This is a genomic window from Pseudomonas sp. UV AK001 (assembly GCF_046097675.1).
GTDB lineage: Bacteria > Pseudomonadota > Gammaproteobacteria > Pseudomonadales > Pseudomonadaceae > Aquipseudomonas > Aquipseudomonas kribbensis.
In genome coordinates this window covers 285666-342724 of record NZ_JBJUVZ010000008.1, presented here as the reverse complement: position 1 = coordinate 342724, position 57059 = coordinate 285666, and the positions used below count along the sequence as shown (strand labels likewise).

53 protein-coding genes and 1 pseudogene (2 of these 54 cut by a window edge) are annotated in these 57059 nt (G+C 62.8%); 23 read left to right on the top strand and 31 right to left on the bottom strand.

Annotated elements, in window-relative coordinates:
* The 15 genes from ACKLNA_RS22190 to ACKLNA_RS22120 all read left to right on the top strand — a co-directional run.
* Nucleotides 1-530 carry the 3' portion of a polysaccharide biosynthesis/export family protein gene (locus ACKLNA_RS22190; RefSeq protein ID WP_085733202.1) on the top strand. Its footprint begins 496 nt before the window's first position, so the window shows 530 of its 1026 coding nt (coding positions 497-1026); the start codon falls outside the window, past its left edge; it ends in the stop codon at nt 528-530.
* Nucleotides 531-547: 17 nt separating this feature from the next.
* A complete protein-coding gene (locus ACKLNA_RS22185; protein ID WP_248744502.1) occupies nt 548-2140 on the top strand; it encodes a Wzz/FepE/Etk N-terminal domain-containing protein in 1593 nt (530 codons plus the stop codon).
* A complete protein-coding gene (locus ACKLNA_RS22180) occupies nt 2125-3231 on the top strand; it encodes a glycosyltransferase family 4 protein (protein ID WP_408987123.1) in 1107 nt (368 codons plus the stop codon). The genes ACKLNA_RS22185 and ACKLNA_RS22180 overlap by 16 nt, the downstream gene beginning before the upstream one ends.
* Entirely contained in the window at nt 3228-4598 is a 1371-nt protein-coding gene (locus tag ACKLNA_RS22175; RefSeq protein ID WP_408987109.1) for an O-antigen ligase family protein, read from the top strand. Before ACKLNA_RS22180 ends, ACKLNA_RS22175 begins: the two co-directional genes overlap by 4 nt.
* Nucleotides 4595-5563 carry a glycosyltransferase gene (locus ACKLNA_RS22170; RefSeq protein ID WP_134826211.1) on the top strand — a complete coding sequence of 323 codons (969 nt, stop codon included), beginning with the start codon at nt 4595-4597 and terminating at the stop codon, nt 5561-5563. The genes ACKLNA_RS22175 and ACKLNA_RS22170 overlap by 4 nt, the downstream gene beginning before the upstream one ends.
* The gene (locus tag ACKLNA_RS22165; RefSeq protein ID WP_408987108.1) at nt 5556-6692 is read left to right on the top strand and encodes a glycosyltransferase; all 1137 of its coding nucleotides are present in this window, start codon (nt 5556-5558) and stop codon (nt 6690-6692) included. The genes ACKLNA_RS22170 and ACKLNA_RS22165 overlap by 8 nt, the downstream gene beginning before the upstream one ends.
* A 13-nt stretch (nt 6693-6705) precedes the next feature.
* The gene (locus tag ACKLNA_RS22160) at nt 6706-7707 is read left to right on the top strand and encodes a polysaccharide deacetylase family protein (RefSeq protein ID WP_408987107.1); all 1002 of its coding nucleotides are present in this window, start codon (nt 6706-6708) and stop codon (nt 7705-7707) included.
* Nucleotides 7704-9011 (top strand): lipopolysaccharide biosynthesis protein, encoded by a 1308-nt coding sequence (locus ACKLNA_RS22155; protein ID WP_408987106.1) that lies wholly within the window; start codon nt 7704-7706, stop codon nt 9009-9011. Before ACKLNA_RS22160 ends, ACKLNA_RS22155 begins: the two co-directional genes overlap by 4 nt.
* Entirely contained in the window at nt 9008-10927 is a 1920-nt protein-coding gene (locus ACKLNA_RS22150; RefSeq protein ID WP_408987105.1) for a hypothetical protein, read from the top strand. The genes ACKLNA_RS22155 and ACKLNA_RS22150 overlap by 4 nt, the downstream gene beginning before the upstream one ends.
* Before the next feature lie 71 nt (nt 10928-10998).
* The gene (locus ACKLNA_RS22145; RefSeq protein WP_085712100.1) at nt 10999-11688 is read left to right on the top strand and encodes an N-acetyltransferase; all 690 of its coding nucleotides are present in this window, start codon (nt 10999-11001) and stop codon (nt 11686-11688) included.
* A 4-nt stretch (nt 11689-11692) separates the two neighbouring features.
* On the top strand, nt 11693-12880 hold the full coding sequence (locus tag ACKLNA_RS22140) for a GNAT family N-acetyltransferase (protein ID WP_408987104.1): 1188 nt from the start codon (nt 11693-11695) through the stop codon (nt 12878-12880).
* Nucleotides 12852-13643, top strand: a complete 792-nt coding sequence (locus ACKLNA_RS22135) for a ChbG/HpnK family deacetylase (RefSeq protein ID WP_408987103.1) — start codon at nt 12852-12854, stop codon at nt 13641-13643. Before ACKLNA_RS22140 ends, ACKLNA_RS22135 begins: the two co-directional genes overlap by 29 nt.
* Before the next feature lie 115 nt (nt 13644-13758).
* Nucleotides 13759-14451: a GNAT family N-acetyltransferase gene (locus ACKLNA_RS22130; protein WP_085712097.1), complete on the top strand. Its 693-nt coding sequence runs from the start codon at nt 13759-13761 to the stop codon at nt 14449-14451.
* 150 nt (nt 14452-14601) lie between these two features.
* Nucleotides 14602-14895 (top strand): type II toxin-antitoxin system RelE/ParE family toxin, encoded by a 294-nt coding sequence (locus ACKLNA_RS22125; RefSeq protein ID WP_102622395.1) that lies wholly within the window; start codon nt 14602-14604, stop codon nt 14893-14895.
* A 2-nt stretch (nt 14896-14897) separates the two neighbouring features.
* Nucleotides 14898-15206: an addiction module antidote protein gene (locus ACKLNA_RS22120; RefSeq protein WP_408987102.1), complete on the top strand. Its 309-nt coding sequence runs from the start codon at nt 14898-14900 to the stop codon at nt 15204-15206.
* 8 nt (nt 15207-15214) lie between these two features.
* Here the strand turns inward: ACKLNA_RS22120 and ACKLNA_RS22115 are convergent, their stop codons facing one another.
* Nucleotides 15215-16024 carry a class I SAM-dependent methyltransferase gene (locus tag ACKLNA_RS22115; RefSeq protein WP_408987101.1) on the bottom strand — a complete coding sequence of 270 codons (810 nt, stop codon included), beginning with the start codon at nt 16022-16024 and terminating at the stop codon, nt 15215-15217.
* 137 nt (nt 16025-16161) lie between these two features.
* Here ACKLNA_RS22115 and ACKLNA_RS22110 point away from each other — a divergent pair, with 137 nt between their 5' ends.
* A complete protein-coding gene (locus ACKLNA_RS22110; RefSeq protein WP_408987100.1) occupies nt 16162-16530 on the top strand; it encodes a hypothetical protein in 369 nt (122 codons plus the stop codon).
* Here the strand turns inward: ACKLNA_RS22110 and ACKLNA_RS22105 are convergent.
* The 7 genes from ACKLNA_RS22105 to ACKLNA_RS22075 form a co-directional block, all read right to left on the bottom strand.
* The gene (locus tag ACKLNA_RS22105; protein ID WP_408987099.1) at nt 16521-17951 is read right to left on the bottom strand and encodes a sigma-54-dependent transcriptional regulator; all 1431 of its coding nucleotides are present in this window, start codon (nt 17949-17951) and stop codon (nt 16521-16523) included. The genes ACKLNA_RS22110 and ACKLNA_RS22105 overlap by 10 nt on opposite strands.
* Nucleotides 17920-19413 (bottom strand): sensor histidine kinase, encoded by a 1494-nt coding sequence (locus ACKLNA_RS22100; RefSeq protein WP_408987098.1) that lies wholly within the window; start codon nt 19411-19413, stop codon nt 17920-17922. Before ACKLNA_RS22100 ends, ACKLNA_RS22105 begins: the two co-directional genes overlap by 32 nt.
* Before the next feature lie 104 nt (nt 19414-19517).
* Nucleotides 19518-20588 (bottom strand): SCO family protein, encoded by a 1071-nt coding sequence (locus ACKLNA_RS22095; RefSeq protein WP_408987097.1) that lies wholly within the window; start codon nt 20586-20588, stop codon nt 19518-19520.
* A gap of 17 nt (nt 20589-20605) precedes the next feature.
* Nucleotides 20606-23413 (bottom strand): multicopper oxidase domain-containing protein, encoded by a 2808-nt coding sequence (locus ACKLNA_RS22090; protein WP_305835339.1) that lies wholly within the window; start codon nt 23411-23413, stop codon nt 20606-20608.
* 158 nt (nt 23414-23571) lie between these two features.
* Nucleotides 23572-25020, bottom strand: a complete 1449-nt coding sequence (locus ACKLNA_RS22085) for a sensor histidine kinase (RefSeq protein ID WP_408987096.1) — start codon at nt 25018-25020, stop codon at nt 23572-23574.
* 157 nt (nt 25021-25177) lie between these two features.
* Entirely contained in the window at nt 25178-25453 is a 276-nt protein-coding gene (locus ACKLNA_RS22080) for a type II toxin-antitoxin system RelE/ParE family toxin (protein ID WP_119429842.1), read from the bottom strand.
* Nucleotides 25453-25725 carry a CopG family ribbon-helix-helix protein gene (locus ACKLNA_RS22075; protein WP_408987095.1) on the bottom strand — a complete coding sequence of 91 codons (273 nt, stop codon included), beginning with the start codon at nt 25723-25725 and terminating at the stop codon, nt 25453-25455. Before ACKLNA_RS22075 ends, ACKLNA_RS22080 begins: the two co-directional genes overlap by 1 nt.
* Nucleotides 25726-26125: 400 nt before the next feature.
* Here ACKLNA_RS22075 and ACKLNA_RS22070 point away from each other — a divergent pair, with 400 nt between their 5' ends.
* The 5 genes from ACKLNA_RS22070 to ACKLNA_RS22050 all read left to right on the top strand — a co-directional run bounded on the left by ACKLNA_RS22070 (nt 26126) and on the right by ACKLNA_RS22050 (nt 32185).
* Nucleotides 26126-27472 (top strand): hypothetical protein, encoded by a 1347-nt coding sequence (locus ACKLNA_RS22070; RefSeq protein ID WP_408987094.1) that lies wholly within the window; start codon nt 26126-26128, stop codon nt 27470-27472.
* A 35-nt stretch (nt 27473-27507) separates the two neighbouring features.
* Complete coding sequence (locus tag ACKLNA_RS22065; protein WP_408987093.1) at nt 27508-29742, top strand: Ig-like domain-containing protein; 2235 nt, start codon at nt 27508-27510, stop codon at nt 29740-29742.
* Nucleotides 29743-29812: 70 nt separating this feature from the next.
* Complete coding sequence (locus tag ACKLNA_RS22060; RefSeq protein ID WP_408987092.1) at nt 29813-30277, top strand: curlin; 465 nt, start codon at nt 29813-29815, stop codon at nt 30275-30277.
* A gap of 26 nt (nt 30278-30303) precedes the next feature.
* Complete coding sequence (locus tag ACKLNA_RS22055) at nt 30304-31755, top strand: curlin (RefSeq protein ID WP_408987091.1); 1452 nt, start codon at nt 30304-30306, stop codon at nt 31753-31755.
* Between the two features lie 238 nt (nt 31756-31993).
* Complete coding sequence (locus tag ACKLNA_RS22050; RefSeq protein WP_408987122.1) at nt 31994-32185, top strand: antitoxin; 192 nt, start codon at nt 31994-31996, stop codon at nt 32183-32185.
* Here ACKLNA_RS22050 and ACKLNA_RS22045 read toward each other — a convergent pair.
* From ACKLNA_RS22045 to ACKLNA_RS21935, 23 genes and pseudogenes are all read right to left on the bottom strand, one after another.
* Nucleotides 32184-32396, bottom strand: a pseudogene (locus ACKLNA_RS22045) (hypothetical protein); the annotation flags it as partial. The gene ACKLNA_RS22050 and the pseudogene ACKLNA_RS22045 sit on opposite strands and share 2 nt — an antisense overlap.
* A 94-nt stretch (nt 32397-32490) precedes the next feature.
* A complete protein-coding gene (locus ACKLNA_RS22040) occupies nt 32491-32682 on the bottom strand; it encodes an antitoxin (protein ID WP_408987090.1) in 192 nt (63 codons plus the stop codon).
* Between the two features lie 71 nt (nt 32683-32753).
* The gene (locus tag ACKLNA_RS22035; RefSeq protein WP_408987089.1) at nt 32754-33134 is read right to left on the bottom strand and encodes a DUF6124 family protein; all 381 of its coding nucleotides are present in this window, start codon (nt 33132-33134) and stop codon (nt 32754-32756) included.
* Nucleotides 33135-34096: 962 nt separating this feature from the next.
* Entirely contained in the window at nt 34097-34957 is an 861-nt protein-coding gene (locus ACKLNA_RS22030; RefSeq protein ID WP_408987088.1) for a CsgG/HfaB family protein, read from the bottom strand.
* 29 nt (nt 34958-34986) lie between these two features.
* Nucleotides 34987-35418: a curli assembly protein CsgF gene (locus tag ACKLNA_RS22025; RefSeq protein WP_408987087.1), complete on the bottom strand. Its 432-nt coding sequence runs from the start codon at nt 35416-35418 to the stop codon at nt 34987-34989.
* Nucleotides 35415-35807: a curli production assembly/transport protein CsgE gene (gene csgE, locus ACKLNA_RS22020; RefSeq protein WP_248738845.1), complete on the bottom strand. Its 393-nt coding sequence runs from the start codon at nt 35805-35807 to the stop codon at nt 35415-35417. Before csgE ends, ACKLNA_RS22025 begins: the two co-directional genes overlap by 4 nt.
* Nucleotides 35804-36355 carry a type II secretion system protein gene (locus tag ACKLNA_RS22015; protein ID WP_408987086.1) on the bottom strand — a complete coding sequence of 184 codons (552 nt, stop codon included), beginning with the start codon at nt 36353-36355 and terminating at the stop codon, nt 35804-35806. The genes csgE and ACKLNA_RS22015 overlap by 4 nt, the downstream gene beginning before the upstream one ends.
* On the bottom strand, nt 36330-36704 hold the full coding sequence (locus ACKLNA_RS22010; RefSeq protein ID WP_408987085.1) for a type II secretion system protein: 375 nt from the start codon (nt 36702-36704) through the stop codon (nt 36330-36332). Before ACKLNA_RS22010 ends, ACKLNA_RS22015 begins: the two co-directional genes overlap by 26 nt.
* Nucleotides 36705-36709: 5 nt before the next feature.
* A complete protein-coding gene (locus tag ACKLNA_RS22005) occupies nt 36710-37183 on the bottom strand; it encodes a type II secretion system protein (protein ID WP_085733232.1) in 474 nt (157 codons plus the stop codon).
* Between the two features lie 2 nt (nt 37184-37185).
* Complete coding sequence (locus tag ACKLNA_RS22000) at nt 37186-39033, bottom strand: secretin N-terminal domain-containing protein (RefSeq protein WP_408987084.1); 1848 nt, start codon at nt 39031-39033, stop codon at nt 37186-37188.
* Nucleotides 39030-39548 (bottom strand): hypothetical protein, encoded by a 519-nt coding sequence (locus ACKLNA_RS21995; protein ID WP_408987083.1) that lies wholly within the window; start codon nt 39546-39548, stop codon nt 39030-39032. Before ACKLNA_RS21995 ends, ACKLNA_RS22000 begins: the two co-directional genes overlap by 4 nt.
* Nucleotides 39548-40096: a GspMb/PilO family protein gene (locus ACKLNA_RS21990; protein WP_248738840.1), complete on the bottom strand. Its 549-nt coding sequence runs from the start codon at nt 40094-40096 to the stop codon at nt 39548-39550. Before ACKLNA_RS21990 ends, ACKLNA_RS21995 begins: the two co-directional genes overlap by 1 nt.
* Complete coding sequence (locus ACKLNA_RS21985; protein ID WP_408987082.1) at nt 40083-40628, bottom strand: PilN domain-containing protein; 546 nt, start codon at nt 40626-40628, stop codon at nt 40083-40085. The genes ACKLNA_RS21990 and ACKLNA_RS21985 overlap by 14 nt, the downstream gene beginning before the upstream one ends.
* A gap of 1 nt (nt 40629) precedes the next feature.
* Complete coding sequence (locus ACKLNA_RS21980) at nt 40630-41433, bottom strand: hypothetical protein (RefSeq protein WP_408987081.1); 804 nt, start codon at nt 41431-41433, stop codon at nt 40630-40632.
* Nucleotides 41414-43120, bottom strand: coding sequence for a GspE/PulE family protein (locus tag ACKLNA_RS21975; RefSeq protein ID WP_408987080.1), 1707 nt, complete (start codon nt 43118-43120; stop codon nt 41414-41416). Before ACKLNA_RS21975 ends, ACKLNA_RS21980 begins: the two co-directional genes overlap by 20 nt.
* A gap of 83 nt (nt 43121-43203) precedes the next feature.
* Nucleotides 43204-43737 carry a response regulator gene (locus tag ACKLNA_RS21970; protein ID WP_408987079.1) on the bottom strand — a complete coding sequence of 178 codons (534 nt, stop codon included), beginning with the start codon at nt 43735-43737 and terminating at the stop codon, nt 43204-43206.
* A 235-nt stretch (nt 43738-43972) separates the two neighbouring features.
* The gene (locus tag ACKLNA_RS21965) at nt 43973-44734 is read right to left on the bottom strand and encodes a SurA N-terminal domain-containing protein (protein ID WP_408987078.1); all 762 of its coding nucleotides are present in this window, start codon (nt 44732-44734) and stop codon (nt 43973-43975) included.
* A 15-nt stretch (nt 44735-44749) separates the two neighbouring features.
* Nucleotides 44750-46300 carry an ABC transporter substrate-binding protein gene (locus ACKLNA_RS21960; RefSeq protein ID WP_408987077.1) on the bottom strand — a complete coding sequence of 517 codons (1551 nt, stop codon included), beginning with the start codon at nt 46298-46300 and terminating at the stop codon, nt 44750-44752.
* Between the two features lie 9 nt (nt 46301-46309).
* Complete coding sequence (locus ACKLNA_RS21955; protein ID WP_408987076.1) at nt 46310-46930, bottom strand: SCO family protein; 621 nt, start codon at nt 46928-46930, stop codon at nt 46310-46312.
* Nucleotides 46927-47577 carry an SCO family protein gene (locus ACKLNA_RS21950; protein WP_408987075.1) on the bottom strand — a complete coding sequence of 217 codons (651 nt, stop codon included), beginning with the start codon at nt 47575-47577 and terminating at the stop codon, nt 46927-46929. Before ACKLNA_RS21950 ends, ACKLNA_RS21955 begins: the two co-directional genes overlap by 4 nt.
* 13 nt (nt 47578-47590) lie before the next feature.
* Entirely contained in the window at nt 47591-49498 is a 1908-nt protein-coding gene (locus tag ACKLNA_RS21945; RefSeq protein WP_408987074.1) for a cytochrome D1 domain-containing protein, read from the bottom strand.
* A 33-nt stretch (nt 49499-49531) separates the two neighbouring features.
* On the bottom strand, nt 49532-55351 hold the full coding sequence (gene mnxG, locus ACKLNA_RS21940; RefSeq protein WP_408987073.1) for a manganese-oxidizing multicopper oxidase MnxG: 5820 nt from the start codon (nt 55349-55351) through the stop codon (nt 49532-49534).
* Nucleotides 55352-55553: 202 nt separating this feature from the next.
* A complete protein-coding gene (locus ACKLNA_RS21935) occupies nt 55554-56165 on the bottom strand; it encodes a lytic transglycosylase domain-containing protein (RefSeq protein ID WP_408987072.1) in 612 nt (203 codons plus the stop codon).
* A gap of 201 nt (nt 56166-56366) precedes the next feature.
* Between ACKLNA_RS21935 and gspG the strand changes: the two genes are divergently transcribed.
* Both gspG and ACKLNA_RS21925 read left to right on the top strand, forming a co-directional pair.
* The gene (gene gspG / locus ACKLNA_RS21930; protein WP_085712061.1) at nt 56367-56795 is read left to right on the top strand and encodes a type II secretion system major pseudopilin GspG; all 429 of its coding nucleotides are present in this window, start codon (nt 56367-56369) and stop codon (nt 56793-56795) included.
* 14 nt (nt 56796-56809) lie between these two features.
* Nucleotides 56810-57059 carry the start of a type II secretion system F family protein gene (locus tag ACKLNA_RS21925; protein ID WP_085712060.1) on the top strand. Its footprint extends 938 nt past the window's final position, so the window shows 250 of its 1188 coding nt (coding positions 1-250); the start codon lies at nt 56810-56812; its stop codon lies off the right edge, out of view.

Here is a 57059-nt window from a genome sequence, read left to right as displayed (position 1 = left end):
GCGAGATCACCGTGGGCACTGACGGTTACGCGAGCTTCCCGGAAATCGGTGCCGTGCCGCTGCAAGGCATGACCGTCAATCAACTGGAAACCTTCCTCAACAAACGCTATGCGCAACTGCCGGGAAGGATGACCGTGGACGTGCTGCTCAAGTCCACCGCCGGCAACGAGATCTACGTGCTGGGTGAAGTCGGCCAGCCGGGTTCCTATCCGATCCGCCGCCCGGTTTCTGTGCTCGAAGCACTGACGTTGGCCCGAGGCACCAACGTCAAGGCGCGTCTGGACTCGGTGATGATCATGCGGCGCAACGGCAATCAGGTGCAGGCCGTGCGCTACGACGTCGAGAAAGCGCTGGCCGGCGACGCCTCGCAAATCGCCTACCTGCAACCGGACGACATGCTCTACGTGCCGAAGACCAAACTGGCGAGTGCCGGTGATCTGGCACGGCAACTGGCCGACGTGGTGCTGTTCCAGGGCGTGGGGTTCAGCTTCGGCTACCGCGTCGACAACAAGGGCAGCAACAACAACTGACTCTCGGGTGACCTGACATGAATCCAAAGGAAAACTACCTGCATGAGTTCTTCAGGATCTTCTTCGCCAACAAGCGGCTGGTGAAGCGTGTCTTCCTGATCTTTGCAGTGATCGCGCTGGTGCTGCCGATGGTGCTCAAACAGAGCTTCGATATCACCGCCCAGGTGATCGTGCAGTCGAAAAAACTCTCCCAGGGCGACGCCACCACGTCGCTGACCGTGGACAACGCCACGTTCATCCCGCCGTCACTGGCGGACATGGAAACCGAGAGCAACATCCTGCGTTCGCCGGCGCTGATCCGCCAGACCATCAGCGAACTGCGGGACAAGGGTGAATACACCCCGCCGCCCGGGATGTTCGCAAAACTGATCGGCGATCCATTCCGGCGCTACATCACCTCGCCGCTGCGTCAGTACCTGATCAACCCGCTGCGCAATCTGCTGGGGCTGGAAACCGATCCGGTGCGTGACACCGTGCTCGACGGGTTGACGCAACAGGCCATCGACAGCCTGAAGATCGAGACCCTGCCCGGCTCCAACGTGATCTCGATCGTCTACAGCTTCCCGGATCCGCATCAAGGCACGACCTTCGTCGCCGCCCTGCTGCAGAACTATCTGGTCAGCCGTCAGGCGCTGCAATCGATCGACCTGCCGCAGTCCTTCTACGAGACCAAGAAGCACCTGTATCAAGTGCGCCTCGACGGTCTGGAAGCCAACCGCCAGGCCTTGCTGGAACGTGTCGGCGCGGCGGATCCGAAGGAAGAAATCACCTTCCGCCTGAATGCGATAAACACTGAAGAGCAGGCGCTGAACCTGTATCAGGATCGTCTGCTGCAAAGTCAGCGCTGGCTGGAATACCTGAAAACCAGCCTGGCCGCCGCCAGCAACAACAAGCTCAATGACTACACCTTCCCCTACACCTTCACCACCACCGTCGACAACGTGGCGTTCGAAGACCGGGAGATCAAACAGCTGGGCGAACAACTGACCACCCAGGTCAGCCGTTACATGAACGATCTGGCAGTGTTCCAGCCCGGCAGCGAGCCGATGCTGCTGACCCGCGAACAGATCGCCCGCACCCGCCAGCAGTTCCTCAAAGTGGTGAGCAACCGCATTCAGGAACGCACCAACGATCTGGCGGTGGTGCAACAGGTGATCGATCAGAAGACGGCGCGCATCGCCGAGTTCAAGGCGCGCATCCATGACTTGCAGCAGACCCAAAGCAAACTGCGGCAGATGGACACCGAAATCGACGCCCTGCATGCCGCGTTCTCGACCTACGCCCAACGCTTCGCCGAAAGCAGCACCACCCGCGCGCTGAACGACGACCTGTCGAACGCCCGGGTCCTGAGCCCGCCATTCGAGCCGACCGAAGCGGCGTTCCCCAAACCGCTGCTGATCATTCCGTTCGGTCTGTTCACCGGTCTGCTGCTGGCGATTGCCCTGGTCTACGTGCGTGAGTTCTTCGATCATCGCTTCAAACACCCGGCGCAAATCAGCCACGAGCTGGGCGTACCGGTGCTGCTGGTGATCAACGATCAGAGCACCCAGCCGGGCAATCCGCACAAGAACTGGACCGTGCCAAGCTTCGTGCACTGGGTGCGCAATTGAACACGCCGTCCTCCCCGAATGCCGCGCTGCCGATCATTCATTTGCTCAGCAGCGGTGGCTTCTATGGGGCCGAGCGGATGTTGCTGGATCACTGCCTGGCGACACCGGGGCAGCATCAGGTGCTGTTTCTCGATGCGCCAGCGCAGCTGATCGAGCGCTTTCGCGAGGCGGGTGTGGATGCGCAAGGTTGCGCCGGGCTCGGCGCACTGCTCGGGCATTTGCGTCAGCGCCGGGCGGAGCGTCCGTTGATCAACACCCATAATTTCAAGGGCCTGTTGTTCGGCTGGATGGGTGCTTCGCTGTTGCGTCTGCCGCTGGTGATCACGCAACACGGTTTCACCCCGCGCAGCCGCAAGCAGAAGTTCTACACCTGGCTCAGCCTGCAACTGTGCCGCACGGCCTCGGTAGACCGGGTGGTGTGCGTGGCCGAAAGCATCGCGGTGCTGCACCGCCAGGCCAGCGTGCGGGCGGAGAAGCTGCAAGTGATCCCCAACGGCCTGCCGGCAGCGGTCGCCCAGCAAACGCTGCAAACCGAAAATCCGCGCTGGCTCGCCGGTTATGTCGGCCGGCTGAGCAGCGAGAAAGGCCCGGATCTGTTCCTCGATGCCCTTATCCCGCTGTGTCATCAACACCCGCAGCTCGACGCAGTGATGCTCGGTGACGGCCCGGAACGCGAGGCCTTGCAGGTACGAATCGACGCCGCCGGGTTGCAGCAGCGCATTCGCCTGCCGGGTTATCAGAACGACATGCGCCACTGGTGGCAGCGACTCGACGCGCTGGTGATCAGCTCGCGCACCGAAGGCACACCGATGATTTTGCTGGAGGCCATGCAGACCGGCGTGCCGGTGGTGGCCTTTGCGGTCGGCGGGATTCCCGATGTGCTGGAACACCGGCACAACGGCCTGCTCGCCGCGCCGACCGACAGTACCGCACTGGGCCGTCAGCTCGACACCCTGCTGAGCGACAGCGGGCTGGCGCGCAGGCTGCGGGACAACGCAAAACGCACGCAACAGGACCGCTACGACCTCAAGGCCCTGGCCGAACGCTGGTCGCAGCTGTACATCCGCACGGCACGGGAGGCACGCGCATGATTTTCCCGCTCTCGATCGTCAGCTTGCTGGGTCTGGTCTGCATCGCCTTGCTGGCCAGCCCATGGCCCTATCTTGCGCCGGGCGCGGTGCTCGGTCTGGTGGGGTTCGCCGTGCTCTATCGCAAGCCGACCTGGGGCCTGCTCGGCATTGCCGCGCTGGTGCCGTTCGAGGGCTTCTTCAAGGACAGCTCGCTGTCGGGCAGCAAGCTGATCGGCGCGTCACTGGCAGTGATCCTGATGCTGCAACTGGCGATGCATCAGATCCCGGCGGAACGCCTGCGCAGCAATATCTGGCGTTACCTGATCTGGTTCATGGTTCTGTACTTTCTGAGCCTGCTCAACACCGATGACATGGGCATGTCCCTCGGTCATCTGCGCGAACTCAGCGTCGGTCTGATCCTGTTCGTCATCACCTTGCTGATCGGTCGCGAGTTGAACCTCGACCTGTTCGCCCGCCTGGTGACACTGGCCGTCAGCGCCACCTGTGCGATGGCGATGTTTTCGACCAAATTCCAGGATCAGGGCCGCGCTGCCGGTCTGCTCGAAGACCCGAACGCCTTCGCCATGCTGATCGCCTTCGCCGTACCGCTGGGCCTGCTGCTGATCATTCGCAGCCCGAACCTGTTGCACCGTCTGTTCTGGGGCGGTTGCTGCCTGCTGCTGCTCGGCGGCATGACCAAGACCGAATCGCGCTCCGGGCTGGTGGTGCTGGCGCTGAGTCTGGTGATCGGTTGCTGGCACTACCGCGCGCAACTGACACGCATCCGCCCACGGCACCTGGGCTTCGCCATGCTCGGCGCGGCGATTGTGATTCCGCTGGCGATTTATGCGATGCCCGCCGGCTATCTGGCGCGTATCCAGTCGCTGAGCGTGCTCAGTGCCGGCGCCCGGGGCCACGATGACGAGTCCCTTGGCCGTCGCGCTTCGTACATCGTGGTCGGCAGCCAGATGATCCGCGAGAACCCGCTGCTCGGTTCCGGCCCCGGCACCTTTCCCCTGCATTACGCCACCACCGGGTACGCCAAGGCGTTTTCTGCCAACCGCAAGATCGGTGACCTGTACCGCCGGGCGCACAACACCTACCTGGAAATTTTCAGCGAACTGGGAATTCCTGCCGGGCTGCTATTCGTCGGCATGCTCGCCCTGGGCCTGTACAACCTGATCCGCGCACGCCGCGCCTGGATGCAGCGCCGCGACTGGGAGCAGGCCGACATGATGACCCACCTGGGGGTGGGTTTCCTGTCGCTGACCCTGTTTCTGATGTTCCTCAGTGCACCGAACCAGAAGTACGTGTGGATCATGCTCGCGCTCACCAGCGTCCTGCGCCTGAAGGCCGAGCAAGCACCGTTGGTGGAGACAAGGACATGAGCCGGATCAGTGTTGTCATCCCGATGTACAACGAGGGCCGCCACATCGGCCGCACGCTGCTGGCGGCGCAGAAAGCCGCCCATGCGGCCAACGTCGAGTGCGAACTGATCGTGGTCGATAACGGCTCCAGCGACGAGGGCCCGCAGATCGCCCGCCAGTTCGGCGCGCAAGTGCTGGTGGTGCCGGGTGTGTTGATCGGCGCCCTGCGCAATCGCGGCACCGCCGTCGCCACCGGTGACTGGCTGGCGTTCATCGATGCCGACATCGAAATGCCCGAAGACTGGCTCACCGGGCTGTTCGCCCTCGAAGCCGAGGGCCACGCCGATGTGTTCGGACTGGATCTGCACACCCCCGCCTCTGCACCGTGGTACGCCGTGGCCTGGCAACGCCGCACCCTGCGCCCGACCAGCCACACCGCCCATGCCGTGGACTGGTTGCCCAGCTCCAACCTGCTGATGCATCGGCGCTGGTTCGACAAGGTCGGCGGGTTCAACGAGTCCCTGCGCACCGGCGAAGACAAGGAATTCACCCTGCGCCAGAGCGAACAGGGCGCGCGACTGCTGTCGGTCAACGAATCCGTGGCCCTGCACTGGGGCTACGAAATGAACTGGCGCGAATGGATGGGCAAGGAAATGTGGCGCCAGGGCAGTCATCTGCAACTGCTGCGCACCCATGGTTTCAGCCTGCGTCTGTTGCGTTTTCCACTGTTGTCGCTGGCGGCGTGGCTGCTGGACCTGCTGGCGATTTCCGCGTTGCTCAACGGCTTTCCCCATCACGCCGCGGTCATGGTGATCATGACCACGATCCCGGCGCTGGTGCTCAGCATCCGTCAGAGTCGCCGCCAGCACGATATCGGCCTGACCCTGCAACTGTGGGGCCTGCATTGGGTGCGCCTGCACCTGGCCGGCGCGGCGTTCATTCTCAGTCTGTGTCATTGGAATGCCAGGAGGCCTGCCCGTGGCTGAGTTCATTTTCTGGATGTGCCTGTTGCTGCCGGTGTACGCCTACGTCGGCTACCCGCTGTTGCTGACACTGCTGGCGCCGCTGTTCCCGGCGTGGCGTCACAGCCCGGCGCCGCCGCTGAACATCAGCATCGTGATCGCCGCGCACAACGAGGCGCGGCATATCGAACACAAGCTGCGTTCGCTGCTGTCCCAGGACTATCAGCCGGCCACCCTGCAAATCATTCTGGCCAGCGACGGCTCCAGCGACGACACGGTGGCTTGCGCGCACAAAGTGGTCGATTCACGAATCACCGTGCTCGACCTGCCGCGCCAGGGCAAGGCGGCGACACTCAATGCCGGCGTGGCCCTGGCCACGGGCGACATTCTGGTGTTCACCGATGCCGACAACCAATGGTCGCGGGAAACCCTCGGCTACCTGCTCGCGCCCCTGAGCGATCCGCAGGTCGGCGCCTGCGCCGGGCACATGGTGATCCCGGTCACCGGCGGCGGTTTGAGTGTCGGCGATAGCCTGTACCGACACTACGAAGGCTGGCTGCGCCGGGTCGAGAACCGCACCGGTTGCATGGTCTCCGCCGACGGCGCCCTGCTCGCCCTGCGCCGTGAGTTGTTCGAGGACGTGCCGGCGGAGGTCAACGACGACTTCTTCATCAGCACCTGCGCCCCGGTGAAATTCAAACGCATCGTCTACGTGCCTGAAGCGCAAGTGATCGACCACGGCGTCGATGAAGCGGACAAACAATTCCGCCGCCGTCAGCGTGTCACCGTTGGCGGCCTGCAAAGCCTGGCCCAGCGCAGCGAGCTGCTTAATCCGCTCAAGCACGGGCTGTATTCGATTGCATTGATCAGCCACAAATTGATCCGGCGGCTGGCACCGATCCTGTTGCTGCCGTTGCTGCTGAGCAATTTCTGGCTGTGGGACGACCACGGTTTTTATCGCCTGAGTCTGATCGCGCAACTGATCGGCTACGCCATCGCGATTGCCGGTCTGCTGGATTCGCAACACCGCTTACCCAAACCGTTCCGCCTTGCGGCATTCCTGCTGGTGACATTGGCGGGCATGAGCATCGGCCTGTGGCAGTTCCTGCGCGGCCAGCGTTACGCCCAGTGGAACCCTGACCAAAACCGTTGAGAGGGCTCAAGCCATGGCGATCAAACAACTGATAAAACGCACCAGTGGCTGGCTCTATCTCAACTCGCCCGTGGGACGAAACCAGTTGCACGGCGCCGGGGTGATCCTGATGTTGCACCGGGTGCTGTCCAACGACCGCGCCGCCGACCTGCCGCATCGCAACGAACTGTGCGTCGGCCCGAAAGCCTTCGAGCATTTGCTGGTGTGGCTGCGCAGGCACTTCGATTGCGTGCCGCTGATGGAAATCCTCCAGCCCAACGCCCTGCGCCGCGAGCGCCCGCAAGTGGCGCTGACCTTCGATGACGGCTGGCGCGACAACGCGGCCAACGCCTTCCCGCTGCTGCAGAAGCATCAGGTGCCGGCGAGCATTTTCCTCTCCACGGACTTCATCGGCAGCCGCCAGCGCTTCTGGTGGGAAAGCATCGGTGAAACCCTGTGGGGCAGCCACGGTGAAAAACCGCGCATGCACCTGATCGACTGCCTGCAGGCGCTCCACCATCCATTGCCGGTGCTGATGGACGACATCGACGTGGATCGTCGCAGCCTGACGTTGCTGCACTATCTGCAAGGCTTGAAGAACACCGACCCTTCGATCCTCGAACGCCTGACCAACGAATGCCCGCCCGAGTCACTGCCCCAGGCGCTGGACTGGCATCAGGTGCGGGCGATGGAGGCTTCGGGGCTGGTGCGTTTCGGTCCTCACGGTGCCAGCCACGCGATCCTGACCCAACTCGACGACGTGCGTCTGGGCGAAGAAATCAGCCGCAGCCGCGACGCCCTGAACAACGGCTGCAACCGGCCATTGCCGGTGTACTGCTACCCCAACGGCGACAACGACGCGCGAGTCCGCGAACAGATTGCCAGCCACGATTATCCGTTCGCCCTCGGCACCGGCACCGGCATCTATCGCGGCGCCGGAGATCCGCTGAACCTGCCGCGCTTCGGCGTCAGTCAACGCACGGCGCGCAACCCCGAGTTGCTGTCGTGGCGGATCTTTCGCGGGGCGCGACCATGAGTCGAAGCAGTTACCTCAAGCACCTGGCGCTGAGCATGGGCACCAAACTGGCGATGATCGCCCTGCGCCTGCTGAGGAACGTGTTGCTGGCGCGGATCCTCGGCCCCAGCGAGCGCGGCTTGTTTGCCCTGCTCAGCACCCTGCCCGACCTGATCAACGCGGCCACCAGCGGCGGCTTGAATTCCGCCGTCGGTTACCAGGCTGCCAAACAACGGCCGATGGGTTTGCTGCTGGCTCAGGTGCTGGTGTTCGGTTGCTTGCTGGCGGGGTTGTTGACCTTGCTGGTGGTGGCGCTGGTGCGCGAGTTCGGCAGTGAACTGGACGTGACCGTGCAACTGGGCCTGCTGGCGTGGCTGTTGCTGCTGGCGGTGCCGTTGACCGTGCTCAAGAGCGGCCTGCTGACGTTGCACAATGCGTCCGGCGGCGTGGTCGCGTTCAATGCCTTGCGTCTGGTGGAATCCCTGGCGCCGCTGCTGCTGTTTCTCGCGCTGTTCTGGATGTGGAAAGAAGCGGCACTGGAAGCGGCGCTGATCAGTTGGCTGGCCGGGATAAGTCTGGTGGTGCTGGCGGGTTGGGTCTGGCTCAAGCGCGCGCAGCCGTTGCAGCTGCAATGGGACCGCGCCAGTCAGAACGAACTGCTGCGCTACAGCGCCCGCAGCCATCCGGATCTGTTGTTCCAGCAAGTCATCCTGCGCTCCGATTACCTGTTCATCGGCGCCCTGCTCGGCAGTACCGCGCTGGGTCATTACGCCATGGCCAGCGCCGCCGCCGAACTGTTGTTGATCGTCCCGGAAGCGGTGACCACGCCGCTGATGAAACGCCTGCTGCAACAGGACGAAGGCATGGACAAGGTCACCCCGCTGGCCCTGCGCCTGACCGCCACGGTGATGCTCGGCGCCTGCCTGACCATGGCCGTGATCGGCGAATGGCTGATCGTCACCCTGTTTGGCGCCGCCTATCAACCGGCGTATCCGGCGCTGCTGGCGTTACTGCCGGGTCTGCTGGGCCTGTGTTACGCGAGCATTCTTCGGCTCGACCTGCTGGGCAAGAATCGCCCCGGCACCGTATCGCTGCTGATGGGCCTTGGCGCCCTGCTCAACCTGGCACTGAACGTGGTGCTGATCCCGGCTTACGGGATTGTCGGCGCCGCAGCGGCGTCGTCGATTGCCTATCTGGCGGTGACCGTGGCGATGCTGGTGTTGTATTGCCGGTTGAGCGGCGTGGCGTTCTGGCAAACCCTGATCATCCTGCCCGGCGACATCGCACCGATGTGGCTGATGTTGCAACGCAGGAAAGCCGCATGAAAAGTCTGGCCCTGCTGCTCGGTCTCGGCCTGTCGCTGGACGCCTTTGCGGCGTCGATGCGCTGGGGCGACATTCGCGACGGCAGCCTGTACCTGCAAGCGGATCGCCCCGACTCAGTGACCGTGCGCTGGGCGCCGGCGTGGCAGGCGGACGCTAATGAAGAACACCTGTACCTGCTCGACGGCCAGGGCAAACTGCAGGGCGAGCGCTTCATCAAGGCCAGCGAAACCCGTGGCAGCCAGAGCTGGCCGTTGGCACCGGGGGCCGCGAGTTATCAGCTGGAAATCCCCGGCTACAGCTTTCGCAATTACCGGGTCGAGCACGACGAAAACACCGTCGCATTGTTCGCCCCGGCCAAGGTGCATTTCAGCGCGGAAACCCGGGACGGCGATGAGCTGTATTTCAGGATTGCGCCGGGTGAACACGCGGTGCTCGCAGGCAAGTTCCACGGTGGCGTCAGCGCCTTGCAAGCACAGCGGGTCGGCGACGGCCAACAGCTGTCACTGGCGCTCAAACCCTATCGCGCCTATTGGCAATTCGATCAGGTCACGCTGCCGGTCAGCGATCGCGAACAAGTCTGGCGCCTGCGTCTGCAAGGCAGTGGCAAAGCGGCGTTCTGGCTCGATGGCACGGCCAATCTGTTCGCGCAGAACCCGCAGCAGCTCAAACCGCTGCGCGAAGACGACGGCCAGACCCGCCTGACCCTGCATGACAAAGTCCTCGGCCGCACGCCGGATCTGGGCATCGCCCTGCCCTACGTCATGCCGCCACCCGCCAGCCATGCCGCCCTCGATGCGCTGAAACCGACGGCCGCCAGTTACTACAGCTTCGTCGATGTGACGGCGAAGAAGCCGCAATTCGAAGATGCGTTTCGCCAGGTCTATCAGGACCGTTTCGGCATTCGTCAGGACATCACTTTGCTTGCCGGCAGCCAGCGTCAAGCCGACTTGCGTGCCGACGTGCAAAGCAACGGCGGCCTCGACGCCTGGCTCGCGAGCACCCGGCGGCTTGGCGGCAAAGGCACGCACTATATCGGCTTTGCCGACGAGCCCAACCTCAACTATTCGAGTTACGAGCAATACCGCTCGATCTTCACCAGCATGGCCCGCCAGGTGCGCAGCGATCCGGCCAATGCCCGGGCCGGCGTGCGCATTGCGATGCCGGCCAGTTCGCGGCTGGTGAACGGCCCGTTCGCCGACAACGCCGCGAACAAGCGCGGCATCGACTGGGCCCGGCGACTGCTCGGTGAATCCGCCGATCAGGTCGATGCACTGGCCTGGCACGAATGGATGATCCGCGACCTGCTCGCCACCCGCGTGTACCGCGACAGCGTGCGCCGCGCCGCCGATCTGGTGGGCCTCGATGCCAAGGGCCAACCCCGCAAGGCCTTGCTGCTGGATCAGACCAATCTCTCCAGCGGCTCAAGCCTGAGCCCCTACGATCAGGAAACCCATTACACCTCGTTGTGGTGGGCCTCGGTGGTGATCAACGCCTCCCAGGACGGCTTGCTGACGATGCTCAACTGGTTCCAGGCCGCCGATGAGCCGGAATATCCGAAAGGCATGTTGCGCGTCTCGGCGGATGAACAACACTTCGAACTCAAACCCGTGGGCCTGGCCCAGCAGTTCATCCAGCAACACTGGCTGCACAAGGTGCTGTGGCTGGAAAACGATGCCTTCGAAGTCGATGTGCTGGCGATGGCCGGCGACGATCAGCGCGGCTTGCTGGGTGTGAACAAGGGCACGCGGTTGCAGCGTGTCGATCTGGCGGGCGCCAAGTGCCCGTTGAACAACGGCGCCCTGCGCTACTTCGGCGCCGACAACCGCAGCCGCGACGCGCCCTTCCGTTGCCAGGACGGGCGCGTGCGCTTCGAGCTGCCGGGGCAGACCCTGTTTTCCCTGAGCTGGCGCACGTGATGAACCGCCCGTTGATGTCCTGCCGCGCAGGCCACTTGCCGCGCGATGCCACGTCATCAGGAGTAACGACCATGAACGTTGTGACAAAAATCAGCGAACACATCAAACAAAAAGGCCTGCGTGCGACGCTGGCCAAGGTGTGGAAGCACTACGTCTTTTCCCATCAGGAACTGTTGTGGATGGAGCGCGACCTCGTCAGCCCGGTGCCGCCCCACAGCCTCAAACCGTATCCGCCGCTGCGGGTGGTGAAGATCACCCCGGACAACGCCAGCGCCTTCGCCCGCTACTTCGGTGACCGCGTCGGCACCATGGCCGAACTGGCCAACGAAGGCCACACCGGGCACATGCACCTCGACGATCACGGCGATGCGGTGGCCTTCATCTGGGGCAGCGCCCGGGACTATTTCGACCGCCACTATTACGGCTGCATGTTCCCGGTGAAGCCCGGCGAGTTCTTCGAGTTCGGCGGTGAGCTGACCCGTTCCTATTGGGGCACCGAACTGTCGGTGGACCTGCAACTGGAACTGTGGAAAGCCATGGCCGCCCAGGGCTGCGACAAGGTCGTGGACGTCTGTGAATTCCACAACATCCCGGCGCTCAAGCTGCACCTGCGCATGGGCTACACCGAACAGGGCCGGATCATGAACGTGTACACCCTGTTCGCCCGCTGGCGCTTCTACCGCGAAACCCGCTACAGCGGTTCGCGTCTGGATGCGTTGCGCAAACCTTCCCGTCCCTCTGTCACAGCAACGGCGACCTGAGCCTATGGCGCGATTCGAATGGCGCACCTCGTTGTGCGCCCCTGACTTCCCGGCAGCGGCTTATGAAGCGCTGCGCCTGCGGGTGACGGATCACACGCCGTTCAACAGCCTCGGCTGGCTGATCGCGGCAGAGCAGACACTCGACGCGAACGAGCATCTGCACATTCTGCTGGGCTGGGAAGCGGACGAATTGCGCCTGTGCCTGCCGCTGGTGGCCGGCCGTGAACGCTTTGGCGGGATACCGTTTGCCGTGGTGCATCACCTGGGTTATCCGCTGGCGGATCGTCTGGCACTGCTGTCTGTGCTGACGGCCGACGATATGCGCCAGGCGCTGCTGCTGATTCGCCAGCGCATGCCCCACGCCTTGCTGCAACTCAACGAACTGTCGGAGCCTGCGGGCGAGGAAAGTGTCCTCACGCAATGGATGGCCCGCAGCTCCAACGCCGAACGACGCTTGAGCTGTCGGGTGCCGGTGCACCTGATCAGCGAGGCCGATCATCAGGAAGTCTCCGGCGACCCGCGCTACAAGCTGCGCCGCGCGCGCAAACGAATTGCCGCCTGTGGCGCGACGGTGCGACGAATCACGCCCGATGCCCTGACCATGGGCCCGCTGTTGCAAGCCATCCGCGAAGTCGAAGCGGTGAGCTGGAAAGGCGACGAAGGCGTCGGCATCTTCGCCACCGAACGCAGCCGCCGCTGCATCGAAAACGCTTTCACTGCCCTCGCCGCCCAGGGTTTGGTGCGGGTGGTCACGCTGGAGCTGGACGGTCGCTGCATCAGCTACCGGCTCGGCCTGCTCGAACAGGGCCGGCTCTACGATTACAACCTCGCCTTCCTGCCGCAGTACGCGGATCTGGGCAGCGGCCGGGTGTTGCTGGAGGAATGGATTCGCTGGGGGCTGGATGACCATTGGCGCTGGATCGATGCCTCGCGGGTCAGCCTGGAAAACTCCAGCCACCAACTGCACGAACGCATGACCGGACAACTGGAGCACTGGCGCTGGAGTTTCTATTCCTGGCGGCCGAGCGGTGTTTTGCTGGGGTTGGGATTGCGCCTCTGGCAGCGGCTAAAACCGAAACTGCAGCAGTGGCGCGCACGGCAGGCAACGACAAAACCGGCGGTCCTCGCGAAACCGGCAACCCACCCCACCACGGAGGGCGAACATGCCTCGCCAAGTCATAGTCAACGCTGACGATTTCGGCCTGAGCCCGAACGAAAACGCAGTGATCTTCAGTGCGTTCCAGGCCGGGGTCATCAGTTCCGCCACGGCCATGGCCAACATGCCGGCCTTCGAAGCGGCCTGCGCGATGGCCCGCCATCACTTGCTGGAAGGTCGGGTCGGCCTGCACTTCAACGTGACGTATGGCCGGCCATTGAGCCAGGGGATTCTCGCCCGCCCCACCTTCTGCGACAGCCACGGGGTGTTCGATCTGAGCCTGGCGCGGCACAGCCTGTGGCTGGGTCGTGAAGATCGTGAAGCGGTGCAGGAAGAATTGCAGGCGCAGTGGCAGCGTTGTGTCGATCATGGCGTGCGCCCGAGCCACATCGATTCACATCAGCACGTGCACAACATCTGGCCGATCGGCGAGATCGTCGCGCGCTTCGCCGCTCACCAGGGCGTACCGGTGCGACTGGCGCGCAACCTGGGACAGAACCTCAGTCTGCCGAAGCGCCTGTTCAAGGGTTTGCTCAACCGTCGTCTGCAAGGGCTGGCCGGTGCGACGGCGGACTATGTCTGCACCCCGGTGGACCTGCGCAACGAGCCTGCGCCGACCGACGGTGTGCTGGAAATCGTTGCCCACCCGAATCAGCTCGGGGCCGATTTCGGTGATGCCTATCTCGAACCCGGAGAGTCCCTGAGTCGCGTGCTAGAGCGGCGGCTCCCGGGGGTTCCACGGGTTTCCTACGCCGACTTGAACAAGGATTTTCTACGCGGTGCCGCGGCACTCGACTGAGTTACACAACTGGCAACACTTTCGAAGATGGCACTTTGAAATGTACTTGCCAGCTTGATCTATACCCACAAAAGCCAACTACAAAAACACCCGGGCTTCGGCCACGGAGGGCATCATGAGCGTCATCGAAAAGCTGCGCGAACGCATCAAGCAAAAAGGCCTGGGCCGCACGTTTTCCACCTTGTGGAAACGCTACGTGTTCTTCCATTGGGAACTGCTGTGGATGGAGCGCGACCTGATCAGCCCGGTGCCGCCGCACAAGCTGCGCCCTTACGAAGGCCTGCGCAAAGTCGACATCACGCCACAGAATGCCGGCGCGTTCGGCAAGCATTTCGGTGACCGTGTGCAGACCATGGCCGAACTCGCCAGCGAAGGCCACACCGGGCACATGTACCTGGACGCCGACGGCCACGCCGTGGCCTTCATCTGGGGCAGCACCCGGGACTATCACGACCGTCACTACTACGGCTGCAACTTCCCGGTCCAGCCCGGCGAGTTCTTCGAATTCGGCGGCGAAATGACCCGCGCCTACTTCGGCAGCAGCCTCTCGGTGGACGTACAAGTCACCCTCTGGCAAGCCATGGCCGCCCAGGGTTGCCACAAGGTGGTGGACGTCTGCGAAACCCACAACATCCCGGCGCTGAAGCTGCACATCCGCATGGGCTATCACGAACAGGGTCGCGTCACCCACGTCTATGGACTGTTTGGAAAATGGCGGTTCTTCCGCGAGACGCGCTATGAAGGCTCGCGACTGGAACCGCTGCGTAAACCGGGGCGGCCGGTGGTGACGGCGGCTGCGCAGGCTTGACAGCTTTTTCCTGCGATCTGTAGGAGCTACGCCAGCGTAAGCTCCTACAAAACCAGTTCCTGCTTGCCTACAGACTCTGACGATACATCCAAGTCTGATAAACGAACTGACTGACTGCTCGATTCGTATCCAAGTGGATACAGTCGAGCTATGAACTACTTCATACAACAAACAGCAGTTTTCATGGCATGGCACACCTCGATTCGTGATGTGCGAGCCAAGGTTGCTATTGCCCGTCGCATTGATCGTGCGTCAGCAGGTAATCTAGGCGACATCAAACCGGTAGGTGACGGTGTATCGGAAATGCGCGTTGATGTCGGTGCCGGGTATCGGGTCTACTTTACGATGCGTAGTGGTGTTGTCATTGTCCTGCTGGCCGGTGGGGACAAATCATCACAAAGTGCGGACATCAGACGTGCAAAAAAAATGGCAAAGGAGGTTTAACCATGAGCCAGACTTTGACAACTTTTGATATGGCAGCATTGCTGGACAGCGATGAAGCCATCAGCGAATACCTTTCCCAAGTGCTGGCCGACGGTGACAACGAGGAGTTTCTTCGTGCAATCGGCTATGTAGTCAAGGCACGTGGCATGACTCAAATAGCCAAGGACTCGGGAATGGGTCGCGAAAGCTTGTACAAAGCTTTCGCGCCGGGAGCCAAGCCCCGCTTTGACACTGTGCTCAGAGTTATTCATGCACTTGGCATCGATCTCTGTGCGCAACCAGGGCATGTGCTGAATCATTCAATTACCTGAGAGTTGCGCTACTCGCCCTTCACCCCCACCCACGTAAAACACATCGGCATCTGCGCCTCGCGGTTCAAATACTGGTCATACGCCTCTTCCCGGTTCGAATGCGGGTATTCCGTGAAGTGCGCGATGGCGAGCCCGGCGTCGAGGGCGGCGGTGAAGATGGCGCCGAGGTTGTGCACGAACCAGTACGACGGTGCGACCTGTTGCTCGATCTTGCCGACGTAGACGATCGGTTCCTGCTGCACGAACGGCTCTTGGCGAAAGTACGAGGTCGCCAGGCGAAACGGATCTTCGGCGTCGGGATCGACCATTTCCAGGAACGGGTGGGTCTCGTAGATCACCAGTTGCCCGCCCGGTTTCAGGGTCGAGGCGACGTGGCGGAAGAATTCACCGATGTCGGGCATCCAGTTGAGGACGCCGATGGTGATCAGCGCCACGTCGAAGCGATTGCGCAGTGATTCGGGCAAGTGATGAATATCGGCTTCGATGAATTCGGCCTGTTGCGGCGAACGGCTGTTCAGCACACGGGCCTGTTCAAGAAATGCCGCCGACTGATCGACCCCGACAACACTTCGCGCACCCAGCGCGAACAGCGAGAGGCTCTCGCGGCCGTTGTTGCAGCACAGCTGCACGACGTCTTTTCCATCGACGCCGACCTGTTCCAGCAACCCGCTCAGGGTTTCGTCGAGGCAGGAAAAACCGGTCCGGGTGACCTCGCTCAGCAAGGCCTGCCACTCGGGCGATTCCTGATGGTGACGGGCCGAATCGTTCCACGCCTGACGATTGCTTTCGATGGCGTTCTTGTTGTTTGGCACTTCCATGGCGCACTCCGCACGATGCTCTTGATTGAGCGGCCCGAGTCTAGTTGAGCGCGATGATCCAGGTTGTTGCGAACTTGTAAGCCAACGGGCGGCTATAGTTAATAGCCTTGGGGAAAACCGCTTCCACAGGTGCCGCCATGCAAACGTTCAATCGGCTGCTGTTTTGCGTCTGTCTACTCGCCGCCGCTCAGGCACAAGCCCTCGACAGCAACTTCAATTATTACGGGGCCGACCAGCCCTTCGCCCACCCTGCTCCGCCTTCGCTGTATGCGCAGCCGCCGCGAGCGTTCGATGACACGCCGCCACAGGATTTCATCGTCATCCCGGATCGCCACGTGTTCCATGACTCACAGCTGCCGACCGTGGCCGATGCGACGGTGCGGGTGTTTATCCGCACCTACGATGCCGAGCGCGGCATCTACGTCAATGACGAAGTGCTGGACCCGACATGCCTGCTGGAGTGCCTGAGCCCGCCGAATCCACGAACCAGCGCGGTTTACCACTGACGCTTGTCCGGTCGCGCCAGGCCAAGCTTCTCGATGCGATAGCGCAGCATGTCGCGGCTCAGGCCCAGCAAGCGGGCGGACTTGGTGACATTCCAGTCGGTCTTGTCGAGCATCTTGCGCACCATGTCGCGCTCGACTTCCGGCAGGTTCATCGACTCGGTGTTGCTCGCCGGGCGCGGTTCGAAGTGCGGCACCTCGTGATGCTGATGCAGCGACGGTTCGTCCACCAGGCTCATGCACACGTTCAACTGATGCGCGGCGATGGTGTCGCTCGGCGCCAGCAGCACCGTCTGTTCGAGCATGTTGCGCAGTTCGCGCACGTTGCCCGGCCAGGTGTAATTGAGCAGCAATTCTTCGGCCTGCTGGCTGAAATGCAGGTTCGGCTTGCCGTAGCGCTTGCCGTGGCTGGCGAGAAAATGCCGGGCCAGCAGCAGCGCGTCGTCGCCCCGGGCATACAGGCGCGGCACCTTGATCGAGATGATCCGCAGGCGAAAGAACAGATCGCGGCGAAACTTGCCCTGCTGGACCATTTGTTCGAGGTTGCAGTTGGTGGCGCTGATCACCCGCAGATTGACCTTGCGCTCCTTCACCGAGCCGACCCGGCGAATGGTGCGGTCCTCCAACAGCTTGAGCAGTTTGGCCTGCAGCACCAGGTCCATCTCGCCGATTTCATCGAGGAACAGCGTGCCGCCGTCCGCCGCTTCCACCAGCCCGACGCGGCGATCCTTGGCATCGGTGAATGCGCCTTTCTCATGACCGAACAGCTCCGATTCCACCAGGTTGGCGGGGATCGACGCGCAGTTGAATTCAATGAACGGGCCTTTGCTGCGTACGCCATCGAAATGCAGCGCACGGGCCACCAGTTCCTTGCCGGTGCCGGTCTCGCCTTCCACCAGCACCGGCGGCAGGTCGCCGCCGGTCATGCGCCGCTCGGCTTCGAGCAACTGGCCGATGGTGTTTTTCAGATGCTGCATCGGCGCCGATTCGCCGATCAGCGCCTGCACCCCGGACTTTTGCGCCTCGCGTTCCTGATAGAACGACAGCGTACGTTCCATCCGTTCGGTGGCCAGGGCCTTGTCCAGCAGCAGTTTGAGTTCCGGCAGCGCGACCGGTTTGGTGACGTAATGAAAGGCGCCCTCCTTCATCGCGACCACCGCGTCTTCGACATTGCCGTAACCGGTCATCATGATCACTTTCAGATCCGGCGCGCTGATGCGCAGCTTCTGGATCAGATCGTGACCGCTCATGCCCGGCAGCGAGTTGTCGGTCAGCACGATGTCCGGCATGAAGCTTTCCAGTTGCCCCAGCGCGTCTTCGGCGGAATGGCAGACCGTCACCTCGAAGTCTTTGCGCTCCAGGTAGGTCTGAATATTGTCGGCCAACAGTTCGTCATCCTCGACCAGCAGAATGCTGTGTTCCATATTCCCCTCCCGATGCCACTTTAAAGTTGAGACTGACGCGGGTTCCTTCCTGCTCGCGGCTGGTCAGCACGACCGCCCCCTGAAAACGCTCCATGATTCTTTTGACCAGTGCCAGGCCAACCCCGAGGCCGCCCTGCTTGGTGGTGAAAAACGGTTTGAACACCAGTTGTTGCTGTTGCGCGTTCATGCCTTTGCCGGTGTCCCCCACCGTCATGCAGACCTGACCGGCGTGGGGTGCATCAATGTCGACACTCAGCACGCCGCCCTTGGGCATGGCCTCCAGGGCGTTGGCAAACAGGCTATTGAGAATCTGCGTCAGCAGCACCTTGTGGCTGACCACCGGCGGGCAGTCCTGCAGGTTGAGTCGCACCTCGACGCCGTTGCGCCGGATCAGCGCCTCGAACGCGCCGAGGGAATCTTCCACGGCGGCGCGCAGCTGCAACGCCTCGCCGTCGTCACTCATCGGCCGCAGCGAAACCAGCAACTCCCGGACCCAGCGCGACATGCGGTCCACCTGACTGATGATGTCGCCGATGTTGCGCTGGGCGCTCTGGCTGGCCACTTCCTGAGCCAGTTCGGCACTGGAGCGAATAGTTGCCAGCGGATTGCGCAGGCTGTGGGCCACCGCCGAGGACATCTCCCCCAGCGCCACGAAGGTTTCGTTGCTGATCAGTTGTTGCTGTTGGCTGTGCAGCAGGGTCGAGGCACGCCGCACGATCCAGAACAGGCCCAGGTAAATCGCCGCCCCGCCGAGAATCGTCGCCGCCCAGATCGAGGCAAATCCACGGTCGATGCGATCCACCAGATCCGCCGGCTCCTTGTAGATCTCGACCATGGCGATGACTTTGCTTTTGTCGGCGTTGAACATCGGGATGTAGTTCTCGATGAACAGGTATTTGGGCTCGCGGGAGAGTTTCTGCTCGGGTTTCTCGTCGTCGATCTTGTGATAGCTGGAGGACACCGGCACTTTCATTTCGAACGACTCATCCAGCTCGTCATCGTCCTCGAACTTGACGCCAATGAGTTCCGGGTTGGTCGACCAGATCACCGTGCGATCCAGGGCGTAGACCGTCGCCAGCAGCACATCCGGCAAGTGTTCGACGTGATCGAGAAACTCGGCCCGGGCCGCGCCATGGGCCAGCGGATCGACATCGGGAAAGTTTTCGTCCTGACGCGGGTCGAGCATTTCACCCATGGTGCGCAGCGGTGTGATGCCGGCATGGCGCATTTCCGCATCGCCGATGGCCTGGACGAATTGCGCGGTGAGCAGCGCATCGCGCTCCACGCTTTCAGTGACCACGAAGCGCGTGGAGATATAACCCAGCCCCAGCGCCACGGCGGCAATGATGAAAAAACTCGCCAGCGAGAACCAGCGCAGCAGATTGAACTGCGCGCCCCAACCCTTGATGGCGGCCGCCGCGACGTTCGGCGCCGGTGTTTGTTGTTCTTCCAGTCGTTGCATGGGGGTGCCCTGGCGTTTTTTGTATCGAACCGGTTACAGCCACCTCACGAGTGAGTGTAGGTGGCTATCACCGCAATACAGGACTCAAAGTCGCTATTTGGTCGCTAGCGCATGCGGCTCACCGTTTCGCTGCTCGCGGCCGCACGGGTTGGCGTCAACGCCCCGTCAGCCAAGGGCTGCGTGGTCGGGTGCTGGCGCTCGGTTTCATCGCGCAGAAAGTCGATGATCGACTGCGCCGACTGTTCGTCGAGGCGCAGGTTGGGCATCGCAATTCGCTCGTATTGTTCGAACAGTTGCAGCGCAATCGGGTCTTTTTCTGCCAGTACCCGATCCGGCTCGCGGATCCAGCGGTTGAGCCAGGCCGGGTCACGCTGACGGGTCACACCGATCAGGTCCGGGCCGATGTTGCGCATGCCGATGCCTTCACCGTCCTGCGGGCCGAGGCTGTGGCAGGAGGCGCACCGAGTGCGGAACAGTTCTTCACCATTGCTCGGCGGGCGGATTTCCGGCGCATTGGCATAACTTTGCTCGATGCTCGGCTGCTTCCAGTTCTGCAGGGTGTTGGCCAGTTGATCGGCAAGGATCCACGGGTTCTCGAACGGCGAGGCCTTCATCCAGCGCCCGGTGCTCTGGTTGCCGACGATCAGGCTCAGGTTGTGATCCTTGGTGCGGCCATTGTCGACGCCTTCGATGAACAGCCCGAGTTTCTTGCGCAGGTCGGTGACGTCTTCAAATTCGCCGGTGAGGAATTTCCAGCCGGGGCCGACCTTGAAGCGTTGCGCATAGGCCTTGAGCACTTCGGGGGTGTCGCTTAAAGGGTCGATGCTGATCGAGTAGAAAAAGATGTCCTGCCCGACCCGGTCCCCCAACAGTTTCTGCACCTGGCGCAGGCGTGCGGTTTCCAGTGGGCAGGAGTCGCTGCAGGAAGTGAAGATGAAGTTGATCACCACCACTTTGTCTTTGATCAGGTCATCGAAAAAGCGCACCTGCTTGCCGTCCTGATCGGTCAGCAGGGTGTTGGGGAAATAGTCGCCACCCCACGGGGTGGCGGATTCGCTGGCGCCTTCGGGCATTGCTTGGTGGGCGATGAGCACCTGACTGCCGAGCAGGCAGGTAACCAGCACCAGAATCAAGTGCATGCCCAGGGCGCGGGAGCGCGGCGTTGGTCGGGTCATGTCGGCTCCCTCCCTGCTCATTTCTTCACAGTCACTTGCGGGCCGAAGCCATCGCCAGTGCGGAAGGTCGGCAGCGCGGCGGAGTTGACGTAGCGCACGCCATCCCAGCTCGGCAGCGGAGTCGGCATCAACTGCAGTTGCCCGGGTTTCTCGAGGTCCCAACGCAGCAGCATCGAGTTGTCTTCGTGCTGGGTGTTGTGGCAGTGCTCCATGTAGGTCCCGGCAAACTCGCGGAAGTTGATCGCCATTTCCACGCTGTCCAGCCCGTCGGCTTCGGAGCCGATGCGATAGACGTCCTTGCGCGCCCATTTTTCCCACTCGGGCGGGGCCTTGCCGCCACGGCTGAGGATGATCCCTTCCTCGAAGTGCACGTGCACCGGATGGCTCCAGCCCTTGCCGCCGAGCTTGATGTTCCACACTTCCAGGGTGCCGAAACCGGCAGTGCCTGCATCGGTCGGGCCGCTGGCCAGTTTGGTCGAGGCGTTCAACCGGCGTGGGTCCATGTGGAAGCCGAAGCCGCCATCGGTCTTGACCGTCCACGGTGCTTCATCGGTGCCGTCGCTGCGGCCGAAGGTGAAGGTGCGGTGACGGGCGTTGGCCAGCAGCGCCTTGTCGGCAGCGTTATCGCGGTGGATCTTCAGCGGGATCATCACCATGCCTTCAGCCTTGCCCGGTTTGGCCGGTTCGTAGGCTGCCGGGTCCATGGCCAGGTCCTGGCCGGTGAAAGGCTTGACGTTGAGCTGCAAGACCTTGCCCACCGCCGGATCGCCCTTGTCCCACTGCGGACCTTTGCTGGTCTGCTTGATCACCGCCAGGTACTTCTCGGAGAGCACGTCGGACAGCGAGATCGTCTCTTTCGGGCCTTTGCCGTCGTCCTGGGCCTGAAGGTTGACGAAGAACAGCTTGTCGCCGGGCTTGATGCCGTTTTTCGAGAAATTGACGATGATGTCGAACCGCTCGGCGATGCCCTGGGTCGGCAGGATCGCGTTGTGGTTCTGTTTGTCACCGTCGGCATCCAGATCCATCGAGCCATCGAACGGCACGCTGTGCTCCATGATGTTGCCGTCGTTGGCGATCATGTGGAACGGCACGCGGCTGTAGGAAACGCCGGAGTTCTTCGGCCCCTGGAATTCGCCGCCGGTGCCTTTGATTTCCCGTACCAGGGCCAATTTGAAGTAGCGCGACACCGAACCGTTGAGGATGCGGAACCGATAACTGCGGGCGCGCACGTCGAGGGTCGGTTTCCATTGCCAGTTGACCAGCACCTGATCGCCGATGAAGCCATCGGTGTTGAACGGGTTGAACCACAACTGGCCTTCCTGATCCCAGGCCTTGTCGGCGAACACCAGGTTGACGTCATAGTCGCGGTTACCCCACGGCAAGGCGCTGCCGCTGGGGAAACGCAGGTTGACCCCGTCGTTCACCGATTCGTTGCCGCGATCCAGCGCGCTGTAGTAGTTCATCATCGCCGCGTTGCCCTTGTAGACGTTCTGCGCGGTGAAATCGAGCATGTGGTCGTGGAACCAGTGGGTGCTCATGGTTTCGCGCCAGTCGCCACGGATCTTGATGGTGCCGTGGTCGCAGGTCTTCTTCGCAGGCTGCAGGTCATTGACCCACAGGGTTTCCCCCGGTGCACACGGGAACGCCGCGCGCGGATCTTCAGCCTTGGTGTTGATGCTGTCGTAACCGGCGAGCTGGATCGGCCAGCGATAGTCGTAGTACTGGCCGGGGAAGAAAAACGCGTTGGCATAGCCGTCGCTTTCCGCCGGTGCGTGGCCGTTGTGTTCGTGGGTGGTGATGGTGTGCAGACCGAAGCCTCGGTTGGCCGACGGATCGATCGGCAAGCCGTTGTAGTGACGCATCATCACCGGTTGGCCGTAGCGCACCATCAGCAGTTTCGGCGGCAGCGTGCCGTCGAAGGTCCACACCGAGTTGTGGTTCTGCACCGGCATCGCCGGGTGGAAACGTGCATCGACACCTTTGGCCGTGCCATCCGTCGCCGGCACGCCGGCAACGTTGTGGTACAGACCGCCGGGGCCGAATTCGCCGACGGCATAACCGTGCATCTGCCGACTGTCACGCAGGCCGCCGTTCAGACGCGCACCGGTCTGCACGGTCTTGTAGGCGACTTGCGGGTAGAACTCGTTCCAGCGCTGGTGGGCCCAGCCTTTTCCCGGTGGCCGGCCTTCGGCGGACGAGCCGATGTGACGGTTGAGGAACAGCTCGATCTGCGACTGCCACGGGTTGCGGTCGACGACGTTGGAGAACTGGCTCGGGAACGGTGTCAGCCCCGGTTGACGCAAAAAGGCGTCCAGCGCAGTACCGGGTGGCGCGCTGCGGGCGACACTGTTCGGGTCCTGGGCCGGCGCCGGGCCGATGGCCGCAGGCGGAAAACCCAACGGCGCGGCCGGAGTGGTCGGGTCGAGCTTTTCCGGGCCGAACTCTTCGAACAGGACGATTTGCTGGGTAAACGGCTGAGCGCCAAACAGCGGGCTCGGCTTGCCGTTGGTGGGGTAATTGAAACTGGTCTGCACGGTCGGCGGCAGGATGTTTTCCGAACGCGTGGTGTTGCGCGTGCCTTTCACCCCGTCGGGCAGATCGAAGGAATCTTCGTTGGCCTCGGGCATGGTCAGGATGGCGTTGAGGGCCGCCGGTTCATCCGCCGGCTCGTCGTAATACGCTGACGGGTCGGAGGCTTCCGGCTGGTTTTCGTCGTCGATCGGGCTCGCTCGGACTCCGGCCATGTTGCCCAGAGCCAACATCAGAAAGACGCTCAACGGCGTCAGCAGAAACAGCTTTTTGGGGTCACGCGTTGTTCTGTCCATCACCAGCCGCCTCATCTAAGGAAGGGGTGATGGTGTTTTGCAATTAGCTCGCCAACGTATTAATCCCCGATGAAACAAGCTGTTACAGGCGCTGTTGGATTCCCCACTCCCCGGTGACCGGGGCCTGACACCCGCTCCTGGGGGAAAGTTCACCCCATTTACTGGATGAGCTGAAACGCCAGACGAACGGTGGTGCCCTCGCCTTCACGGCTGTCCAGGGTCACGCCGCCGCCGAAGCGTTCCATGATCCGTTTGACCAGCACCAGCCCTACGCCGAGGCCGCCCTGCTTGGTGGTGAAGAACGGCCGGAACGCCATGCTGCGCTGTTCTTCGTTCATGCCTTTGCCGGTGTCACTGAGCATGACGCTCACGCCGCCGTTGTTTGTGGGTTCGAGCGTAATGGTCAGCGTGCCGCCCTTGTCCATGGCCTCCAGTGCGTTGGCCAGCAGGCTGTTGAGGATTTGCGTCAGTTGCACCGGTTGGCTCAGCACCATCGGCGTTTGTTGCGGATGAAACACCACGTGTACCGCGTTTTTGGCGATCTGCTGTTCGAACGCCACCAGACTCTCGTGCAGCGCCGCCACCAGATTCACCGGTTCCGGTTCGTCGTTGAGCGGTCGCAGCGACTGCAGCAATTCGCGCACCCATTTCGACATGCGATCGACCTGGCCGATGATGTCCTTGATGTTCTTCTGCGCCGGCCCCGCGTCGAACTCCAGGGCCAGTTCGGCGCTGGAACGGATGGTCGCCAACGGGTTGCGCAAACTGTGCGCCACCGCCGAGGACATCTCGCCCAGCGCAACGAAGGTTTCGTTGGCGATCAGTTGCTTTTGTTGGACCGCCAACAGGATCGCCGCCCGCCGCACGATCCAGTACAGCCCCAGATAAATCAGCCCGCCGCCCAGCGCGGTGGCCAGCCATATCAGGGTCAAGCCACGCTCCATGCGGGCGATCAGGTCCTTGGGTTCCTTGTAGATCTCGACCATCGCGGTGACGTTCTTGCCATCGGCGTCGAACAGCGGAATGTAGTTCTCGATGAAGATGTAATCCGGAGGCACCACGAATTTCTGCTCTTCACGGCCCTTGTCGACGTTGTGATAACTGGCAGATACCGGAATCTTCTCGCTGAATGCACGATCAAGGTCTTCATCGGCATGGATGCGGGTGTTGACCAGTGCAGGATTGGTCGACCAGATCACCAGGCGATCCGGTGCATAGACGTTGGCGAGGATCACGTCCGGCAGATGCTCGATGTGATCGAGGAATTCGCCCCGGGCGCTGGCTCGGGCCGCCGGGTCGACGTCGGGAAAGTCCCGGTCCTGGCGCGGGTCCAGCAAGTCGCCCATGGTGCGGATATTGGGAATCGAAACGTGGCGCACCTCAGCCGAAGCGATGGCCTGAATGAACTGCGCCGTGAGCAAGGCATCGCGCTGCACGCTTTCCTCGATCACGAAACGCGTGGACACCGTGCCGAGCGCCACGGCTACCGTGCCGATCACCGCCATGCTGATCAACGAAAACCAGCGCAGCAGATTGAACGGCTGCTTGCGCGAGCCCAGCCGCAGACTGCTCTCCTCGACCGGTAGCGATTTTGACTGCATGTTCATGGCGGCGACTTCCCGATACGTCCCTATAGGGTTATAGCCCACGGTTGGGTGATTGCCCGGATGCGGGGGGGGGTGAACGGCCCCGGTGTCGCCGCTCAACGGAGTCGGGAGTGTGCTGAATGGATTAACTACTTACGACGCTGCGTAGCGAACGATGCTATCGATCCTCCCGGGTGTGCCACAGGCGCAATAAGTAGATGCTCGATCCTACTATTTCGTACCGCATCTCGTAGTGCCCAACCAGAATCCTGCGCACATCGCGCGGCTCGAACTCTTCCAGGCGTTCACCCAGGCGAGGATTGCCCATCAGCATCATTGGCGCAGCGGTGAGTTGTTGAATCGTTCGCGCGGCGGCCGGTTGATTCACCGCCGATAAAAATTCGTAAAGCCTTGTGAGATCGGAGAGACCTTTGCTGGTCCACTTCAACTCCATCAGCGGGGTACCGCAAGAGGCGAATCGGTACTCAAACTGTCGGCCCATGCCTGTACGGCCTGATGGTCAATGACCCGGCCAGCGTCAACATCGGCAAGCGCCTCAAGCGTCAGCCGGCTGCGTTCCTCTTCTTGATCAATCCAGGCGCTGAGGGCTTGTTTCACAATCCAGTTGCGCGAACGCTCCAAACGCTCAGCCATCAGATCAACCTTTTCAGCCAGTTGCACAGGGACATGTGCAGTCACAGATCGGGTTTTCATTGTTGTAGCCATGTGGAGTTAACTCCTGAAAGTTGAAGGCATAGGTTGCTCACGTGACGGCAACTTATGCTCAGGCTAGCCTCGATGATTGTTTTTGCGTGGCTACGATACAAATTGAATCAAAGTTAATCACAATAACTTAGTACCTGCCACGGCACCCGACGGAATACGGAGGCCACCGCAGGAAAAAACTCCTGGTGATGAGTCATACAGTGAGCGGCTCCCCCACAATCCCCAATCCTGGGGACTGTCGCCCGCTGCCTGCGTTGCAAAAAATCCCCATCCTCACTCGCCAAGCCTTGCGCCATGGGCCTCTCCCGCCCGTTGCCCGGCCGTTGGTATGGAAGTTGTAAAGCCCCTCTGCAACTGACCCACCCCCAAGGGGCAGGCACTTCGATAGAGGGATTAACTCATGCACCCTTTACTGTCCAAAACCGCGACCGTCCTGGTCGTGAGCGCCCTGGCCCAGGGCATTGCCCAGGCCGCTCTGTTCGCCGTCGATGCCGGCCCCTATGCCCCGGCGACCGGCGGATTTGCCAGTTGGTATCAGGACACCCACGGTCGTACGCTGGATCTGTGCCTGTCCAAAGCGCTCAGCTCGCGCGTGCCAAGTACGCCCGGCGCCCCTTCGTACATGTGCTCGCTGATCCCTGCGCCCGGCGTGTTCGACGACACCCAGCCGATCGTCTTCCCGAACAACTTTCCCGACGAAGCGTTCTGGTTCACCGCCGACGGCACCGTTGTCGATGTGGCCCGGGGCATCAACCTGTCCTACGGCTCGGCCGTCGAAGCGGCGTTCAGTGGTGGCGATCCGGTGGAAGGCGACCAGATCAGCTTCGCGCGCATCCGCATCCGGGTCGATGTGCCCACCGCCGGCACCTACGTGATCACTCACCCGTACGGCGTCGAAGTGTTCAACGTGGACACCCCCGGTCGTCGCGCGATCAACATGACCCGCGACATCGGCATCGGCAGCCCGAAAACCTACGACGGCGCGCTCAAGGGTGACGTCGGGCCGTTCCTGCGCAGCGTCAACGGGCCCTACACCGAAACCAATCCGGTGAGCGGCGGCGCCGAACAGTTCGTCGGCGACCCCAACCTTGAAGAGGCCGTGACCGGCAGCCCGTTCAACACCAACTTCCTGCGCATCGAAGGTCCCGGCGGAATCGATCTGCGCACGACGGTGTTTGCGGTCTCCGGCAAGTTGTCGACGGTGGTGCGGCCGACGCCGCTGATCACCGAGCGCAGTACCTACTCGCGCAAACCCGGCGACAGCGCCCCGGTCGCCCAACAGGACGTGTTCGTCAAAGCCCCGCCGGCCCCGGCCACCGTCGCGGTCACCAGCAGCACGCCGGTGCTCAACCTCAAGGAGGCCGACAGCACTGGCAGCTGGTACGCGCAATCGCAGGTCAACCCGACCCTGCCGGCCACCTTGCAAGTGACCGCCGACAACCACCTGGCCATCGCCACCAGTTCACCGACCACCCTGCCCATGGCCCTGACCGACCTGGTGGTGATCCAGCGCGCCGAGTACAGCCTGAGTTCCGGGCAACTGACCGTGGTGGCCTCGACCAGTGACGAAACCTCGCCACCGGTGCTCACCGCCACCTCCGGCACCGGCGCCGCCATCGGTGCGCTTGGCGGTGACGGCGCAGTGAAAACCCTGGCCACCGGGATCTCGCCGATTCCACCGTCCAGGGTCCGGGTGACGTCGTCCAACGGCGGCAGCGATACCGAAGAAGTGGTCATCGTGCAATGAACGCTCACATGCCCAGATCCGCATCAGGAGGCATCATGAACAAGTGGCCACGCTTCGCGCTCAACGCGCTCGGGCTGACAATCTCGCTGACCGGCAGTGCGTTCGCGCAACTGGCCGCCGTCGATCCCGGCCCCTACACCTTCGCCACCGGGAAATTCCCGATGTGGTACCAGGACAACAACCTGCTGTCGATGGAGCTCTGCCAGTCCCGCGCCGCCAGTTCGCGAGTGCCGGCCGCCACACCGCCGGCGTACATGTGCACCCTGCTGCCGGAACCGGGGATTTTCGACGATACGCTGCCGATGGTTTTCCCCGACAACTGGCCACCGGAAGCTTTCTGGTTCCTGGCTGAAACCAATATCCCCAACAACGGTGCAGGTTTTGGGATGGACGCTTACGTCGCCGGGATCGAAGCGGCCTTCGCCTCGGGAAACCCGGTGGACGGTGATCAGCAAAGCTTCGCGCGGATCCGTATCCGGGTGAACGTGCCCGTTGCCGGCACCTACACCATCACTCACCCGTATGGTGTGGAAACTGTCACCGTCACCACGCCAGGCCGGCGCGCGATCAACATCACCAAGGACGTCGGCATCGGTGCGCCGGGCAACTTCAGCGGCGCGCTAAACGGCGCCATCGGACCGTTCCTGCGCAGCATCAACGGCCCGTACACCGAAGTGAACCCGGACACTGGCAATATCGAAACCTTCGTCGGTGACCCGAACCTCACCGAAGCGGTGACCGGCAGTCCGTTCAACACCAACTTCGTGCGGATCGTCGGCCCCTCGGCTGCCGGCACGATTCAGACCAACCTGTTCACCGTCGCCGGCAAGGTCCTCGACAACCGCCAGCAGACCCACGTGGAAATCGACCGTGCCACCTACCGCCGCACGTCGGCCGGTGTGCGTGCCGAAGTGTTCGCCAAGGCCGACAACAGCTCGACGCTGTGCTTTCGTGAAAGCCTGGCGCTGCTGCCCGGCCCACCGCCGACGCCTTGCCAGACCAGCCTGCTGAGCGACAACAACGGCTTGTTTTTCGGCCAGCGCCTGGGCAACGGAACCCTGCCATCAGTGGTGGTCGTGACCGCCACCAACCCCGCCGGTACGACGCGTCCGACCGCCGCGTCGAGCAAGCTCACCGACGTGGTGAAAATCCAGACCGCCCGCTACAGCTGGGCCAATCACAGCCTGTTGATCGAAGCCACGTCAACCGATGAAGTCGCCGTGCCGGACATGGTCGCCCAGGGCTACGGACGCCTGTCGAAGACCGGCACCCTGCAAAAAATCACCGTCGCCGACCTGACCCAGCCACCCGCCACCGTCACGGTCAAATCCGCCGCCGGCGGCAGCGACACCGAGCCGGTAGTGGTCGTCGGCAATGCCCCGGACACTGGAGAAAACCAGGCCCCGCTGTCCGTCGCCGACACCGGCAGCACCAGCTTCGGCGTGCCGATCACCCTCAACGTCCTGACCAACGACAACGACCCGGACGGCAACGTGCCCCTGACCATCACCGCGCTGACCCAACCGGCGGCTGGCCAAGGCACCGTCGCCCTGAACGGCACCACCTCGGTGGTCTACACCCCGCCGGCCGTGGTCAACGCACCGCTGACCACGACCTTCACCTACAAGGCCCAGGACAGCAAAGGCCTGGCCTCGGTGAACCCGGCCACGGTGACCATCAGCGTCGCACCGAACCGGCCACCGACCGCCGTCGCCGACAGCGTCGCCACATTGGGTGTCGCGATCCCGATCAACGTGCTGGCCAACGACACCGATCCGGAAGGCAACGTGCCGCTGGGCGTCGCCAGTCTGACCCAACCGCCGGCAGGACGCGGCACCGTCAGCACGGACGGCACGGTGATCACCTACACCCCACCGGCCACCGTGACCACCGCTTTCACCACGACCTTCACCTACATCGCCCGGGACAGCTTCGGCGCCCTGTCGACGCCGGCCACGGTCACCGTGCAAGTGTCACCACGACCAGCGGCGGAAACCTTCACGATCACCACCTCGACCGTGCAGGCCCGCTCCGGCAACCGCTTCAACTGGGACTTCGCCGGCACCTCCTCGGTGACCACCGGCAACACCATCACCGTGCAGGTCACCACCCCGACCGGGCTGGTCACCCTCGGCACGACGACGGTGCCGGTGACCGGACGCTGGCGGCTGACGCTCAACAACACCAACGTGGTGCCTTCGGCCAACCCGACCGCCACCATCCGTTCGTCCCAAGGCACCGTGCGCACCATCTCGGTGACCACCCTCTGAGCCCACGCCCCACCTGCTTTCGGGCAGGTGGGGCAACGTTCAACGGTTAATGCCCGACAGGATTTTCGCCATGAACAAGTCGACCGCCGCCCTGCTTTGCCTGCTCGCCTTGTGCGGCAGTGCGGGCGTGCACGCCGACGATCTGATGGACAACGACGACCTGGCGCCCAACAGCGCCGATCTAGGTGAACTGCCGCCCCCGGTGGGCCAGCAAGCCCTGATCGACCAGAACGGCCAGGCCAACCTCGCCCTGCTCTCGCAGAACGGTCAGTCGCTGCTCGGGCGGATCGTGCAGTCGGGCAGCAATCAAGAGGCGTACATCCTGCAACAAGGCAGCGACCTGATGGCGTTGATCACGCAAAACGGTTCCGGCAACGCCGCATCCATCACCCAGAACGGCAGCCACAACCGCGCGCAGATTTCGCAAAACGGCAACAACAACGACGCCAGCATCGAGCAGGCCGGCACGGGGCTGCAAAGCGCCGTGACCCAGTCGGGCAACGGCATGAGCGTATCGGTCAAGCAATACCGCTAAGCACTGCAATCATCGGAGAGTTCATCATGTTCAAACTGACGCCCCTCACCGCCGCCATCCTGGTCATGATCAGTGCCCAGGCCATGGCCGACGACAGCCTGTCCAACCAGAGCCAGCTCGGCACTGCCAACATCGCCGATGTAAAGCAGACCCAGGCCCCGTTCAGCAGCGCCACCCAGACCCAACTGGGCCAGGGCAACGACGCCGCCGCCGTGCAAGACACCGCCAGCAGCGTCATCACCCAGGACGCGGTCGGCGACTACAACGCCGCCTATGCCGAACAACTTTACGAAGACAACGGCACCATCACCCAGCAACAGACCGGCGCCTTCAACACCACCCACGCCAGCCAGTCACTGGGCTTCGGCGCCCCCAACACCGCCCTGCAACAGCAGCAAGGCACCGGCAACTTCTCATTCGTCTACCAGGACTCGCAAAACGGCAGCGAAGGCAAGACCTTCCAGTTCGGCGACAGCAACGAAGCCAACATCGAGCAACTGTATGAAGGCAGCGGCAACAGCTCGGTGATCACCCAATACGGCACCGCCAACTACGGCACCGCCGAACAGGTCACCCATAACGGCGGGCAGATCGGCATCAACCAGGCCGGCGAAAACAACTACGCCTACGGCGACCAGCGCAACGGCACCGGCGGCAACATCACCATCAACCAGTTCGGTAACCTCAACGGCACCGAGATCTGGCAAGACTCGCAACTGGCCAGCCAGGCCACCGTCAACCAGTACGGCGACAGCAACGAAACCGTGGTCGACCAGAGCTACGGCGAAAACAACACCGCCGCCGTCACCCAGGTCGGCAACACCAACGCCATCTATGCCGACCAGTTCGAATCGGTCAACTCGACGCTGGCGCTGTATCAAGTCGGCAACGGCAACGTGCACTACACCTACCAGAGCGGCGACGGCCACACACTCAACGCCACCTCCGTGGGCAACGACAACAAGGTCTACGCCAGCAACTGGAAAGGCCCGCAACACGGCGGCCAGTTCGGCAGCAACCAGCGCGCCACCGTCAATCAGGCCGGCAACGGGAACATCGCCAGCTTCACCCAGGACGGCGTCGGCCACGTCATGACCACCCACCAGACCGGGACCGGCAACAAGACCACGGTCAGTCAGGCTGATTCCTACAACGAGCTGTACTTCGACCAGAACGGCAGCGACAACATCCTGATCTCCGATCAACGCGGCACCACCAACCTGGCCCAGGGCACCTCGAACGGCACGGGCAACAGCACCGAATTCGACCAGTCGGGCACCGGCAACCAGGCCTACACCGCGCAGCTGTATGGCAGCGACAACATGATCACCGTGAAACAGGCTGACACCCTGAACGTGGCGTACGTGACCCAGGGCGGCACCGGGAACATTGCGAACGTGGATCAGAGCGGGATGACACAGACCGCGAATATTCAGCAGTTCGGGTCGGCTAACCAGGCGACGGTTTTGCAGCAGTAAGGGTTGGGTGTTGGAAAACCGCGATCTGTTGGGGTCGCGGTTTTTTTACGCTGACGCTTGAGTGGCGTCCTACGGAAAACGGAACGTTTTCAGAAATTCGGGGAGTTTTCTGACGAATTCTGGCGGTTGGCCCTCGGAAGTGCAGGCTCTAGGATTTGCCGGGACAACTTGATCCCCATGGAGCTTGGCCCACATGCAATTCATCCAGACAGCGACGACAGCGATACCCGGAGGTTCCATGATCGACCCACTGTGCCCGGTTGTTTCGGATCTTGATCCTGAGGAACAGTCTGCTAGTTATGATCGTTGGTTTAGGGCCGAAGTACAGGCCTCTCTCGATGATCCGCGTCCGAACATCCCGCATGACCAGGTGATGGCCGAGATACATGCCTTAATGGAATCAATGCGCAAAAGGGCTGATGAGAATTGAGATTAAATATGCGACTTATAGCGGCTCGAGCCTTCTTGCCGTCTGCCTCGTAAAGCCCATGCAACAAAGCCTGATCAGTTAACCGATGGAGGCGAAAATGGTTGTAGAAGGCTTGTCCCAATCGCTGATTATCAAAGGAGCCCATTTCCCACAGGCCCAAGAATTCTGCATAGGTAGCGCTGTCGATTACCAGTGGTGGTGAAAGGTCCATGCGCTCCTCAAAAATAGTTAGTCGTCAGGAAGCAGTAGAGTAGCCAAAATCGGCATTGCGCTTTTCTACTTTTCACATTGCCAACGCAAAGCACTCACTCCGCCTCATGCTTTCTTCGTTTGTCCTCCATCAGGGCCGACATTTCAGCCATCACCTGCGCATTCGGAATGCTGGGTCGTGGGTCATCGATTGAAGCCTGTATTTTGGCAATCAACCACCGGTCGTAGCTGGCGGCCTGCTCTTCGCTTTCGAAGTCTGAAACGATTGTGGAGATCAGGGGATCCATGGCGGCTCCAGTTTGAATGTGAAAAACGCGACCCGTTGCTGGGTCGCGTTTTTTATTGGGGATGTGCTGGATCAGCCCTTCAGCTCGACGTGATCCAAGGCTTGATTTACGGCCAGCTCACTCAACATGAGGATCTGCGCAATACCCAGCGCGGTCTTGCGGTGGGCGGGGTCAAGGGCGGCGGCGAAGTTGCTGAGCATTTCGCTGGCGGAGCCCAAGGATTCGCTTGCGTTGGCGAGCAGGGATTCGGTGTTGTAGGCCGGGTTGGCGAGGTACATCGGGGCGGGTTCGTTGACGCTGCCCATGATGTGGGCGCCGGGGCAGAGGTAATGATCGAGGGCGCGTTCGGCGGCTTCGTGGAGTTTTTTCGAGTTGATGGAGGTGTATGGGGAGGCTGGGTCGGTTTCGAGGCTGGCTGGGTTTTCGGGTGGGTTGGGTGTTGGTTTTTTCATGGTGAATCTCCGATCCTGAAATGAAGCTGGCCCATTCGGTTTCCGAACGAATGGGTGGCAGCTGTACGCAGGCTGGAAACCCGGGGAACGGAGAACCCGGTTGACCCGAAGGTCTCCCGCGCACAGCCGCCATAACGGAGTGCACACTTTTTAAGGTGCGCAAGCATACGTTATGAAAAGCGCTAGTGCGCTCGGTTCTTGTCGGGGTTTCCAATCCCGATCGCTGAATTGGCAGCGACCGAAACAGGCTAGAGCCCGCGCTTCCGACGGACAACCTGAAAACCTTGTGGGAAGGATCATTAAAACAGACACAACTTTTAAACATTCAAGACTGAGACGCGGAGCGTACCGGCTGCATTTCCACGCGGAGCATGGGGACGATCAATGCAAGCGGAAGATCAAGAGCGCCCTCACCCTAGCCCTCTCCCGGAGGGAGAGGGGACTGACCGAGTTGTTTGGGAGAGGTACGCCGACGTGAAATACCGAGTTGCACTCAGGTTTTAAAAACACATACGTCTGCTCAAACCACCACCACCACCACCAACAACAACAAGAGCGACAGGAACAACATCAACAACTACCACTACAACCCGCGGCGAAGCCGCCCCACTCAACACGATGAGCGTTAGCTCGAGTAAAGCTTTTGACGTGCCGGCCCCTTCGGCAGGCTGAGTGGAGGGATTCATCCGGGGTGGGAGCGCAGCGACCGTTCGACGAAGTCGAACACATCGAGAGGAGGTGCAGCGAAGCAAACCGGAGGCGATGCCCCCGGATGAATCCCGGAGCGAAGGAACCCCGAGCCCCAGCGAGGGGCCGAACGCCGGGGCCAAGCGTTTTGGTTCCTTTTGGGCGTTTGCAAAAGGGACTCGCCGTAAGGGCGAAACCGCCAGCCGCAACACCCGAAGAAACGGATATTCACCCAAACCACCCAGAGAACCTGGTCGGCCCTAAGGCCGCCACGTTCACTCAGCCTCAGGATCAACTTTGTTCTGGGTGAGATACCGATTCAAAGTCTCATCCCCCGCAGGCGAAGAATTATCCCCCGCAACCTGCCACAACCGCCGCTCAATCCCCTGCGCCAGCAAATGCCCCACCGCCGCCTCGATCGCCGACAACACACACAACTGAGCCGGCTCGTTAGTCGTGTACCCCGCCTCAGCCTCAAGCAACTTCTTGAACTCGATAAACTTGAACACCCCGGCACTGCGCGCCACCGAGTAAATCGTCTTGCTGGTCATCACATTCGCCAACACCTGCCCGCTACGAACATCCACCGCGCGCAAATTCACGGTCACCTGATCCACCCGGTACTCCCGGGACAGATCGATCCCCAGATACCGCGCCCCTTCCCCGCCGCTGCGCACGTTGGTGTCGTAAGCGATGATTCCGCCCTCAAGCATCATGTTCGCCGCCTGCAACGGCGGCAGCTCGGCCTGGATGTTCACCGGCGTATTCGGCTTCTTCTGCGACGCACGAATGATCTTGCGTTCGGTCAGCAGGTTCTGCAGCCCTTCCCGCTCCAGCACCACAAACCAGCCGCTGGCCTGCAAGGCGTCCATCAACATCGACGCCGCGCCCTGGGTGACGCTGGTGGAAAACGAACTGGCCGGCGTCGGTTTGTACTGCCCGGTCTGGTCACGGAAGCCATACACCACCGCCATCAGCCGGCCCTTGGGTCGCGGCATTTTCAGCAAGTCGTAGTAGGTCGAGGCCCTGGGGGTCAGGGTCGGAGTGTCGGTGTCCTGCTCGGCCGGCATCGGCTCGCGCAGACCACACCCTTGCAATGCCGCCAACATCAGCCCTAGCGCTATTATTCTTTTCATGTCCTGCACTCCCCGGAACCGTCATCCCGTCATGGGTTGAGGCCGTTCACCTGAATTTCCGAAACCTCACCGCTCGCTCGGTCGGTCACTTGAATGCTCAGTGCCCCGGAGTCGTCGATGACGTTGACGATGAAAGAGTCAGTGGACAGGCTCCCCGTGTTGCCGGTGGAGATGTTGTCCAGTAGTTGCCCCAGCAGCCGCGACTGCAATTGGCTGGTGAAGCGTTCGAGCGCCGAAGTGCCGGCCACTGTCGAACGCTTCTTCAAATCGGGATCGTCGAAATCGTTTTGCGCCTGGGCGTTGTTGAGCAGCCAGGTGCCGTTGAGCGGGTTGCCGCCGAACGACGGGTTGACCGGCGTGTACACCAGTTCGGTGGCCTGGACGGCGGCAGCGCCGGCGAGCCCGATCAACAACCCCGGGATCCACAATCCGCGGTGCCGTGAGAACGTTGTCGTGTTCATAGTTCGTCCTTCTCAAGGTCGGTGGTGTCCTGCAACAAGGCTTCCAGCTTGCGCCGGACGACCTCCAGTCGAACCGAGTCGGCGGCCTCGTAGGCCTCGTCCTTCAGTTCCACGGTGTTCGGCGGCAGGAAGCGCCGATACACCAGGCGTTGCTGATATTCCACGGTCACCAGGCTGCCCCAGCGCGCGTCGGGGCGCTCGCGCACCACCAGGTTGAAATCCATCGGGCTGGTGTCGCGCAGGCGTTCGCTGAACGAGTAGTAAAAGTCGTGGCCGATGTGCGAGATCGTGTCGTCGACGATGAAGCCCATCATTTCGTCTTCCTCGGCGGCGCACGCGCAGCACGCCACAACAGTGAGGAGCAACGCGCACCACCACTGGCGGCTCATGGCTGCAACGCCTGCGGCAGGGCCGACTGGCCTTTGACCGGGGTTCCATTGCCAGGGCCGGTGCCATCGAGAAAGGCTTTTTCGGCGACGAACTGCCAGTCCGAATAACGCTGCATGCCTTCGAAATCCGACCATTGCGACGGGAAGTCCGCCTGCTTCAACGGCACCTCGGTGGACGGGCTGTTGATGCCAGTGATGCGTCCATCGAAACCCCGTTGCAACGCCCATTCGCCGCCGCCAATTGGGTCGGGATAGAGCTGGCGCAGGTGATGCCGTGGCTCAGGAAAACGTTCGTCCTGCAGCAGGTCAGCCAGGTCTTTCGGGTACTGCGCCAGCCCCGGCGAACTGCGGTAGTAGCTGCGCAGCGCCTGGGCGTACTGGGTGCCGACCCACAGCAGTTGCTTCTCGCGATCACGCCGCGAAACCGTCGACCACAACTCGCCGGCACTGGCCAGCCCCATGCCCATGATCACGATCAGGAACAGCACGCCCAGGTAGGTGAACCCGCCCTGCTTCGCGCGCTTACCACTCGGAATACTGGCTGCCATCACGCGCCCTCCCGGTAGCACCGCTCTTGATGTCGGCCACGCCGCCCGCCACGCCGTCCGGCGGCGCGATCAGCACCCACTGGTCTTTGCGCTCGGTGATCGGGTCCAGCGGCGCGTTGCGCAGGTAGCGCAGCTCCACCAGTTGTTCGATGGAGTCGGGATAGCGTCCGGTGTCGCCGTAGTAGTGATCCAGTGCCTCGCGCATCGCCGACAGGCTCTGGCGCAGGGTGGTTTCCTTCGACGCTTCCAGGCTGTTGAAGTAGCGCGGCAGTGCGATGGTCATCAGGGTCGCGATGATCGCCATCACCACCATCAGTTCGAGCAAGGTAAAACCCTTTTGCCGGCGCATGAGAGTCACCACTCGCGGTAAGCGATGCCATTGAGGCCACGGCCCTTGGCGTGGGAGTAGACGTCGAACACGTCCTCGCCATCGCGCGGGTTCTGGGCCGAACTGTCGTAGGCCCGCAGGCCCCAACCGCCGTTGTCGTCACGTTTGGCCGGCACCAGCGGATCACGGGGTATCCGGCGCAGAAAATAGAACTTGGCACCCTTGGCACTGCGCACGTCGCGCACGCCTTCGACCAGCACTTTGAGATTCGGCGGGTAGCCGCTGCTGTTCAGTGACTTCTCGATGTAGCCGGCATCGAAGGCCCGCTTGTAGGCATCGATGCCATCGCGAATCTGATACAGCGCGGTGCGCAGTTCCTGCTCCTTGCCACGCCGTACCAGGGTCTCGGTCAGCGGCGCGGCCATGCCGGCCAGCAGGCCGATCAGGGCCAGCGTCACCACGACTTCGATCAAGGTAAAACCGCGCTGGGAGGCGTTCATGATCAAGGTTTCTCGACTGTGACACGGGTGGTTGCCACGGCGGCATCGCCGATGGCGCGAGGCTGCGCAGCCGGGGTTGGCATCGCGTAGTTCTGCGAACGATCCGGCGCCTGGATGTGCATGCTGGTTTCGGTGCCGGTGGGGAACTCCATGTCCGACGGGCTCTGGTACGGCAGGTTGCGCACGATCCGTGGGGTGATCGACAGCACCAGTTCCGACTTGCTGACGTCGTCGCGGTTGCTGCCGAACAAGCGGCCCAGACCGGGAATGTCACCCAGGCCAGGAATCTTGTTGCCGGTGCTGCCATGGTCGTTGCGCACCAGCCCGGCGAGGATCTGGGTTTCACCATCGTGCAGGCGCAACGTGGTCTGGGCGTTGCGGGTGTCGACCTGGACCGGAATGGTGCCCTGGCGGGTCGGCTCCAGCGACGTGGCGTTGCTGACTTCCAGCGCGACCTTGATCGCCACTTCGTTGTTCAGGTGCACGGTCGGCTGCACTTCCAGCTTCAGACCGACATCGAGATAGGTCACGCTTTCAGTGATCACCGGGCCTTGGGTCGACGGCACCGAAGTGGCACTGATGATCGGCACGCGCTGACCGATGTGGATGCGCGCCTGTTCACGGTTGCTGACGCGGATCACCGGACTGGCCAGGGTGTTGATGTCCTTGTCGGCGGCGTTGATCTTGGCCTGGGGTGCCGGCGAAATGGAGATACGGCTGGAGTTGATGCCCTTCAGTTGATCGAGCACTGACGCCGGTTGACCGTTGCTGTTGAGCACGCCGAAGGTGTTCGGCCACTGCAGCCCGAGGTCGAGAATGCGCTGGCGGGCGACCTCCATCACTTCCACTTCCAGCACCACTTCGGGGTTGGACTGGTCCTGGGATTGCAGGAGTTTTTCCGCCATGCGAATCGCGTCTTCGGTGTCGCGCATGGTCAGGGTATTCAGGCGTTCGTCGACGAACACGTCGCGGGTCTTGAGCATGGTCTTGATCATGTTCAGCGCGGTATTGGCGTCGATGCTGGTCAGGTAGAAGGTGCGCATCACCAGCTCTTGATAATCCTTGAGCTTCTGCGGCGAGTCCGGGTAGATCAGCAAGGTGTTTTCGTTCACCACTTTCTGGTGCAACTGGTTCTGTTGCAGCAGCAAGGCCACTGCGTCTTCGATACGCACGTCGCGCACGAAGATCGTGGCTTTCATGTCCGGGCGCAGGTCTTTGTCGAAGATGAAATTCAACCCGGCGACCTGGGACAGCACTTCGAAAATGGTCTTGAGGTTGGCGTCACGAAACTCCAGGGTCACCGGACGATCGAGCCGGGTGCGCAGTTGCGGGTACTGGACCACATTGCGGCTCTGCACCAGACGGATGTTGGCTTGCAACTCGGCGGCGCCTTCGTTGGTCGGGTCGAGTTCGAGGATCTGCTTGACCTGACGGTCGGCGCCGTAGATGTCGCCCCGGCGCAGGTCGCCTCGGGCCAGTTCAAGCTTCTCGTCCATGCTGCGCAGGTAGTCGATCTGACGCAGTGCATCCTGGGCGCGGCGGTTGTTCGGTTCGATGGTCAGCACCCGTGCGTAGGCAATGCGCGCCGAGGCAAAATCCCGCCGCGAACGGTCGGTGTCCGCTGCCGTCAGCAAGGCCGTGATGGCCTTGGCACGGCCCTGATTGAGCGCCAGATGCAGCTCGGTATCCCGTGGATTTTCCCGCAAGCCTTCTTCGATCCGGGCCAGGCCCGCCTCGTACTGACCCTGTTCGATCAGGTCGGCGGCCTCTTTGTTGGCGACCTGCGCGGAGCTGCACGCGGCCAGCCCGGCAACCAGGCCGAGGCTCATCAGCAAACGGGAACGGTTCATTGCGTACTCCCCACAGACAAGGTCTGCGACAAATGCAGTGGCAGGTAGACCAGGCTCAGTTCCGCGTCGGAAATCGCCGCGATCTTCCAGGTGTCGTCGATCACATCCCCGTTGCGCACGACGTAGATTTTTTCGCCGTCCTGCAAAAACACTTGCAGGTCGCTGCGGTCATGCAGGCGGCCGACGAACTGGAACGGCACCGGTGGCAGGCTCGGGGCTTGCACCACCGGGGTCGGGTTGACGGGTTGTTCGGTGACGCTGGCCAGGGTCGGCGCGGCCTTCCAGGACTTGGCGGCAAACAGGTCGCCGGCCGGGCTCAGGTCCTTGATCGGCGCCGCACTCGCCTTGGCTCTGCTGGCCGGCAAAGCACCCCGGGCGGTGGCTTTGGCCGGGGTCGAGACGGCGATGTCAGTGGCGGCCGCGTCGTCGCTCGGCGAAAAATACTCGGGCAACCAGGCCAGCGCCGCCGCCACGCCGAAGAACGCCACCCACCCTGTTACGCGCTTGGTGTTCATCACGACCTCGACAGGTAAAGGGTCATACGGATCCGGCCGTTAAGGTCGGTGTCGGCGATCTTCTTGCGCTGGAACTCGACGTCTTCCACCACCACTGCCGGCAACTGGCCGAGCAAGGCGTGCAGGAAACGGCGCAGTTGCGGGTAGCTGCCGCGCACCGGCAACAGGATCTGGTAGCGCGCCAGATGAGTCTTGGGATCGACGCCGAGGGCATATTCGCCGCGCGCCAGGGTGATGTGTTCCTGCGCGGCCAGGGCGTAGATGCGGTCAATGGCGACGGTGGCTTGCGGCTGGGCCGGCAGCTTGTTGCGAAAATCATCGAGCTGACGCTGTGGCACCACCGGCGGGGCAATGCTGCCGTCTTCGACCTTGGCCAGGTATTCGGTGGCCTCCTGGGTCTGCTGGCTGAGCTGTTGCAGCGATTGCCAGCCCGGCAGCAAACCACCAAGCGCCCAGGCGACGCTGATCAGCAGCAGCGCCGACCCGGCCAAACCTGGAACGCCGAGGCCTTGCAGGTATTCGTGGACGATCAGTCTAGGGATTCGCATCGCCCATCTCCCAGGTTGCCGACAGGTTGAACTGCACCGGTTGCTCCGGTGATTTGACGACGATTTCGTGGCTCAGCAGCGACACGTCGGACAGCTCGTCGCTGGCCTCCAGGCGCTTGTGGAAATCCAGCATCGCTTGCAGATCCCGCGCTTCGGCGCTGATCCGCACCTGCCCCTTGCGCGCATCCGGGGTCAGGGTCAGCAAGGCGATGTCATCGCGTGGCATGGCTTCGAGCATGGCGAACAGGCGTTCCCAGGGGCGGCGCAGTTGCTGCGAGACCTTGCGCATTTCCGCGAGGTTTTGCGCCTGCTCGCGGGTTTCCGCCGGGCTCAGGCTGGTCTTGGCACCGCTGTCGCCGGTGAGCTGGCGCTGGGTGTGCTGCAAGTGACCTTGCTGCTGTTCGGCCTGATCGCCGAGGTGCTGCTGCACGCCGAAGCACACCAGCGCAAGGAACACACCGCCGCCGAGCAGGCTCCAGCCCAACGGGCCGGAACGCGGACGGGGCTGGAAGTCGAGGTTCAGGGCGCGCATCTCAGGCCACCGCCCGGGACATGACGTACAAGGCGTCACGCACGGTCATCGAGTCGTCTTCAAGGGTGCGCAGGTGCACCCCCGCTACATCCGGTTGCGCATCGAGGCGCGCCGGGGCGTGCAGATAAACGTTGAAGGCGCGTTCGCTGGTGGAGGCTTGCAGTTGCCGTTCGCGACCGATCAGCGCCGTCAGCGCCGCGTCACTGTCGCTGCCGCCCACCGAGCGCACCGATGCCCAGCGCCCTTCCCTTGCCAATAGCAACACGCTGCGTTGCGGCTCGGCGACCACGAACAGGAAGTCGCCGGCATCGAGGCTTTTGTCGAAACGGTTGAAGGCGCTCATCAGGTACGGCTGCACCGAACGCAGACGCAGGTTGCGACCGCCGACCAGTGTGCGCAGGCGTTCCAGCAAGTCCTGCGGCAAGGCACTGGCGATCCGGTCGTGACCGGCCGGCTCGGCGGACAACACCAGACTCCAGGGTTGGGTCGGTGCGCCGAACAGGTCTTCGAAACACAGCTGGGCGAAGCCGCGCAGTTCTTCAGGGCTGCTGATCTGCTCGCTCCACGGCACCAGGCAGAAACGGCTGAAGTGCCCGGAGATCACCACGCTGAGTTCCGAACCTGCGCGGGCGTGTTCGCCGAGCAGGCGGTCGAGGGTGTCCAGCGCCACTGTGTAGCTGTGGAAGCCTTCGTCGATGTAGCCGACGCTGCCCAGCCACAGGGTTTCGCTGCCCCGGCGCTGGCCGAGGCCGACACCGCTGGCGCCGAGCACGGCGACAAATTGATCACGCGATAAAAGTGACACGATTGATCTCCTCCAGCGTGGTCCGACCGTGCTCCACCAGCTCCAGCGCCGATTCGCGCAACAGACGCAAACCACGGGAACAGGCCAGGGCCTTGATCCGGGTGATGGGTTGGCGCTCGACGATCATCTGCCGCAGTTCGTCATCCAGGTGCAGCAGTTCGGCAATCGCCGTGCGTCCGCGATAGCCGCTGCCCCGGCAGTGACCGCAGCCTTTGCCGTGGACGAAGTGGTAATGGCCGACCTTGTGCGGGTCGAGGCCGGAAGTGCGCAGTTCTTCATCGCTCGGTGTGGCCGGTGCGCTGCATTGGCTGCACACCAGACGGATCAGGCGCTGGGCAAGAATTGCGTTGAGCGCCGAGACCAGGCTGTAGGGGTCGATTTCCATTTGGGTGAAGCGGCCAATCACGTCGAACACGTTGTTGGCGTGAATGGTGGTGAAGACGAGGTGCCCGGTGAGCGCCGATTGCACGGCAATCTGCGCGGTGTCCGGGTCGCGGATCTCGCCGACCATGATTTTGTCCGGGTCGTGACGCAGGATCGAACGCAGACCTCGGGCGAAGGTCAGGCCCTTTTTCTCGTTGACCGGAATTTGCAATACGCCCGGCAACTGATATTCCACCGGGTCTTCGATGGTGATGATCTTGTCCACGCCGTGGTTGATCTCGGTGATCATCGCGTACAGCGTGGTGGTCTTGCCGCTGCCGGTGGGACCGGTCACCAGCACCATGCCGTAGGGTTCGGCGGCCAGACGCCGCAGCTGGCGCAGGGTTTCGTCTTCAAAGCCCAGCGCCTGCAGCTGCACACCGCAGACCTTGTCGGCCAGGTCCTGTTTGTCGAGCACCCGCAGCACCGCGTCTTCGCCGAAGATGCTCGGCATGATCGACACCCGAAAGTCGATCTGCCGGCCGCTGATGCCGATCTTGAAGCGACCGTCCTGGGGCACGCGTTTTTCGCCGATGTCCAGCTCGGCCATGACCTTGACCCGGGAAATCACCTGTTCGGCGAACTCGCTGCCCTGGATCTTGCTAATGTTGTTGAGCACGCCGTCGATCCGGTACTTGATCACCAGGCCGTTGCTGGTGGTGCCGAGGTGGATGTCGCTGGCGTGCATTTTCAGCGCGTCGTAGAGGGTCGAGTTGACCAGTTTCACCACTACGCTTGAGTCTTCGCTGATGCTGGTCAGCGACAGGCTTTGCAGGGTATCGACCTCACTGCCGGCATCGGCCTGGGCGTTGAGCGATTCGACGGCGTGGAAGCTTTCTTCATGGCGGGCCAGATAGGCCTTGAGGTCGTCGGCGTGCACCAGATACAGCGGCGCGCCGTGCAGGCATTCGTCGATCCAGGCCAGACGTGCGGTGTCAAAGGGGTCGGCGAACACGCCGATGACTTCGTCGTGATGCCGCAGCAGGATGAATTCACGTTTGAGGCATTGTGCGAGGGTGACCCGGTCGAACACCGGGGTCGCTTGAAACAGCGTGTCGGTGTCGAGCACCGGGTAATGCAGGGTGGCGCCGAGACTGGCAATGAACGGCATCGGCGCCAGTTCGCAAAGGACATTGAGGGCGTCGAGCACCCGTTCCCCGCAAGTGCCGGCCCGCGCCCGGGCCTGGGCCAGTTGTTCACTGGAAAAGCGTGTCGGAGCACACGCAGGCTGCAACGCATCGACGACAACGGACAGACGTTCCATGGCTTGCTCTCCAACACCCGGGGCGTGAGGCCCTGACGGCGCGGGAGGCGGGTTCGGCGAGTGCCGGAACGTCTATCGCGCCATTACTCCCCGGTGAGCATTTGATCGTCGTCCGGTGCCATGGCCTCCGACCGGTTTCGTCGGCGGTCCGCCAGCACCCAACTGCCATCGTACAACTGCAACGGGAAGCTCTCGGTCCTGCTCTGGCGTCGTTCGACGAAGCCTTCGGATTGGCTCGCACCGGGTTTCGCTTCGCGCTGGATCCCCAGAAGGTCGCAGACAGCTCGGGCCAGTTCCGCCAAAGGAAACGGTTTGAACAGGATGTGACTGACCCCCAGTTGCCGCGCCCGCTCACAGACTTCAGCGGTCGGGTGACCCGTTATCAGCACGAAATGACACGCCCTGTTCTGGCGGACCGCGTCGAGCACCTCGAACCCTTCCATATCGGGCAAGCGGTAATCGAACACCAGCACGTCGGGAGCGAAGGTCTCGGCCTGGCCGATTCCGTCTGCGCCGTCATGTGCAATCCGGACGTCCAGCCCTTGCGCCGACAGGTAATCCTGAAGGTTCTGTGCAAGCAGCAGTTCGTCTTCGACAACCAGTACTTTGTTAACCAAGGTGAACTCCTTGCAGCTACAAATCCGGCCTATTCACATCAACTGCCCGAACCTGCTGGAGTGCGCCTCACAAGAGGTAACGCACACTTCATGCCAGGCCGAGTGCCGGTAAATTTTGGTCTTCATGTCCTTGAATTTGATGACAATGCCCGCTCGTCCCGGTCCCCCGTTCCCCAGAAACGGGGAAGCACCTGAATGGGCATCGAAGCCATTCCCCACTATTGGGGGGGAACCTTCAATCGTCGTCAATTCGTTCGATCCTGTTCTGCGCCCGCAATTGCGCGAGCACCTGGCGACGAGCCAGGGCCTGTTGCTGTCGGGCACGCTGTACCCGGACTGTTGCAAGCCCCTGCACCTCTGGGACATCGGCTGCCTCCAAGTGGTTCGGCAAATAAATCAAATGCCAGCCGAATGGCGAGCGCACGGCATCGCTGGCGAACGTTGCGCCCTCGACCACGGAGGCGCGCATCTGCATCAAGCGTAGACGCGCCGCCGCGTCTGTGGCGGCATCGGCGTCCGGCGCCACCCGAACCAGCAGGTGCCGTGCCTGCAAGGTATTGGCGCGGATCAACGCGGCAAACATCTGCTGCGCCGCCAGCTCACGGCGGGTGTACTCGGTGAACGAAGCTTCATCGAACCCCGCATCCTGCAAACGCCGCAGGAAATTGTCGCGACCACCGATGGCCACGCGAATCTGCTCGACCTGTTGCTGCACTGCCTGATCGTCAATCTTCAGGCCACGTTTTTGCGCCTCCTGCCACAGCAGTTCCTTGTCGATCAGCGTGTCCAGCGCCGCTTGACGCAGTTGTTTATAGGCCTTGGGACTGCGAATGCTCGCGACGGCGCGGCCCCGGTCTTCCAGGTACTCGGCGAAAAACCGCTCCAGGCGAAACCCGGAAATCACCTCGCCGTTGACCCGCGCCGCCACCGTTTCCGGATTGGCGAACGTCATCGGCAACCAGCACGCCAGCAGCCACAACACGCTTTTGAGCTTCATGATCAAGGCCTCCGTTCAGGGGCTCGCGAGAATCGGTTTGTAGGGCGCGACCAGGTAGAAGCGCTGATCGGGCAAATCGACGGTGACCACGTGCGCCCCGCTCAGGCCCGAACGTCGTCCGGGGCCGAAGCTGAGGCGCGGGGTCAGGCCGGTGTCGAAGTCGTGCAGGCCTTCGAGGGCTGTCACCATTTTTTCGCGGCTGGCGTCGCGCCCGGCCTGCTTCATGGCTTCGCTGAACAGCAGCATCGAGGCGTAGGCGCCGACTTGCAGCACCGCGTGCTGCGCGCCGAGGCCCTGATGTTCGCGCAGCAGGGTCAGGGCCATGCGCCCGGCCTGGGTCCAGTCGCTGGGTACGAAGGGATAGGCCAGGAAGACGCGCCGGGAAAAGCCCTCGGGCACTTGCATCAAATCACCCGCCACCTGCCCCGACGTCGCGAACAGATACGGCACCTGCCCGGCCTGCTGCAGCCCAGCCGCCAACCGACTGAAACCGCTGCCGCTGCCCAGGTAGAACACCGAACGCGAGCCCAGCGGCAAGCTGTCCGCCGCCGGATCGTAGGCCTGTAGCCGGACCTTTTGCCAGCCGTGATCCTGCAAGTATTGCCTCAACGTTTGCGCCGCTTGCATCTGGGCCGGATCGTCGGGATACGTGATCAAGGTCGGCCCTTGCAGCACTTTCAGGCTGGCGGCGGCGTAGTCGGCCAGGGCGATCAACTGCTCACGCAATCCCGGCAGCGGTTCAAAGATCTGCGCACTGGCCTGCACCGACCCCATCAAGGACAAGGGCCCGATCAGCGGCAGACCGGCCTGTTCCAGGCGCGGCGCCAGTTCGTTGTCCAGCGCCGGGGCCAGCGGAGCGATCAGCGCAAAGACCTTTTCCTCGTCGATCAGCCGTTGCAGGGCCTGCTCGGCGCTGGCGCGATCCGGGCCGGGATCGATCACGGTCAGACGCAGTTGCCGGCCATGAATGCCCCCGGCCTGATTGATCCGCGCCACGCTGCCGTTGAGCACCGCCGCGACGGTGGCGCCCTCCTCGGCCAGCGGCCCCTGACTGGGCAGCAAAGTGCCCAGGTGCAAGGACTGGTCATCGAGCCCCGGATCGCGATCATCGGCCAGGCGTTTGAGATAAGCGGTGAGGTTGCGCTGATCCTTCATCGACAGCAGAAAGCGCGGCATGCTCGGGTCGAGCCGATTGTTGCCGGGGTCACGCCCCTCCTGAATCACCCGCGCCAGGCTGCTGTCGGTGTACGCCGGGTAGCTGCGCCCGTTGACCCGCTGCTGACCGTGGATGCTGGTCAGCCGTGACCAGTTCAGCTCCGGCGGCCGTACCCCGCCTTCAGGCCGGCCAAGGCCGTCGGCGCCGTGACAGTTGGCGCACGGCAGACTCGTGGCCGGCAGCAACACGTCCGCTGCACCGACCCGCGCCATGATCGCCTCGCCGCTGGCCGACAGGCCTTCGCGATACAGGCGCTTGCCGGCACTTTCTTCATCGGTCAGCGGCAATGCGGCCGCGCCGAGGCTGGCGCCAGCGAGCAGGATCAGGGCGAGGACGCGGCGCAGGCTCATGGCGCGGACTCAGCGGCCGGCCACGGGCATTGTCAGCAACTGCAAGCGCTGGGCAATGGCGGCGGCCGGGGCGTCGGGGCGGATCTTGCTCCAGCGTTTGTTGGCGACATCGCCGACGATCAACTGGGTCGAATGCTGCTCCGGCGTCGGCACGATCTGGCCGATGCGACCAAGCACCAGATCCATCTGCGCCTTGTCGCCGGTAAGGAAAAGCCAGTGAGGGTCATCGGCGCCCTGCTTCAAGGTGTAAGCCTTGAGCACCGCCGGCGTGTCGCGCAGCGGATCACTGGTAAGGGAAATGAAAGTGACGCCGTCAGCCTTGTCGCCCAGCAGCTCGCGGACTTCCTTGAGCTTGCGGGTGATCAGCGGACAGGCATCGTTGCAACTGGTGAAAATGACGTTGAGCAACACCACGCGATTTTGCAAGGCATCGCTGTAGAAGCGCTGAGTGTTGCCGTGCTGATCCAGCAACGGCGTGTCGGTGAACCAGGTCTTTGCATCGTGGGTGCCTTTGGCCGGCGCAGTGGCAACCGTTACCGGGGCCTCGGGCGCATGACCTTCGTGGGCGAACGCCACGTTGCCGAGAATCAGGAAACAGATTGTCAGGGAGATCCAGTCGAGCATTCTCATGGCTGTTGCTCCATGGCAATTGCGGTGTGTCTGGCGTGGGTGCGCAGGCCGCTGAGTTTTTCCACTTCCTTGGCCAACAGCGCCGGGTCGGTGAAGCCGTAGTAGCGCATCCAGTGGCGGCTGTTGCCGTCACCGACGAGGATCAGCGGCTGATGATTCTTGAAGTCACCGCTGAAACTGCCGAGGCCCTTGAGGGTGGCGTTGATCGACTGAGGTGAACCGGTCAGCCAACTCCAGCCCGGCCCGCGCTGGAAAGAGCGGGCGTAATCCTGCAGGCGTTTCGGGTCGTCGCGCTGCGGGTCGATGCTGATCGACACCAGTTGCACTTCGCCGCCGACCCGCGAACCCAACTGTTTCTGCACCTTGCCCATGATCGACGAGACCACCGGGCAGACCGTGGTGCAGCTGGTGTAGATGAAGCTCATGACGACGATTTTGTTGTGCACCAGATCCTGCTCCAGATGCACGGTCTTGCCGTTCTGGTCGAGCAGCGGCACGTCGGCGAATTTGACCTGGGTGTGTTCCTGGGTGCTGGCGGCCGGCGCTTTGTGCCCAGAGTGTTCGTCCGCCGAATGGGCCCAGGCCTGATGAATGCCGGCGGCCAACAGACACAGAGTCAGCAGGCCGGATGATGTAAATCGGTTCATGGCGTTGTCCTCGTCACTGAGTCTGGCCGGGCAGTACCCGGACACTGGCAAATGTCTTGTCGTCGAAACCGGCGCCCAGCGATGCCGCGCGCACATGCAGGTACCAGGCGCCGCTGCGGTCGAGGGTCACCGGGGCTTCGTACACACCGTCGGCGCCTTCCAGCGCTGGCACTTCACGGGGCCGGGATGTGGGTGCGAGGAAGTAGCGCAACTGCACGTCTTTCACGCCCGTGCGCTGCGCCTTCTGTTTGCCCTCGACGATGCGGAACCGCACCACGTACGGGTCGTTGAGCGCCACGGCGGTCTTGCCCGGCAGGAACTCGACTGTCGGCGGGCCGACGTGTTTTTCAGTCGCGCCGTCGGACTCCACCTGGGCGCTGAAGCAATGAATGATGTTCGGTTGATTGAGCAGGAACGCCACGTCGAAACGCCCGGCCGCCGGCAGTTTCACCCGGGCGCTGTACAGTCCTGGCGACACTTCGCGCAGGCTGCGGTCGACCACCATGGCCGCACGCGCCACCTGCCCGCGATTGGGGTAACCGGACATCGGCGCGTTCATGCCTTCGGCGTAGAAATAGGTGGTGTTGTCCACCGGGTTGACCACGAACACCGCGTTGTCGTCCCGCGACACGGCGAGGCTCGACGCCAGCGGCAGATCCCCGGCCAGCCGTGGCGGCTGCGGCCCGGCCTCGAAACCCTGGCTGATCGGCTGACGCCCTTCGCCGAGCGACGCCAGATTGATCATCGTGACCTTCGGCGACGCCAGCCCGCGCACGTAGGCGTAGGCCTTGGTGAACACCACTTGCCAGGGTTCGGCCGAGACGTCCAGCTCATGGATCGCTGAATCATTGGCCGCATCGATGACCGTGGCGCGATTCTCTACCGTATTCAGCACCACGCCGAAGCGACCATCGGCGCTGAAGCCCATCGGGCCGAGGCCCTGTTGCAACTTGATCACCCGTCGCACGGCGCGGCTGTTGGCGTCGATCACCGTGACGGTGCCGTCCTTGCCGTCAGCCACGTACACCGCGCCGGACAGCGGCGAGTACGCCACCGACAACGGGCTGGAACCGGTTTTGATCTGTTGCAGCAGGCTCAGGCTGGCGATGTCGATGACACTCAACGTGCCGTCGTCGCGGTTGCTGACGAAGGCGAAGCGGTTGTCCTTGCTGAAAGCGATTTCATGGTGGCCGCGACCAGTCGCCAGATGCTTCAGTGGCTTGAGGCTTTGGGCATCGATCACGGTGACACCGGATTCTTCGGTCTTCGCCGTGTTGTTGCCGACCCACAGCAGGCGCTCGTCCGGTTGCAGCGCGACCCGTACCGGTTGGCTGCCGGCGTCCACCGAGTCGAGGACCTTGAATTGTTCGCTGTCGATCACCGCCACTGCGCCTGCTGCCGGCATCGACACGAACACCCGTTTATTGTCCCTGGGCGTGACCCAGTCCATCGGCGGTTGCTTGAGTTCGATCCGCGCCAGGGTACTGGTGATGCCGCCGACCGACACCGAAGGATCAACCACCGAAACGCTGGCATCACGGTTCATCACCAGCAAAAAATAGCTGTTGAGATCGAGCAATGGCCGCGCACCGATGTTGGATTTGAGGAACGTCCCGACCCGGGATTTGCAGCTTTTGTCGCGGCCCTGGGCCTGGTCGGCGGCAACGGTTTCCGGATCGATCCACGCCCCCGGCGCCACCCCGGACAGCGGCTGGCCGGAGGCGCCATCGGTGACCCGGAACTGCACGTCGGCGAACTCGCCTTCACGCAATTTGCCGTCGCGGGCCAGCGGTTGCAGGTTGAACGTGATGGACACGCCGTCGCGGGTCAGCGTCTGCGCCAGGGCAAGCTCGCCGAGCGTGAGCAGCGCACCTGCGATGGTCAGCAGACCTACGCCGATGATGTTGATGATCCTGTTCATGTCGCTCTCCCCTGCCAATACAACCCCGTCCGGTTACTGAGCGGGCGGTGCCGGCTCGGCCTCATTGGTCACCCGCAACAATCCCCACAACCCAGCCGTGTTGCCGAACGAGGCGTTGTCGCGGAACAGGTAGTCCCCCGCTATCGCGTTGGCCCCGCCGGCGCTCGGTAACATGAAGCTGAAGTGCGCGGCCGGCAGCACGCTCTCGCGGGCGCCGATGTACATCGACATCGGGTTGTAGCCGAACTTCACCGAACCCACGCCGGGGGTGTTCATCGGGTAGCCACCGACGTCGCTCTTCTCCGACTGGAACGGGTTGACCGACCACAGATGTCCGTCGAGCTGAAAGGTCGAACCACGGCTGCCGCCGGTCGGCATCAGGATGTGGGTGCGGAACGGTTGACCCGGTCTGGCGTAGAACACCGGAGTCTGCGGATCGCCGCCGACCAGCGCATTGCTGTAGGCCATGTGTGCGTTGGGCACGTCGCCATAGCCATGGCCGTCGGCGCGGCCGAACGGTGCGTCCGGCGCCAGGCCGAAGCGGTACCACATGGGTTCGGCCTTGTAGTTGATGGCCATGCCGGCGTTGTCCTTCGGATCGTTCGGCACGCCCATGCCTTCGGAGGCGATGCCTTCCACCGGCCGGCCATTGGCCCAGCGCAGGTTCAGCGCGCGCTGCCAGACCATCGCAAAGTCGCGATAGGCCGTCTGCCCCGCCGCCGTCACCGTGGCGCTGACCTTGCGTACGTCGTCGACCCAGGTGGCACCCACCGGCAGGATGCTCATCGCCCCGCCCAGGCCTTTTTGCGGTTGTTTGATCACGTCCGCCGGGGTGAAGTTGAGTCCGCCGAACTCCACCGCCGTGGCGTTGATGTTGTCGACGCTGCGCCCCAATTGCGTGATCGGTTTGCCTTCGCGCTCCAGGTGCCCGGCGTAGTACTGATAGGTACGAGTCGGATACGCACCGGTGCTGCCAACACGCGGCGGCACGGTCTGGATCGGGTTAGCGCCGACGTTCACACCATCGGATTTGGTGATGTCATAGGCCAGCAATTGTGCGTGCAGTCCGACATTGCTGGACGGCCGCAGCAGGTTGTTGTTGAAGGTGGTCGAACCGTCGCCACCGTTGCGATCACGTTTGACCAGGCCTTGCAGGATCGCGGTCTGCGCCAGGTCGGGCATCACGCTTGGCAGGCGGTTTTCCAGGGTGATGTTGATGCAGTCACCGGCAGCGGCGCGCAGCACCAGCGGCTCTACCGGAATGCCGGGTTTGAGCTTGCCGGTGGCCGGATCGAGATCCGCCTTGCGCACATAAAGGATCGCGGTCGGGTCATGGATCGGCCCGCTCTGACCGCCGATGGTGATGGTCTCCCCATCTTCAGGATCGGTCACTGTCACCTGCGGAATGCTCACCGGCCGCGAGTTGAACACCAGCGTGCCGCCCGCCGGATTCAACGGCCCGCCAACGTGCTGGCCGAGCCCCGCCGGATCGCCGATGGCCAACCCCAGCGGGTTGCGCAGGATGTCGTTGGCCAGCGCCGCGACGATTTCATAATTGCGCTGCACGGTGGGCCGGGTACCGATGCCGTTGGGGTTGGCGCTGATCCGTGGGCAACTGCCTTCGAACGCCACGGTGTTGCGCATGCCGGTGGGTTTCGGGTTGTTCGGCAGCGCGAACAGGTCGTTGCGTTGCGCGGTGTAGTTGCGCATCACGCCCCAGATGCCGTTCCAGTAGCCTTCGATCGAGGCGTCCATCGAGTACAGATAATCCCCGGTGGTCGCGGCCGAACTCGACAGCATCGACACCGGCGCAATGAAGCCCATCTGCTCGGAGATCCCGACCATCTGCGAAGCGCGCCAGCCGGAGTTGGAGCTGTTGCCGAACCCGGAGCCGCTCTGCAGCCACTTCACGCCGTGCAGGGTGACGTTGTGCTCTTCCTCGTGGCCGCCGGCATGCACCCGCAACCGTACGTTGTCGCCGGTGTAGGTGCGCAGCATCGGCGTAAACGGGTCGCCCGGCTCGGCGCCGCCCTTGTTGATGTGCGGCGGAAACTGCGTGGTGCCGCCGGTAGGCCCGGTGGCCGAACTGATCTGGTTCGGTGCCAGGTTCAGCGCCGGGATTGCCCGGTCGGTGCGGCTCTGCATGGCGTACGCCAGGTCACCGCCGAGGCCGTCGGCTTGCATGCCGCGCTTGCCGTCCGGACCGACCTTGTTCGGGTCGAACACCCGCAGGCCCAGCGGTTCGTTGCGGTAATTGACGACGAACATGCCCGGGTCATCCACGGAAATCGCCTGCGGGCACGGCCGGCTCGGGCAGCCCGGTTTGATCCCGCCACGCGCCTCGACCACCGCTTCGAGCAGGTTGCCGGCGTTGTTGCGCACCGGCGGGTTGATCGCAAAGCGGAAACTGTCGGCCGTGGCCGGGAACGCCTGCGCATTCGGGATGCCGTTCGGGCCGGCGCCCACATACACCCCGGCTTCATAGGCGTGCTGGAAGTCGCTGTACTCCAGGAAGAACTCGCGGAAGCTGTCGTTCAAACCGTCGCCGTCGAGGTCGCCGGTGTTGATCACCGCTTGCCACGACGTCGGCCCGCCGTCCTGCCGCGCGCCGCTGTACAAAGGCTCGCCGGTTTCGGCGTGGAACCAGGTGGAACCGGCGGGTTCAGCCAGCACGGTGGCGTAGAGGCCGATCTGTTGGTGTGTCGATGGGCCGAGGTGGTCGTGAGTGAAGATCGTGCCGAGGCCGCGATCCACGCCTTTGCTGTTGATCACCGGGTCGACGAACCAGCGCTGCATCGCCGTGCGCGCGCCCAGCCAGTCGCTGCGACCGTATTGGCCGAAAAACGGATGCGCCTTGGCTTTCGGGCAGGCCGGGGTGCCGTCGCGCGGGTCGGTACCGGCGCACTGGTTGAACTCGCGGATCGCGTGCACGCGCTCCTGCACGGCGCCGGGGGAAAGCACGCCGTCCTCGTAGTTCCAGCCGTTGGAGGAACCGTCGGCCGCCGTCAGGTCCCACTTCGGCAGGTGAATATGCTGGCCGATCACGTCGGTCGGGGTGCGCACCTGATAGTCGTCCATCTCGTAGACGGCCGGCACCAGGTTGGTTTGCTGGTATTGCACGCAATCGAAGGTGTTCATGCGCATCACCAGCGGCTCCGGCGGACGCTGCTTGGTGATCACCGGCCAGGCGTCTTCCCACAGTGCGAGGATGCGCGCTTGAGGGAAGTGATAACCGACCTTGTTGTACACCGCATCGAACTGGATGTTGGCCGCTTTGTAGACCCGTGGCCGGTCGGCGGTGAAGGCCGAGGCGCCGACGAAGGACATGCCATCAACGCGCTCGCCGCTGTTGAATTCACCGCTGCCGGCGCTGCTGGTCAAACGTTTCTGACGGTCGTCCATGCACGGTTCGTAGTACGGCGCGCCAGCAATCGGCAAGGCACCATTGGTGCGGAAGGCCTTGGCCACCACTTGATTGCCGGGCAGCAAGGCGAAGCTTGGGTGATCCTTTTTCGCGTGGAAGGCCATCGCTGCCTGTTCGACTTCGGTGCCTTCTTCCGGCAGGTAGATCGGTTTGGCGCGAGTGACTGCCTTGGAGAAATCCAGCGACGTGGTCACGGTGAGCGCTTCGCCGCCAGCAGACTTTCCGTCCAGGGCATGGCGTGGCAAGCCGCCGTCCCAACCGCCGGATTGCGTCGGGTCAAGGTTGGCCCACAGTGCCTTGCCGCTGGCTTTGAGCGACTGCGCGGTGGCGGCGTCGAGCATGTCCAGCGGCGGGGTCGGCGGACGTTGCCCGACCGAACTCTCCATGCCGCCGATCCAGAACGGATAGCCGGGGTTTTTCAGGCTGCCATCGGCGTTGCGGTTGGCTTCGCTGCGATCAACCAGAGCCAGCGAACCCACAGCCTGACCGCCAGCGTTGCCGCCATGGTGATCGTCGTCGCCCTCTTCTTCCTCATCGTCGTCATCGTGGCCGGCGACCATCGTTTCGCCGATTTTCGGCACGACAACAACTTTGCCGGGCATCGGCGCCATGGCTTTGCCTGGCAGCGGCACCACCGCCGGAATGGGCGTGCCGGCAATGATTTCGCCATCCGGCAAGGCCCGGGCGCCGGCAGCAGGTTTGCCGCTGCGCAGTGCATAGGGTTCGCTGTGGAAACCGTCGGCACCTTGCTCGGAAACCTCAAGTCGGGTGCCCTCTTCAAACACATCGTGCACCCGCCACATGGCCCACATGCCCTGGGCGAAATGCGGATAAAAGTGGCAGTGGTAGATCGCATCACCGGCCACCCGGTTGCGGTTGCCCGAGCCGCCGTTGGCGATTTCATAGGTGTAACCGGCGCCCGGCCCGATGCCTTGGGCGTCGACGTAATCGGAGTTGTCGTCGTTGGGGTTGAACAGCCACTGGTGGCCGTGCAAGTGGAAGATGTGGTGTTCGTAACCGTTGTGGGTGTTGCGAAATTTGACGAAGTCACCGATGTAGCTGTGGGCGACGTTCGACGGCTCCGACGGATACAGCGCCATCGTCGCTTTCACGCCGACCTGATCGGCACGTGGCGTCTGGCCCGGGGCGATGTTCTCAAGCCCGGTGTTGGCCGGCACATCCACCAGCATCGCCACGTCACCGACAGTGTGCGAGCTGAGGAAGAATTCTTCGTAGGCGCAGGACAGGCAATCGTGCATCGGCCCCACGCCCAGACGATTGGCAATCACTTCGGCGCCCATGCCGCCAGCGCCGTAGTTGATCATGAACGAGTCGCGGGTCGGCTCCAGCACATGACCCATCACCGGGTCGGCGAAGTACGCCGGGAACGCCTGGGTGACGGCAGTTTCGTCCTGGAACTGCGCGGCAAAATCGCGGAACGGTTCGAGCCGGTTGGGCAGTGCCGGGTTGCGTTTGCCCACCGATTCCAGCGGATAGGTGATCGACGGAAAGCTGCCGTCCGGGTTGCTGCCCATGACAATGGCATCGCTTTCGCTGGAGATGATTTCACTGCCGTCGACCATGCTGATGATCGGCGAGCCGGCCTTGCCTTCGCGCAGCCACGGCTCGCGCTGCGGATAGCGGGCCTGGTAATCGACGATGGGGTGTCCGGCGGGGGTACGGCCAGTGCTGGCCAGGCGCATTTCTTCTTCGGTGAGGGTGTTGCGGTAAGTGCGGCCGCCCTTGGGCACGACCACCACCTGGGCAAACAGGCCATTGGCATTGTTGCCGGCCGCGCCCTCCCCGCCGAACGTCGCGCCACGGCTGCTGACATCGAACGCCCCTTCGCGCTCGGCATACAACAGATAGGAACGGCTGGCGCCGGGGGCGACCAGACTGTTGGCGTTGCGTCCGGTGAACGAGGCGATGTCGTCGATGCTGTTCACCGCTTGCAGGCCGTTGACCTGGAAGCCGACATGCCGGTCGGCGACTTGCTCGTCGGCCTTGAAAGCTTCGCCGACGTTGGCGTTTTCCGCTTCGCCCTCGGGCTCGGCGTGATGATTGGGGTTGGCCTGATACGCCAGAAGATTCTGCAGATTGATGGTCAGGCAATCCCCCGCCGCCACGCGCAGCACCAGTGGCCGTGGACGCTTGTCCGGGCGCAGCGACACTTTGCCCGGTACCGCCGAACCGCCCTGGGCCAGTGACCGGTCGTGGTCATCGACCACGTCGCGACGCAGGGCAAACATCATGCCGTTGACGTTCTGCGCGCCGAGGCGGTTGAACATCAGCGGCTGATCGAAGGCCACGACGTTAGCCACCAGATTGCGTTCGCAGCGCACGGCGGCGCTGGCCAGTTCGACGCTGAGCATCGAGGCCAGCAACAGCAGCCAGTTCAACAGGGACGGTGCGTGGTGAATGCCAACCATGATCGGAAACCTCGTAGTGAGTGTTCACAGGGAATGATTCTCGACAAACCCGCTGGAGCAATCCGCATGCCACAAAAAATCATGTTTCTGTTCAATCAGTTACAGAAATCATTTGAGAGTCCGGGGGATATTCCCCACCCGATTCCCCGTTTTTCCGACCCGGCGGATTTGCCCCGAAAGTGGGGAAAACCGGGTTGAAGGTTTACAACGGCGCGTCTGCCGCCAGCCCCTGCAAACGCCAGTACTGGCGCAGGACGCTGGGTACATAACGCTGGGTTTCGGCGAACGGCGGGATCACCCGGCCACGGCTGAGCACCGCGTCGGGGCCGGCGTTATAGGCCGCCACGGCCAGGGCGATGTCGTTGTCGAACAGGGTCATCAGGCGCTTGAGATACCGGGCCCCGCCCTGGATGTTGGCGCGGGGGTCGTAGACGTCGGTCACCCCCAGCTCCCGGGCGGTGTCGGGCATCAGTTGCATCAGCCCGCCGGCCCCTTTGGACGATGTCGCGCCGGGGTTGTAGTTCGACTCGGCGTTGATCACCGCGTGCAACAGCGCTTCGGGCAAGTGATTGGCTGCAGCGGCAGCCGACACCAGCTCGGCGTAAGGCTGATTGGCGATCAACTGCGGTTGCTGATCGAGGCTGACCACGGGCATTTGCGCCTCGTGAATCACCCGTTCGTAGGTGCGTCCGGGGCGGTGAACGTTGGACAGCACGTAGCTGCCCTTGGCGTCCACGGAGACAAACACATCGGCTTCGGCGATGCCGGTCAGCAGCATGCAGCCAAGCAGTCCTGCGCAGATTGGATTGAGCATTGGGCCTCCCCTGACAGGCCCGAAAAATTGGGGGAAATGCCCCACTGACCTGTCGTGATTCAGCCGTACGCAAGCACTGTGCCGACTCTCGAAAGGCCCGTATTTCAAGGACTTCAGCCCACACGCGGGATTTATCGGGGGCTGAGCATGGCAATTGCATAGCCCCTGGGGCGACTCGGCTGCCACTCACCGGAGGTCATCATGAAGCTGCATGTTCGTCCGCGCGCCCAACGGGGTTTCACCCTGCTCGAATTGCTCGTGGTGCTGGTGGTGCTCGGCCTGTTGGCCGGGATCGTCGCGCCCAAATACTTCGCCCAGCTGGGGCGCTCCGAAGTGAAAGTCGCCAAGGCGCAGATCGAAGGCCTGAGCAAGGCGCTGGACCTGTATCGGCTGGAAGTCGGCCACTACCCGTCCACCGAACAAGGCTTGCAGGCACTGGTGACCGCACCGAGCGATGAAGCGAAATGGACCGGCCCGTACTTGCAGAAAAAACTCCCGCAGGACCCGTGGGGCCGCAACTACACCTACCGCTACCCCGGCGAAAACGCCGAGTACGACCTGCTGTCGATGGGCAAGGACGGCCAGCCCGGCGGCGAAGGCGAAAACGCCGAAATCACCAACTGGCAATGAGCGGAGCACCGGGCATGCGTTTTCATTTGAAGGCAGTGGGCAAGGCCGGCGTGGTGTCGCTGAACATCGAGGCACCCGGACACAGCGAAGCGCGGCGCATCGCCGAGGATCAGGGCCTGCGCGTGGTCAGCCTGCACGCCGAGCGGCACTGGCGTTCGTTGCGCCTGAGCCAGCGTGAGACCTTCAACCTGGTGCTGTTCAGCCAGGAACTGACCACGTTGCTCAACGCCGGCCTGCCGCTGATCGATGCACTGGAAAGTCTGG

Bases quoted from the DNA above. Each gene is read 5' to 3' on its own strand.
- ACKLNA_RS22185 (WP_248744502.1), top strand. From the start codon at position 548: ATGAATCCAAAGGAAAACTACCTGCATGAGTTCTTCAGGATCTTCTTC.
- ACKLNA_RS22175 (WP_408987109.1), top strand. From the start codon at position 3,228: ATGATTTTCCCGCTCTCGATCGTCAGCTTGCTGGGTCTGGTCTGCATC.
- ACKLNA_RS22170 (WP_134826211.1), top strand. From the start codon at position 4,595: ATGAGCCGGATCAGTGTTGTCATCCCGATGTACAACGAGGGCCGCCAC.
- ACKLNA_RS22160 (WP_408987107.1), top strand. From the start codon at position 6,706: ATGGCGATCAAACAACTGATAAAACGCACCAGTGGCTGGCTCTATCTC.
- ACKLNA_RS22155 (WP_408987106.1), top strand. From the start codon at position 7,704: ATGAGTCGAAGCAGTTACCTCAAGCACCTGGCGCTGAGCATGGGCACC.
- ACKLNA_RS22150 (WP_408987105.1), top strand. From the start codon at position 9,008: ATGAAAAGTCTGGCCCTGCTGCTCGGTCTCGGCCTGTCGCTGGACGCC.
- ACKLNA_RS22145 (WP_085712100.1), top strand. From the start codon at position 10,999: ATGAACGTTGTGACAAAAATCAGCGAACACATCAAACAAAAAGGCCTG.
- ACKLNA_RS22140 (WP_408987104.1), top strand. From the start codon at position 11,693: ATGGCGCGATTCGAATGGCGCACCTCGTTGTGCGCCCCTGACTTCCCG.
- ACKLNA_RS22135 (WP_408987103.1), top strand. From the start codon at position 12,852: ATGCCTCGCCAAGTCATAGTCAACGCTGACGATTTCGGCCTGAGCCCG.
- ACKLNA_RS22130 (WP_085712097.1), top strand. From the start codon at position 13,759: ATGAGCGTCATCGAAAAGCTGCGCGAACGCATCAAGCAAAAAGGCCTG.
- ACKLNA_RS22125 (WP_102622395.1), top strand. From the start codon at position 14,602: ATGAACTACTTCATACAACAAACAGCAGTTTTCATGGCATGGCACACC.
- ACKLNA_RS22120 (WP_408987102.1), top strand. From the start codon at position 14,898: ATGAGCCAGACTTTGACAACTTTTGATATGGCAGCATTGCTGGACAGC.
- ACKLNA_RS22115 (WP_408987101.1), bottom strand. From the start codon at position 16,024: ATGGAAGTGCCAAACAACAAGAACGCCATCGAAAGCAATCGTCAGGCG.
- ACKLNA_RS22110 (WP_408987100.1), top strand. From the start codon at position 16,162: ATGCAAACGTTCAATCGGCTGCTGTTTTGCGTCTGTCTACTCGCCGCC.
- ACKLNA_RS22105 (WP_408987099.1), bottom strand. From the start codon at position 17,951: ATGGAACACAGCATTCTGCTGGTCGAGGATGACGAACTGTTGGCCGAC.
- ACKLNA_RS22100 (WP_408987098.1), bottom strand. From the start codon at position 19,413: ATGCAACGACTGGAAGAACAACAAACACCGGCGCCGAACGTCGCGGCG.
- ACKLNA_RS22095 (WP_408987097.1), bottom strand. From the start codon at position 20,588: ATGACCCGACCAACGCCGCGCTCCCGCGCCCTGGGCATGCACTTGATT.
- ACKLNA_RS22090 (WP_305835339.1), bottom strand. From the start codon at position 23,413: ATGGACAGAACAACGCGTGACCCCAAAAAGCTGTTTCTGCTGACGCCG.
- ACKLNA_RS22085 (WP_408987096.1), bottom strand. From the start codon at position 25,020: ATGAACATGCAGTCAAAATCGCTACCGGTCGAGGAGAGCAGTCTGCGG.
- ACKLNA_RS22080 (WP_119429842.1), bottom strand. From the start codon at position 25,453: ATGGAGTTGAAGTGGACCAGCAAAGGTCTCTCCGATCTCACAAGGCTT.
- ACKLNA_RS22075 (WP_408987095.1), bottom strand. From the start codon at position 25,725: ATGGCTACAACAATGAAAACCCGATCTGTGACTGCACATGTCCCTGTG.
- ACKLNA_RS22070 (WP_408987094.1), top strand. From the start codon at position 26,126: ATGCACCCTTTACTGTCCAAAACCGCGACCGTCCTGGTCGTGAGCGCC.
- ACKLNA_RS22065 (WP_408987093.1), top strand. From the start codon at position 27,508: ATGAACAAGTGGCCACGCTTCGCGCTCAACGCGCTCGGGCTGACAATC.
- ACKLNA_RS22060 (WP_408987092.1), top strand. From the start codon at position 29,813: ATGAACAAGTCGACCGCCGCCCTGCTTTGCCTGCTCGCCTTGTGCGGC.
- ACKLNA_RS22055 (WP_408987091.1), top strand. From the start codon at position 30,304: ATGTTCAAACTGACGCCCCTCACCGCCGCCATCCTGGTCATGATCAGT.
- ACKLNA_RS22050 (WP_408987122.1), top strand. From the start codon at position 31,994: ATGATCGACCCACTGTGCCCGGTTGTTTCGGATCTTGATCCTGAGGAA.
- ACKLNA_RS22040 (WP_408987090.1), bottom strand. From the start codon at position 32,682: ATGGATCCCCTGATCTCCACAATCGTTTCAGACTTCGAAAGCGAAGAG.
- ACKLNA_RS22035 (WP_408987089.1), bottom strand. From the start codon at position 33,134: ATGAAAAAACCAACACCCAACCCACCCGAAAACCCAGCCAGCCTCGAA.
- ACKLNA_RS22030 (WP_408987088.1), bottom strand. From the start codon at position 34,957: ATGAAAAGAATAATAGCGCTAGGGCTGATGTTGGCGGCATTGCAAGGG.
- ACKLNA_RS22025 (WP_408987087.1), bottom strand. From the start codon at position 35,418: ATGAACACGACAACGTTCTCACGGCACCGCGGATTGTGGATCCCGGGG.
- csgE (WP_248738845.1), bottom strand. From the start codon at position 35,807: ATGAGCCGCCAGTGGTGGTGCGCGTTGCTCCTCACTGTTGTGGCGTGC.
- ACKLNA_RS22015 (WP_408987086.1), bottom strand. From the start codon at position 36,355: ATGGCAGCCAGTATTCCGAGTGGTAAGCGCGCGAAGCAGGGCGGGTTC.
- ACKLNA_RS22010 (WP_408987085.1), bottom strand. From the start codon at position 36,704: ATGCGCCGGCAAAAGGGTTTTACCTTGCTCGAACTGATGGTGGTGATG.
- ACKLNA_RS22005 (WP_085733232.1), bottom strand. From the start codon at position 37,183: ATGAACGCCTCCCAGCGCGGTTTTACCTTGATCGAAGTCGTGGTGACG.
- ACKLNA_RS22000 (WP_408987084.1), bottom strand. From the start codon at position 39,033: ATGAACCGTTCCCGTTTGCTGATGAGCCTCGGCCTGGTTGCCGGGCTG.
- ACKLNA_RS21995 (WP_408987083.1), bottom strand. From the start codon at position 39,548: ATGAACACCAAGCGCGTAACAGGGTGGGTGGCGTTCTTCGGCGTGGCG.
- ACKLNA_RS21990 (WP_248738840.1), bottom strand. From the start codon at position 40,096: ATGCGAATCCCTAGACTGATCGTCCACGAATACCTGCAAGGCCTCGGC.
- ACKLNA_RS21985 (WP_408987082.1), bottom strand. From the start codon at position 40,628: ATGCGCGCCCTGAACCTCGACTTCCAGCCCCGTCCGCGTTCCGGCCCG.
- ACKLNA_RS21975 (WP_408987080.1), bottom strand. From the start codon at position 43,120: ATGGAACGTCTGTCCGTTGTCGTCGATGCGTTGCAGCCTGCGTGTGCT.
- ACKLNA_RS21965 (WP_408987078.1), bottom strand. From the start codon at position 44,734: ATGAAGCTCAAAAGCGTGTTGTGGCTGCTGGCGTGCTGGTTGCCGATG.
- ACKLNA_RS21960 (WP_408987077.1), bottom strand. From the start codon at position 46,300: ATGAGCCTGCGCCGCGTCCTCGCCCTGATCCTGCTCGCTGGCGCCAGC.
- ACKLNA_RS21955 (WP_408987076.1), bottom strand. From the start codon at position 46,930: ATGAGAATGCTCGACTGGATCTCCCTGACAATCTGTTTCCTGATTCTC.
- ACKLNA_RS21950 (WP_408987075.1), bottom strand. From the start codon at position 47,577: ATGAACCGATTTACATCATCCGGCCTGCTGACTCTGTGTCTGTTGGCC.
- ACKLNA_RS21945 (WP_408987074.1), bottom strand. From the start codon at position 49,498: ATGAACAGGATCATCAACATCATCGGCGTAGGTCTGCTGACCATCGCA.
- mnxG (WP_408987073.1), bottom strand. From the start codon at position 55,351: ATGGTTGGCATTCACCACGCACCGTCCCTGTTGAACTGGCTGCTGTTG.
- ACKLNA_RS21935 (WP_408987072.1), bottom strand. From the start codon at position 56,165: ATGCTCAATCCAATCTGCGCAGGACTGCTTGGCTGCATGCTGCTGACC.
- gspG (WP_085712061.1), top strand. From the start codon at position 56,367: ATGAAGCTGCATGTTCGTCCGCGCGCCCAACGGGGTTTCACCCTGCTC.